The following is a 56,532-nucleotide window of genomic DNA, read 5'->3' as shown; positions in this document are numbered from 1 at the left end:
CCTCGGGCGAGGCGGTCTGCATGAGGATCCAGCCGCCGCGCTCCAGGTGTATCTGGCGCTCGCTCACACCGAGCCGGCGCAGCTCGTCCAGGTGGTCGGCGACCTCCGGGGAGACGAAGAGCCGGTCGCCGCCGCGCAGCTGAGCGAGTTGGTCGCGGGTTCGCAGCAGCTGCGCGACGCGGTCTTCGAGGTTGTGGTCGATCTCGGCGATGGCTGCCGCGAGCGCGTCCGGGTCGGCGTCGAGAAGGTCCTTGACGCGGGCCAGTGGCACGCCCGCATGGGCCAGGGTCCTGATCTTGACGAGGTCGATGGCGTCATTGGCGGTGTAGCGGCGGTAACCGGAGGAGTCGCGGTCGGGCTCGGCGAGCAAACCGCGTTCGTGGTAGTGGCGGATGGCTTTTATGGTCACTCCGGCGTAGTCCGCGAGCTGGCCAATCGTGAGCATGCTGGACATCCTTCCAGTCCGGCCGGGAGTGGTCAGATCCGGCGGGTGAGGCGGCCGCCGCCGTTGCGGAAGCGCGCCTGGCCGTCGCGGACGTCGTGGTAGGAGACGAGCAGCAGGCGCAGGTATCCGTCGAACGTCTCCCGCGGGTAGCCGGCGGGCGCGAAGAGGCCCGGCCGGATGGGCACGTAGCGCTGCGGCGGGGCGGAGGTCGTGCCGCCGGCGAACTCGGTGAAGATCCGCTCCTGCGTTTCGTCCGCCGGTTCGTAGGTCGTCCGTTCCTCGAGCCGGCCGTCGACGATGCTGACCTCGATGCGGAGCTGGTTGGAGCGGTAGGTGCCCACGTACGGGGTGAGGTCGACATCCTCCGATCCGGTGACCAGGGCCGGGATCCGGACACCGAGATGCTCGCTCAGCAGCCACTGCAGGATCTGGTCATGCAGCATGATCGCCCCCGGGCTGTTGCCGAAGGCCGTGAAGACGAGGTCGTGCTCGGGCAGGACACACAAGATGGACACGCCGCCGGGCGACGCCCCGGACATGGCCAGGACGGTGGTGTCGCCGAACGGGTACAGCACCCAGCCCAGGCCCATCGGCGGAGTGTTCGGCGACGCCATGTCGTACGAGACCTGCCGCATGAGAGCGGTCGACTCGGCCGACAGGACGCGTGCGCCGGAAGGCGACACCCCGCCCGCGAGGTGGGTGCGTCCGAAGGCGAGCAGGTCGGCGACGGTGCCGATCGGCGTGCCGCCGGCCGGTCCCCAGGTGTCGGGCAGCGTGAACATGTTCGTGGGCTCGGCCGTCATGGTCTCGGGGTTCAGGAAGTGGCCGACTGCCGTGCTGCGCAGGATGGCCTGCCGGGCGGAGGTGCTGGAGTCCTTCATGCCGACCGGGCCGTAGATGTCGCGTGCGAGCAGGTCGGGGAAGGGCGTGCCGGTCACCACTTCCAGCAGGCGGCCTGCGACGATCATGCCGCCGTTGGAGTAGCTGAGCTGCTCGCCGGGCTCGAACAAGGCGCCGCAGTCGCTCGCGAGGCCGGTGAGGTAGGTCTTCAAGGCGTCGCGGCCCTGGGCGTCGGGGAAGAACAGGTCCGCGTCGATGCCGTTGGTGTGGGAGAGCAGGTGCCGGACCAGGATCTTGTCCGCGGCGCCCGGCGCGGACAGGGCGAATTCGGGAAGGTACTTCACCACCGGGGTGTCAAGGTCCAGCAGTCCGTGGTCGACCTGCCGCATGATCAGCGTGGTGGTCAGGACCTTGGTGACGGAGCCGAAGAGAAAACCGGTGTCCTCGCGCATCGGGGCGCCGGTGGCGAGGTTCGCGGTGCCGTGGGCGACGACGATCTGCTCGCCGGCGTGGTAGACGCCGGCGACGAATCCGGGGATGCCGCCGGACTCGCAGGAGGTGGCGGCCTGGTCGCGGATCCGGGCTTCGACGGTGTGCAGTGCGTTGTTCATGCGGAACATCGTGGAGCCTTGCCCTAGGGGCAGGGTCAAGCCGGAACGGGAAACCGGTTCGTCACCGGCCGGCGCGGTCGCCGGCTTCAACGTGACCCCCACGTGACTGCCGACGAGCAATCGGCCGGTGGCGTCAGAGAAGGCGTACGGGGCCCGTGGACTCACGCTCGATCAACGCCGGCTGTGACACCCACTCCCGTGCCTCCGTGCGCGCCTTGATCCGCTCCAGTGCCAGGTCGGCCGCGACACGGCCCATGGCGGTGCCGTACTGGGCGATGGTGGTGAGCGAGAAGCGCGGGTGCGAGGCGAACTGGGTGTCGTCGTAGCCGACGACAGAGACGTCATCGGGCGCGCGCAGCCCATGCTCCGACAGCGCCCGCAGGCTTCCGAAGGCTCCCTGGTCGGACCCGACGAACAGCGCGGTCGGCGGATCCCCCCGGTCGAGCAGCGCCGCCGTGGCCCGGAGACGTTGTGCGAGAGGTTAGTGATCCGCCGGTGGCCCAGCGTCGCCAGGTGCTCGACGGCCAGGGCCGCGCCTGCTCGGTCGTCGTTGACGACGCGGTCGTAATGGTCGCTCGCGTCGTGCCTGGCCACCACCACCGTCGGCAGCCGCTGGGCGAAGGAGTCGAGCCAGGACGCGCGCACCTTCGGCGAGACGACGATGACCGCTTCCACCTCGCGGTCCCACAGCGACTCCATGCCGGGGTTCCGCTCACTGGTCTCGTGGTCGAAGGGGGAGACGGGCATCCGGTAAGGGCCGGTGTCCAGCTCCTCGTAGACGCCGTCGAGGATGTCGGCGAAGAACTGGCCACGCAGCAGGGGGACGGCCACCCCGATGGTGCGGGTGGCGGTGCGCATGGCGCGGGCGGCTTCCCGGGGGCGGTAGCCGAGCTCGGCCTGAGCGAGGACGCGCGACGCTACCGAGACCTGGCGGCGCAGGTGAGGCGTGCGTTCGCGGCCGCCTACGTCACGGAGCGCGGGCTGATGGTCAGCGACACTCCCACGGCTTATGCGATGGCCCTGCACTGGGACCTGCTGCCGACGCCGGAGCAGCGGGAAGCGGCTGGAACGAGGCTGGCCGACCTGGTGCGAGCCAACGGCTTCCGGGTGGCGACCGGATTCGTCGGCACGCCGCTGATCACGGACGCGCTCACCGAGGCGGGATACCCGCACCTGGCGTTCCGGCTGCTCCTGGAACGCTCCTGCCCGTCGTGGCTCTACCCGGTGACGATGGGGGCGACGACGATCTGGGAACGCTGGGACAGCATGCTGCCCGACGGCTCGATCAACCCCGGCCAGATGACCTCGTTCAACCACTATGCGCTGGGCGCGGTCGCCGACTGGCTGCACCGGCGGGTGGCCGGCCTCGCGCCCGCCGCCCCCGGCTACCGGCGGATCGAGGTCCGCCCGCTGCCGGGACATGGGCTGACCTGGGCGGAGGCCGATCTGGAGACTCCGTACGGCGATGCGGGCGTGGCGTGGCGGATCAGTGACGGCACCCTCATCCTCGAAGCGCGGGTGCCGCCGGGGACCGAGGCGATCGTGCACCTGCCGGGGCGCGAGCCGTTCCGGACCGGCCCCGGCCATCATCAGTGGAAGGCCGAGCCGCCGCCACCGGCGTCGCCGGAAGTGATTGCGGACGCCGTCGACGACGCCTGGCTGTGGGAGCGCCTGACACAGGTGATGACCGCCCATGGCGTGATCGGCGATCCGGCGGCCCTGGCCGCTCGCGGGTTGCGCCTGCCGCTGTCCGAGCTGGCCTCCGTGGTCGCCCCACGTGCCGCACCGGAACAGGTCGGGCGGCTCCGGTCGGCCCTGGAAGAGCAACTGCGGCCGTGAGCCGGGCCCGGCACCGGCGGCTGAGGCCCCGTGCGGGATTCCCGGCCCAGACCTTGAGCCATCGCGCCCCTGCCAAGGAAGGCGAGCCTGGCGCAGGCAGGCATGAGACGAGCCCCGGCCGTCTCGGACATGGTCGCAGTGCTCAGGTTCTGGCGCCGGTGGCCAGGACGCGCCTCACGAGGATGTCGGTGAACCTGTCCGGCTGCTCGAACAGCGACCGGTGCCCGGCGCCGGGCAGGACGGTGTGTTCCTTGTGCGGCGCCACGAGTGTGGCGTACCAGTCGTCCAGCAGCCGGCTGCGTTCCGGGACCTCGTCGGCGCCGTCGATGAAGTGGACGGGGACGGCGAGCCGCTGGACGCGCGTCCGCAGGTCGAGGTCGCGGGCCCGCGGGTAGTAGCGGTCGTAGGCGTCGAGGAAGCCGGTGACGAGGTGCACTTTGTCCAGCAAGGAGTATTCGGACGCCGCCAGGCTCTCGTCGAGGCCGCCCTGTCCGTTCCCGGTCGCGTAGACCTTGCTCTCGGCGAGCAGCATCGGCTCGTAGCCGTACATGCCGGCATAGGGCGGGGGCCCGACGGCCTCCAGCGCGGCGGCGAGGTCGCGGTCACGGTGACTGCGCGCCCAGGCGAGGGTGTCGGCGTACTGGACGCGGTCGGCGGCGCCGGTGTTCACTGCTTGACCGACGCCGACGTAGGCGTGGAACAGCTCGGGCCGCCGTTGCACGGCGAGCACCGCCGGCAGGGTGCCCCCGGAGTGTGCCAGGAGGTAGATCCGGTCCTTGCCGAATCGGGTTCTGAGGTAGTCCGCGGCGGCGAGGATGTCGCCGGTCTCGCTCGCCGGGGTCAGCGTGGCGGTGGGTTCGAGCGTCGGGTAGGAGCTGCCGCCGCCGCGGCGGTCGAGGGTGGCGACGACGACGTGGTCCTCCAGCGCGGACAGGTGCGCGCGCACCGCTCCGCGTTCGGCCGCGCCGGGCGCGCCGGGGACGAACAACAGGACCGGCTTGGCCGTGTCCCGGCCGCGGATCATCAGTCCGAGCCGGTGGGAGCCGCTCGGGACGGTCGTCAGCTCGGCGACGGCACGCTCACCGGCGATCGGGGCGGTGCTCGCGGGCAGCGCGACGCCGATCGCCGGCGCGGCGACGATCATCGCGAGCGCGCCGATCAGCGTCCGGCCGAGCAGGCGCCGGACGCGGCCTGCTCCCGATCCTGGTCGGGCCAGGCCGGTTCCCTGTCCTGATCGGGCCAGGCCGGCTCCCCAAGCGGCGCCGACGAGCATCGGAAGCAACGCGAGCAGCCCGTGCACGCCCCGCCCGGCGAGGAACGCGAGCACTCCGAACAGCCCACCCTGGGGCGCGTCGACGCTCGGCCCTTCCGCGCCGGTGCGGACGATCTCGAAAACCAGGGCGAACACCGCCGGCGCCGCGATCATCGCCCATCGCGACCTGGCGAGGTATCCGGCGACCCCGCCCACGACCAGGCTGAGCCCGATGCTGGTCAACGCCGCTGCCGGGGTCAGCGGCCCGCGCGGCGTACTCACCCCCGCGACCGCTCCCCACACCAGCGGTGCGAGTACGGACGCAATCCTCTTCACGATCAACGCCACCCCCTTCAGACGTAGCAGTCGCTACATGCACACGAATGTAGCATGCGCTACATTCGTGGGTGAGACTGCTACGGTCGAGCCATGGATCGTCGTGCCGAGCTGGCCGAGCAAGTGCTGGACTACGTGCTCGAACACGGTCTGATCGGATTGTCGCTGCGTCCGCTGGCCACCGCTCTGAACACCAGCGACCGCATGCTGATCTACCACTTCGGCAGCAAGGAACGGCTCGTCGGCGCCGCCCTCGCGCTCGCGCAGCAGCGGCTGGCCGCGGCGGCCGAACCTCCCGGCGAGGCGGTGCGCAGCGTCGCCGACCTCGTCAGGCATCTGTGGTCCAGCCTCGCGCACCCGAGCGGCACGCAGGCCACCCGGCTCTATCTCGACCTTTCCGTCCTCGCCGCCAAGGAACCCGAACGCTGGAGGGCCGCCGTCGAACAACTGCGCGGGCCGTGGCGCGAGCCGTTGCGGAGCGGCCTCCTCGCCCTGGGGGTCGCGGCGGGCGAGGCGGAGCCGCTCGCCGACCTCATCCTCGCCACACTCGACGGCCTGGCGCTCGACCGCATGGTCGCCGCGGACCCGGCGCGCGCCGACAACGCGGCGGCGGCCTTCGCCGACCTCCTCGACCGCCACCCCGGCTGACCGCTCTCCGGATGGCGGAGGAGTTCAAGGCGCGCCGAGTTCTGGACATCGGCTGCGGCACCGGGGTGTTCGCGCTGCTTCTGGCCGATCGCGGGATCGAGGTCGTCGGCGTCGATCCCGCTCGGGCGTCTTCGCCGCGGACGGACAGCTGCTGACGTCGGATTCGACGTCGCGTTTCCGGGAGCGGGAAGAGGTCGGGAGAGATCTGGTCGCCCACGGATATGTGGTGGAGGACCGTCCTCGGGTATCCCGCGAAATCGATCTTGTCAAGAGTTGATCATTTAAGGCCCGTACCATACTTTTCGTTCATCCGACCCTGACGGGAGCGACGGATGAATCTGAATGCGGCAGTTGCGACCGGAGCCGCTGCTCAGGCCGTACTCATCGTGGTTTTCCTGATAGCGACACTGTCAAAGACCATAACCCACCGCGAACTCGGCCGGACCATCGCACAACTGGGTCCGGCGGCTCTGGGAAGGCATGCCGCGATAGCGGTGATCGGCGTCGAGATGCTGGCCGTGATCGGCCTGACGGTGGCGCCGTCCGCCCTGTGGCCGCGCGCGCTCATCGTGCTGCTGGCGCTGGCGTTCGCCGGCGCCGGGATCCGCGCGCTGAGCCGCGGCGAGAAGATCAAGTGCGGTTGTTTCGGGAACGGCGGCGCGGTGCTCGGCTGGCGCCAGGTGCTGTACCTCCCGCTGTGGCTGGCGCTTGTCGTGCTGGCCGAGGCGAACCCGCCGACCTGGACCGGGCAGGAGGGCCTGCTCGGCCTGGCCGTGGCGCTGCTGGCCATGGTCGCCTGGAAGCTGAGGGCCGAACTGCGCCTGTTGCGCCCGCTGCGGGAGGACCGGATGGTGCTTCCCGACCCCACCCAACCCGAAGCGGAGGTGCACGCCGCATGACGACGGTGCTGCTCATCGTGATCTGCCTGCTGGCCGTGGTGCTGTTCGTCCAGATCGGCGCGCAGGTGGAACTGTTCCAGCAGGTCAAGCAGATCCGGGGCTACCTCGACATGGAGGACAAGCCCACCCCGGTGGAGCTGGGAACCCTGGAGGGTGCCCCGCCGAGCCGCTTCGGCCTGCCGGCCGCCCTCGACGAGGCCGAGCGGGCCATGGTGCTGTTCCTGTCCAACAAGTGCGAGACCTGCCACAACCTGGCGTCGGCGCTGCGTGGGGGAGCGGTGCCGCCATCGATGTGGGTCGTGGTCGTCCCGGTGTCCGGGGACGGCAACGAGTTCATCGCCGAGTTCGGGCTGTACGGCGAGCGGGTCGTCCTCGACGAGGACGAGAGCATCGTCACCAGCATCGGGCTCGACATCACACCCGTCGCACTCCACGTCACCGAGGGGAAGCTGACACGGGCCCACACGGTGCCGACGGTCAGGCAGATGTACGCGGCCGCCCCTGTTCCCTACAAGCACAACCTGGCCGGCAAGCCCTCCGTACGGCACTGATCCGATTTCACCCCACGGCCAGAGAGGCCAACATGGATCACCTCCACAAAATGTCGGAAGGACCGGACGCGTCGAACCGGCGAGGATTCCTCGGCTGGATGGGCAGGGTCGGCGTCGCGGCGATCGGCGCGGTCGCGGGCGCGACCGTGATGACCAAGCCGGCGGCGGCGGCGAACTGGCGTTGCTGCAACCTCGCCCTCCCCAACACCTTCTGCAAGACCAACAGCAGCGGACAGTACGTCTGCCCGTCCGGCTACAGCATGAAGGTGTGGCAGTGCTGTAGCGGCTCGGCGCCGTACCAGCGGAAGTACGCCTGCGGTGAGTGCACGAAGGGCGCCGACTGCGGTTCGGGCCCGTTCATCTGCTCGGCCGGCTGGACCGTCAACGCCAACGGCTGCTGACAGCGACCGGGTGGCCGGTCCGGCGCGATGGCCGCGGCCGGCCACTCCGGATGGAGGATGTCGTGTCCCTTGACACCTGGCTGACCTTCGCGCTGCTCCTGCTCATCGCGAGCGCGGGCTTCGCGCAGTTGTTCAGCTTTTGAGGCCTTTCCTTCGTCGGATACCTCCGCCCCCTGGTCCAGGGGAGAGTTCCCGGGGAGAAGCCCATGTACCGGCCGATCCTCATGCTCATGCTCGGCTTCAGCCTCTCCGCGCTGCTCGCGTACGGGCTGGTGCATCTGCTCGGCTCCGGCCTGTTCGGCGGGATGCCGGGGACGGGCGCCAAGCTCGCCGCGGCGACGGTGATGCTCGCCTGCCTGGTCATCGACTCCGGCCTGTTCGGGCTGCGCACGCCCATGTGGCGGCGGCAGACTCCGCAGCAGCATTTCTACCGGTTCGGCCCGGCCAGGGGAGCGCTCCTGTGGGGGCTGGACACCGGCCTGGTCCTGACCACGTTCAGGGTCACCTCGCTCACCTGGGCGGCGCTCGGCGTCACGCTGTTCGGCCTGGTGCCGTGGTGGGCGGGTCTCGCCTACGCGATCGGCTTCACCTGGCCGGGCTTCGCGCTGGTCGCGATCGTGCCGTCGTCGAAGGACCTGGTGGAGATCCCTGAGCCGATGTGGCTGATCGACTGGCTCATGGAGAAGGAGAAGCCGGTCAGGCGGCTGATGCTGGGCCTGCTCACGGTCGTGTTCGCCGGCGTCGTCGCTTCGTCGTTCCTGGGCTGACGCGCCGCCCGCCGCTCGCGCGGGCGGCGCGTCGAAGGTCAGCAGGCGCCGTTGAAGAAGGAGATCTCACGCCGGACGACGGGCTCGCCCGGCACCCGGAACTCCAGCGGGACGCACGCCGGCTCCTTCACGTAGAAGCCGCCCACGAACATCGTGTCGTGGTCCGAGCACGCGGTGAAGGACACCGAGTGATCGGCCTCGGCCGGGGTGCGGGCGTTCCTGGACGGCTCGGAGTAGAGCAGGCCCGCGCTGTCGTGGAACTTCGCCGGGATGGACACCGTGATCGTCTTGCCCTTCCTGACCAGCGCGCCGACCTTGAACCTGTGGTCGCTTCCGTACTGCTCGGCCCGCGCGTCGCCCCACGCGAGCAGCCCGGGGATGAGCAACGGCCCCACCACGAGGTCGTCCGGCTCGGCCGTGCGGCTCGCCGTCTTCTCTCCCGGGAACTCGCCGTTGCGGTTCGCGCAGTTCAGCACCCGCGGATTCGCCAGGCTTCCCGGCCGGCCGGACGACTGCGCCGCCGTTCCCGCGTCGGCCTCCCCGGTGGCACAAGCGGTCAAGGACGGCAGCAGCGCCACCAGCGCCGCCCAGATCGATCCCCTGCGTACACCTTTGAAGATCATTATCCAGTTGTACACCTCGCCGCCGGAGGTGGCCAGACGTCAGTGGATCACCTTCGGCGCCGTGGTCGCCGTCCGCGAGTGAGTGGCTCGGCGTGAGAAAGATCTTCAGTCGGAGCCCCGGAGAGGGTTAAGATCACCAGCGGAGGCGTCCGGGTGCCTGGTGGCCCTCTCGGTCTTCAAAACCGATGGCGCCGAGCATCTCGGCGCGGCGGGTTCGATTCCCGTCCGCCTCCGCCAGACCTCACCCCTGGAGTCCTGCTGAGCATCGACGCGTTACTGGCTCGGGCGCGTGCCGGGCTGCGCCGCCTGCCGCCTGCCGAGGCTCTCGCCGCGGCGAGTCGTGGTGACGCCTTCATCGTGGACACCCGGCCGGAATTCCAGCGGCGCAGCGGCGGCGAGGTGCCCGGCGCCATCGTGATCGAACGCAACCATCTGGAGTGGCGGCTCGATCCCCGTTGCGACGCGCGGATCCCCGAGGCCACCTCGGCGCACATCCGCTGGATCGTCCTGTGCGACGAGGGATACTCCTCCAGCCTGGCCGCCTCGGCCCTCAGGCAGATCGGGCTGGCGAACGCCACCGACGTGATCGGCGGCTTCCAGGCGTGGATCGCGGACGGGCTGAGGGTGATCCGCCCCGCCGTCCTCACCCGGCCGCGCGGTCCGGGCGAACCAGGCACGGACACGAGGCTGACGGCCGCCGAGCGCGCATGTGGGTGATCGCCACCGCCGGGCACGTGGACCACGGCAAGTCGGCCCTGGTCCGCGCGCTCACCGGGATGGACCCTGACCGCTGGGCCGAGGAACGACGCCGGGGCATGACCATCGACCTCGGCTTCGCCTGGACCACACTCAGCTCCGGCCGGCAGTTGGCGTTGGTCGACGTTCCCGGGCACGAGCGGTTCGTCACCAACATGCTCGCCGGCGTCGGCCCGTGCCCCGCGGTCATGTTCGTGGTGGCGGCGGACGAGGGGTGGCGGGCCCAGTCCGCCGAGCACCTGGCCGCCCTGCACGCCCTGGACGTGCGGCACGGCCTGCTGGTGGTCACCCGCACCGACCTCGCCGATCCCGGGCCGGCGCTGGAGGAGGCCCGCCTCCACCTGGAGGGGACGAGCCTGGCCGGGATCGACGCCGTGTCCGTCAGCGCCCGGACCGGGCAGGGCCTGCCCGAGTTGTCCGCCGCGCTCGACCGGCTCGCGGCCGGCTTCCCGGAACCGCGCCGGGACGGCCCGGTGCGGTTGTGGATCGATCGGGCGTTCACCGTCACCGGGGCCGGAACCGTCGTCACCGGCACGCTCACGCACGGCACGCTGCGGGTGGGCGACGAACTGCTCGCCGGGCCGGACCGGCTCCAGGTCCGCGGCCTTCAGGCGCTCAACCAGCGGCGGGACGCGGTGTCGGCGACGGCCCGCGTCGCCGTCAACGTCAGGGGCGCCGATCGCGACACGCTGCCCCGGGGCACCCCGCTGCTGACCCCGGACGCCTGGATCACCACCCGGTCGGCGGACGTGCGCCTGGAGCCCGGCGCGGACGTCGGCCGGGAACTCGTCTTCCACCTGGGCTCCGCCGCCGTTCCGGTCCGCCTGCGCCCTCTCGGCGCGGGCACGGCCCGTCTCACCCTGGCCCGGCCCCTGCCGCTCAAAGTCGGCGACCACGGCCTGCTCCGCGATCCCGGCCGCCGGATGATCGTGGCGGGGGTGCGCGTCCTCGACGTACGGCCGGCGCCCCTGCGACGACGGGGAGCCGCGGCGGTCAGGGGGGCCGCGCTCGCCGGCGTGACCGTGCCCACCGCCGCCGACCTGCTGCGCTGGCACGGACTGCTGAGCCGGGCCGAGCTGACCGCGATGGGCGCCGCCCCCGATGGGCCGCCGGTGACGGGCGACTGGTTCGCCGACCCCGGCCACTGGTCCGAGCTGCGGCGCCGCCTGACGGAGCAGGTGTCGCAGCGCGACCAGGGGATCACGGTGGAGGCCGCCGCCCGGCTGCTCGGCCTGCCCGACCGGCGGCTGGCGCGGGCGCTGGTCGCCGAGCCGTTGACGGTCAGAGCAGGAGTGATCGTCGATGGCGACCGGGCGCGGGCGCCGATGCCGCCGCAGGTCGAGAAGGCCGTCGCCCGGCTGCGGAGCGACCTCGCCGGCCGTCCCTTCGACGCCCCCACCGCCGAGCGCCTGACCGAGCTGCAACTGACCGGCGCCGCCCTCGGCGCGGCCATGCGTGCGGCGGCGTTGCTGCACATCGGGCGGAACGTCGTCCTCCTGCCGGACGCGCCGGAGCTGGCGGTCGCCGTGCTGAGCACGCTGCCCGCGCCCTTCACCGTCAGCCAGGCCCGCACGGCCCTGGGCACGAGCCGCCGCGTCGCCGTACCGCTCCTGGAGTACCTCGACGCCCGGGGCCACACCCGCCGGGTCGACAACGACTCCCGGATCTGCCTTCCACCCGCCGGGTCCGGCGCGGGGCTCTGACGCACCCGTCCACATGCGGCACGTGGGTCGGCGCACGGGGTCAGCGGAGGGCGGCCTCGTGTACCAGGTCGCCGCCGTGCGCGCGGGCGCCCTACGGCCAGGGCGCCAGGACGGCCGGGACGCGGCATCGCCTTTCGAGCCCGTGCCGGAGCCGCAGCTCCACCAGGCGGCAGAGGACCTGCGGGAGTCGACCCTTGATCCACTTGGTGGGAGATCAGTAGGGTTGGACGCTTTCCTCCTCACCCCGTCCCGGAGTGCCTCATGCGCCGCCATCGTTTCGGCCGGCTCGCCGCCGGTCTCGCGGCCCTCTACCTGGCCGTCGTGATCGTCCTCGCCGTCGTCGGACTGGTCACCGGCGACCTCGTCCCTCTGTGGAGAGTCGTCACGGACCCGAACGGACACACGGCGGAGGAGATCCGGTCGTGGCCGTGGCTGCCCGCCCTGCTGGTGCCGATCGCGGCGGTGCAGGCGTGGGCGTACCGGGAGGTGTTGCGCGGGCGGCTGCGCGGGGAACCGGCGCGGCACGGCTGGGAGGCGCGCCTGCTGCGGGTCGCTCTCTACGCCATGGTCGTGTACATCCTGACCTGGCGGCTGCCGATCCCCTACCTGTGGTGGATGTCGCTGGTCGCCGATGTGATCGAGCTCGTGGTGGTCTGGCTGTTCTTCCGCGTGCTGTGGGGGAGTACCCGCCGATGGCTACTGGTGCTCATGCTTGTGACCGGCGTGCTCAGCGTGGTGTATGACGTCCTCAACACCGTCGCGTACGAGATGGGCGACTACCTCTTCGGTGGGCAGGGCTGGACCTGGGCGCTGGACGTCCTGTGGTCGGTGTGGCTGGCGTCGCTGCTGGTGGCGCAGGCGCGGGATCCGCGCTGGAGCGGCGTGACGGTACGGGCCGGCATGATCGCGGTCTTCTTCTCCCTCCTGTCGTCCGGCTCGGTCTCGATCGTGGCGTTCGGCGGCGCGGACGAGGTGCCGTGGAAGTTGCTGACGCCCTCGCTCCTGGGCGCGGTCTCGGTCTTCTCGCTGGTCTGGTGGGCACGGTCCGCGCACGACCTGGGCACGCTCCAGCCTCCCACGCCCCGGACCGAGCCCATGCGGGCACGCGCCCGTCGGTGGCCGCTGCCGGCCATGGCGATCCTGCTCCCGCTGGTCCCCGCGGCCGTCAACCTCGCGCAGGGGGTGCCGTTCTGGCTCGGACCGAAGAACATGCTGGGCGACGCGGTACGCGAGTACACCGGGGCGGAGGCCACCGCGTACTGGTTCGCGCTCGACCTCCTCGTCGGCGTCGGCGCGCCGGCGGTACTGATCCTGGTCGCCGTGCGGCGGCGGACGCGTACGTTGCTGCGCGCCACGACGCTGAGCCTGTTCCTGCTGGGCGGGATCGGCGCCGTGAGCGCGTTCACTTCGGAGCACTCCACCTTCTTCGGGGAGCTGTGGCTCTACCCGGAAAGCCTCTATGTCGAGCGGGGCGCCGTCGTCCCCTACGACGGCGCCCAGCTCCTGTCTCCCGGCATCTCCCCGCTCTGGTACGCCTTGGCGCTCACCGCCTCCGGCCTCGTCCTGCTCTTGCTGTACGCCGCCCCGCCCGCTCACCGCGTCCGCCACCACGTCCTCCTGGCAGGGCTCGCCTCAGCCGTGGCCCTGTGCCTGCTGCCTGCGGCGGACATGGCCCGCGGCCGCGTCACGAACTGCGACATGCCCGAGCCGTGGGAGATCGACACGGGCGAGGCGGAGCCGCGCGAGCTGACGGCCGAGCAGAGGTTCGTGTGCTCCCTGCGCGGCGACCACCGCACACAGAGCCTGCACGTGTTCCCCGACACCACGCCCGACCAGGTCGTGCTCACCTACGGGCGCCATCTGTGCGGCGTCCACACCCGCAACGACCCACGGGAGCTGGCCCGGCTGAAGATCGACCGCGCGTCCCTCACCTATCCTCTGGCCGACATCTGTCCCAGCGCCACCACCATCGTCCAGGCCGCGAAGGCCGAGCAGGACCAGGAGATCGCGGCGATGCAGGCCGACTCCCAGGCCATGTGCGACGCCACGCCGCGCCACCGCCCGCGCACCAAGCCGGCCCGGGCGATCCGGATCAAGGAGCCGCAGTGGACCGACTACGGGGTGCTGCAGACGTACGAGGGAGAAGGATCGGAGGAGACCGAGCCGGACATGGACCCCGGCAACGGGGTGGTCTCCTCCGCGCGCGGCATCCTGGCCGTCATGACCCACCCCGACTTCGACCTTTGCGTCACCCTGGAGACCTACACCCGCCGGCCGCCAGTCGAGACCAAGGGCTGGGACAAGGTGGTCGAGGTCGGCTACTACAGCCCGGGCGGCCAGATCGTGCTCAACGACAGCCTCAGCGGCACCGAGCTGCCCAACCTCGCCCTCGACGGGCGCAAGGGGCACTACCGCATCCGCGTGCACTACGCCTGGTTCCCCTGGAAGGGCGAGGCGCAGGGTGGGCAGCGGCTGCTGATCATGGCGTATCCCGGCAAGGGCGACAGGGAGATCGTTCACCGGAACCGGAAGGTGACCTGATCCTCCTTCGGCGCCGGCGGCGGCCAGTGCCAGGTGAGCCTGGAGGCCCTTGACCCCGGCGCCGAAGAACGCCCGCCTCCTTGGGCTGATCTGTCCTGAGGGCCCGCGACCGTCCTGCTGCGCGCTCTCATCTCCGTACGCCGAGCGCTACGCGAACTCCTGTCCCCGCCGAACCCGCAGGCACGGCAGGAGGAGACTCGCACGTCCGGGTCATCCTGCAGAACCTGGAGGTGCGTGACGGTGTGCACGTGGTGATCTACCCCTACGAGAACGGGCGCGTCGCCCGCCACGGATTCCATCCTGACGGGCGGTACCGGGTTCACCCCTTCGGGTGAGGCCGGGCCGATTCCTCCGGCCTAGCTTCGACGTCGTGCGTTTCCTACGTCTCATACCTCTCAACGTCGTCATGCTCGTCGGCTGGACAGCCCCGGCCCATGCCGGGGACCACCGCTCCGTCCACGGCACGCCGGGCGTCGCAGCCGCTGGATCCTCGCGTCCGGACGAAACGAGGTCAGCATGACTGCGTCCTCCCCGCGTTCCCGTTCTGCCAGATCAACCGCCATCGATGTCACGTGGTTCTTCGCGATCGCCGTGCTGCTGTGTTTCGCGCTGTCCGTTCCGATGGTCTTCCGGCTCGTCCCGACGGACCTCTACAACCTGATCACTCCGATCATGCAGCAGTCCCCGCTGCTCGCGGCGATCATCATGTGGCTTGCCCGACGGCCCGGGACGTTCCGGGAGACGTTCGCCACCAGGTGGCGCGGCACACCCAAGTGGGCGGGCATCGGCATCGGCCTCATCGCCGCGATCGCCGCGATCCAGACCGCCATCGCACTGGCATCGGGGATCTGGCGGCTCAACCCGCTTGACCAGATCTTCGCGGCGACCATATGGATCGTTCCGGTCTTCCTCATGCAGTCGGTCTTCGCCATCGGCGAGGAGTTCGGCTGGCGCGGCTGGCTGGCGACGCGCGCCGCGTCGTGGGGATTCTGGCCGCTGGCCCTGGTCAGCGGCCTGGTCTGGATCGTCTGGCACCTGCCGGTCCTCGCCGTCATCGGTGATCGACCCCTCTGGGACATCGTCGTCTACTTCGCGGGCATGCTGCCATGGGCGCCGCTGTTGCTCGCACTTCGCCGGCGGTCGGGGAGTGTCTGGCCCGCGGTCCTGACGCACGGAGCGATCAACAGCGTCCGGGTGTACCTGCTGCAATCCGTCCCCGATGCAACGGATCACCTGCTCATCGAGGTGATCGGCTGGGTGCTCACGCTCGCCGCCGCCGTGTGGCTGATGCGCCCGAGCCGGACGCAGCTCGTCCGCGATGCTCGCGAGGCAGGGCTGCTTGGGCAGGGTGGCGAGAGATCGTGAGGCGGTGATCATGCGGCGTCGAGGTCGCCTCCGCCCAAGGCCGGGCGCGGCCCGGCGACCACGGTGCCTGTTCGATCGGTTCATCGGGCCGGTTCGGTTCGCGTCGCCTGGGTGCCGACGACGGTCAGCAGCGCGAGCTTCTCGGCGGTGTCGGTCCAGAGCGCCCGGAACTCCGGCGACCGCCGCAGCAGCTCGTCCACCAGCCCGGCCGCCTCGGTGGAACCCGGTCACGGGGCCTGGGCCGGGCGCCACCCGGAACCCGGGGTGTGGAATACGACGCTGGTTGACAGGGCGGCCGGGGCTACTGCGGTGGGTGGAGCCGTACGTCCACCGGCTGATTGACGACAGTCAAGACCGCCCGTGGATACATTGGCGCACGAACGACCGGCCCGCCGCATCGCGTACGGCGGGCCGGCCCCCCGCCTCACCGGCCTGAACTCGCCTCGAAGCGGTTCCTCGACCGACCGTCAGGCAGATCCGGGCGAACGTGCCCGTCCCCCACCCGTGGCGATGGATGTCGCGCCCGCGCTCGCACGTCGAGGCGCGGCATCCAGCCCTCCGAAAGGTGACAACACGTGAAAGCAGTACGAGTCGCTTCCGCCCTGGTACTCGGCGTGGCCGCCGCCGCTCTTCTCACCACGCCGCCCGCGCTGGCCCACTCGCCCCAGCCGTCGCCGACCCCGTCCCGCGAGCCGGCGACCGACGACGGCGACGTGATCATCTCGGAGGAGGTCCACGCGGCAGGACTGATCAACTACTCCTGCGGGCCCAACTACGACCCGTACGACTACTACCCCGCCAAGGGCGACAGGTCCCGGCTGGAGTACGTGGCCGGGACGTCCCGCGGCGGGGCGGGCCTCTACAGCGGTACGTGGAACTCCAGCATCTGGTGGGCCTGGGGCAGCGGCCTGCGATCGGGCGACAAGGTCTCGCTCGACTGGTCCGACACCGGTGGCTCGTCCTACCACGCCTGCCACAAGACGATCCCCAGCGGCGCGAGCAGCGGGACCACGGGCGGCGTCAACGAAGTGACCGGCCGCTACTTCAGGGCCTGCGTGAAGGGCGGCAGCAGCTGGAGGTGCACGAGATGGTGGCACGTCCAGGGTTCGTGAGCAGCCGCCGCCGGCCGGTGCGTCCCCGTGCCGGGCGGAACCCCTCGCACCTTCCGCGCAGAAGGGAGATCCACACGATGAAAGGCTCTCGTCCCGCCGTCCGCACGGCCACGCGGGCCGCGGTGACGGTCGTCGCCGCGGTCACGACCGTGGCGGCCGTCCTCCCCGCCGCCGCGCACGCGGACGGCACATACCGCTGGCAGAACGAATACACGCGCCAGTATCTGGAGGTCTACCAGAAATCGAAGGCCAATGGCGGCATCGTCTCCGTCTGGCGCTACAACGGCGGCAAGAACCAGTTGTGGAAGGACACCAAGACCAGCGCCGGCTATTACCGCGTGCGCAACGTGAACAGCGGCAAATCGATGGACCGCTGGAACTCCACCTTTACCCCCGACTACAACGGCGCCGCGTGCCCGGTCACGCAATGGAGCTGGTGGGGCGGCGCCCAGCAGCAGTGGAAGGGCCGCAGCGTCTACAGCCGCATCTACAACCGCCGATTCCTCATTTGGTACAACTGGCAGGGCTGCCGGGGCGACGGATGGCACGACACCCTGGGCGTGCTGCAGCCCTTCCATTATTCCAACGTCATTCTCTACTCGCGCGAATACTGCACCGAGGGCAGATGGATCGGCAAGGGCGAGTGCTTCTGGAGGAGGAACGGCAAATGAGAAAGGGCACACCACCGCTGCTGGCCGCCGGGGCCGTCCTGCTGACCATCGGGATCGCCGCGGTCAACCTCCAGCCGGCGGCGCACAGCTCGGCCGCCTCCCCGACCCTCGACCCCGACCCCCTGCCCACCACGGGCGAGGTGCTGCCGGTTCCCGGGCCCACGGGGACGCTCGGACCGGAGCCGTCCCCGATCCCGGAGCCGGCGCTCACCGCCGTCCCGTCGGATCCGGGTCTGCCGATGCCGCTCGATCCGTACATGACGTCCATGGCCGACATCCACACCATCGACCTGGCCAAGGACGCCGCGACCGCCACGTGCATGCAGTCGCTCGGCTTCTCCGCCTGGACGGCGGGCGTCGTGCGGAACTGGAACCCCGAGGACTACGTCGAGGCCGACCTGATCGAACCCCTCGACGCGACGGCGGCCTCCCGGTCCGGATACCCGAGGCCCGCGCTCGACCCGGCCGTGGCGGCCGCCGCGGCGGAGCCCGCCGACCAGCGTGCGCCCACGGCGGAGGAGATGGCGGCCTACGACGGCACCGCCGCCACGACCGGGCCGGGGGAGTCCATCCCCCAGGGCGGCTGCGCGACCAGCGGCGAGACCAGCGTCCTGGGCCAGGACCACGCGCTGGCCGCCGACCCCCGGCTGCTGGCCGACGACGCGAGCTTTCTCGCCCTGGAGCACACCGCCGTCGCACGGGCCCTGAACCAGTGGGTGAGCTGCATGACGGCCAAGGGGTACGCCTACGACAGCCCGCTGAGCGCCCGCGCCGACCTGCGCTGGGCCGGCCGGGAGCCCGGTGTGGCCGCCACACAGGCGGAGAAGCAGGTCGCGGCCGACGACGCCGCCTGCGCGGACGGCGCCGGCCTGCTGCCGACGTACCGCGCGGCGAAGCGCGCCTACGAAGAGGTCATGGTCCGCGACCAGCGGCAGGCGCTGACCGAGTCGCTGTCCGTCTTCACCACCTGGGTGCGGCGTGCCAAGGCGGTACTGGCGGGCCAGTGATCCTGCCGAGGCACGTCCTTCGTCGAGCGGAGTGCACATGAAGCAACCCCTGGCCCGCCGCCTCATCACCGCGGCCGCCGTCATGACGGCCCTCATGACGGCCCTCATGACGGCCCTCGTCGCGGCGCCGCCCGAGCCGTCGCGGGCGGCCTCGGCGGCGGCGTCCGGCCCCCGCGTGGATCCCGGGCTGGCGGCGAAGCTGTCCGCGGGCGGCGAGGTCCGCGTGAACGTGGTGACGCGGGACCGCGCCGGCCTGTCCGCCGCGGCCGCCGCGGCCGGCCACGGACGGGTGATCCAGACGCTGTCGCGATTACCGGTGCTCACCGTGCGCGCCGGCCGCGCGGAGGTGGACCGGCTGGCGGCCCAGCCGGGCGTGGTCAGCGTGTCGGAGGACGTGCCGGTCCCGCCCACGCTCGCCGAGAGCGTGCCCCTGATCGGCGCGGACCGCACCCGGGAGGCGGGGCTGACCGGCGAGGGCAGCGCGGTGGCCGTCCTGGACTCGGGCGTCGCGGTTCACCATCCGTTCTTCGGCGGGCGCGTCGTGGCCGAGGCGTGCTTCTCGCCCAGCGACGCCGCCTACGGTGCCTCCAGCCTGTGCCCGGACGGCGCCGACCAGCAGGAAGGGCCCGGAGCGGCGGACGCCGACAGCGGGCCGTGCGCGTACCTGGACTGCGCCCACGGCACGCACGTGGCCGGGATCGTCGCCGGGCAGGAGACCGGCGACGCGGCGGGCGGGGTCGCTCCGGGGGCCGGCCTCGTCGCCGTTCAGGTCTACAGCAGGTTCGACTCCTTCTCCTACTGCGGGAGCGCCGGGCCGCCGTGCCTGCTGAGCTTCGTCAGCGCCCAGCTCGCGGGGATGGAGAAGGTCCTGGACCTGATCGACGAGGGCGTCCCGGTGGCCGCGGTCAACCTCAGCCTGGGCAGCGGCAGGTACACCTCCCCGTGCGACGACGATCCGCGCAAGCCCGCGATCGACCGCCTGCTCGCCGCCGGGGCGCTCACGGTGGTGGCCGCGGGCAACAACGGCTACACCGACGCCGTCAGCGCCCCGGCCTGCGTCTCCTCCGCCGTCGCGGTGGGCAGCACCACCGACCAGGACGAGGTGTCCTCCTTCAGCGATCGCGGCCCGCTGCTGGACCTGTTCGCCCCCGGGACGGACATCGTCTCGTCGGTGCCGGGCGGCCGGTGGCAGTCCATGAGCGGCACGTCGATGGCCGCCCCGCACGTCGCCGGAGCTTTGGCGGTGCTGCGCCAGGCACGTCCCGACGCCACGCCGGCCGAGATCGAGGCGGCGCTGAAGGACACCGGCAAGCCCATCGCCTACGGCGGCGGCGGCACTCCCCGCATCCAGCTCGACGAGGCCGCTCTCGGCTCCGCGGCCCGCCCCGGCCCGCACCAGCTCTTCCAGACCCGCACCCGCGTCCTCGGCAACGTCCAGATCAGCGCGAACTCGACGTTGACCGTCCCCCTCGCGGGCGTCGCCGGGCTCCCCGCCGACGGCATCGCCGCCGTCGCGGTCAACATCGCCGCCAAGGGCGACTTCTTCAACACCGGCTCGCTGGCCGTCTACCCCTCCGGCGAGCCCGAACCGAAGGGCGACGTGCTCTTCTACGACGCCAGCCGGTACGCCTCCACCATGGTCGTGGCGAAGGTCGGCGAGGACGGCGCGCTCAAGCTGGAGAACCGTAGCGGCCAGGCCGTCCGGGTCTACCTCGACGTGCACGGCTACACCCTCGACCACGCCGCGTCCGACGTCGGCGGCACCTACCACCCGGTCGCGCCGTCGCGGATCGCCGACCGGGTGCCGGTCGCGGCGCTGGGCAATCTCGAACTCACGACGCCCGGCCTGCCCTCCCCGCAGAGCGTCGCCCTGACGGTGCTGGTCAAGAGCGCATCCACCGGCACGATCCGGGTCTATCCCGCGGGGGACGCCTTCCCGGCCGACGCCAACGTGGACTACCCCGCCAACACCCCCGTGCAGTTCTTCACCATCGTCAGGCCCGGCGCCGACGGGAAGATCAATCTGCACAATCTGGGCGGCGGCGCGGCCGAGGTCTCGGTCGAGGTGAGCGGCTACTACACCGCCGCCGAACGCGCCTCACTCGTCAAGGCGATCGCCCCGGTCCGGGTCGGCGACGGCGTGACGGTCGCCGCCGGCGGCACGTACGTGCTGCGCCCCTCCGGCGGCGACATCCCTACGGCGGGCGTCACGGCCGTCGGCGTCGCCGTCACCGCCACCGGGACGGCGAACGGCACGGTCGAGGTCGTCCCGTCCGGCAGCGCCACCGGCGTGCGGACGGTCGCGTACACGGCGGGCCGGAGCACCGTCGGCTTCGCCACGGCCGCGCTCCGCCCGGACGGCACGGTCGTGCTGAGGAACACCGGCGCCTCCCCGGTCAAGATCTCGGTGGACGTCTACGCCTGCTTCACCGGCTGACCTCCAGGTTCTGCGGTTCCGCCGGCCATCCGCCACCCCCCTTGGAGCCCGTCATGAACAGATCCACGATCAGAGCGCTCGGCATCGGCGCGGCCGTCGCGCTGCTCACGGCCGGGCTGACCGTCCCGGCGGGCGCGGCCGCTCCGCCGGACACCCCGCCGCCGCAGGAGCCTTCCTCGTCGGTGGCCCCGGCCGAGCGGGACCGCGTGCTGGCCGCGGACTGGCGTACCTCGCCGGACCTCGCCTGGACCACCGAGGGCGACGCGACCGGCTTCCACCTGCTGACGGCCGAGGAACGCACCGGCTACACCTGGCGCACGCTGGCGACGCTGAGCGAGCCCGGCTTCGAGACCGACCGCTGGATCGGCAACGTCTGCTTCACCGCCTCCGGCAGGAAGGCGGTGGCCGTGTACGCGCCGCGCGCCTTCACCAACCAGGCGGACCTGTTCGACCGCGGCGCCTTCACCGCGCTCATCGACGTGCCCACCGGCAAGGTGACCAAGCTGCCGATCCACTCCTCGCTCGCCTACTTCAACCCCGGCTGCGGCCAGGGAGAGCGCAGCGTGATCACGCAGGCCAGGGGAGGGGACCAGCCGGGCGGCCCGCCGGCGCGCACCCGGCTGTCCGTGCTCGACGCGGCCTCGGGACGGATGGCCGCGCCCGTCGAGCAGGCCGGGCAGATCACGTCCGCCATCCCCGTGAACGGCGGCATCGTGGCCGCCGCCGGCAGCAGCCTGCGGTTCCTTCCGTCGCGCGGGAGGCCGCGCGACCTCGCCAGGGCGGCGTCGGTGCCGTTCAGGCTGGCCGCCGACGCCGGCGGCGGCGTGGTGTTCATGGAGCACCAGGGGGACGTCGCCCGCGTGCGCCGCGTGCCCGTCGCCGGGGGCGAGGCGGCGGAGCTGGCCTCGGGGCCGCTCACCGAGGTCGACGTGCGCGCGGGCACGGGCGGGAAGGTGTTCCTCACCGGAAGCCTCACGACCGCGCGGCCGCTGCCCGCCCCGGTGACCCGCGTGGACGTCCCCGCCACGGCCCGGCTCTCCTCGCACGGGCGGCTGGCCGTCCTGCCGCAGACGCGGCCCTCGATGGGATCGGGCCGGGAGCCGTCCGCGGAGTGGGTGCGGTCGATGACGTCACAGCGCCCCGATGAGCCCCAGGTCGTCCATCTGAAGACCAGGATCACGACCACCGGCAGGGAGACCGGCTTCACGGTACGGACCTCGGACGGCGTGCCCGACACCGGCGCCGCCGCCGACACCGGCGCCGCCGCCGACACCGGCGCCGCCGCCGACACCGGCGCCGCCGCCGACACCGGCGCCGCCGCCGACACCGGCGCCGCCGCCGGCACCGGTTCCCCCGCGGTGACGGCCGCCACGTCGATGACCGGCACCGTCGACACCGGCGCCTACTGTTCCGTGCCGCGCAACGATCCGTACACGCAGGTGTACCAGCCGACGCCGCGCCAGGTGGAGTGGGCGGCGGACCAGGCGGTGGTCGGCAACCTGACGATGCTGCGCCCCACCGGCTGGAAGCAGTCGGGCCTGACGCAGTGGCGGCCGCAGGGCGAGTTCCCGCCGCTCTCCCTGGCGGGCGGCGGCCGGGTCCCGGTACAGGTGTTCCTCGGCATCATGTCGCAGGAGACGAACCTCTGGCAGGCCACGGGCCACGTGCTGCCGGGAAGCACCGGCAACCCGCTGATCGGCAACTACTACGGCCGTGAGCTCTACAACGACGACCCCTCCGACGACTGGGTGATCAACTGGGACAAGAGCGACTGCGGGTACGGCATCACCCAGATCACCGACGGCATGCGCAAGCAGGGCCACGAGCGTCCCTGCAAGCCGGACGAGAACTTCTGCGAGGTCGCGCTGCCCGCCTGGCAGCAGCGGGAGATCGCCGTCGACTACGCCACGAACATGGCCGCCGGCCTGCGCATCCTCCAGGACAAGTGGAACCAGACGCGCAACGCCGGCCTGATCCACAGCAACGGCGACTCGGCGTGGCTGGAGAACTGGATCTTCGCCATCTGGGCCTACAACTCGGGCTTCCACCCCGACCAGCACGACGGCTCGCCGTGGGGGGTGGGCTGGGCCAACAACCCCGCCAACCCCGTCTACCCGGCCAACCGCCACTTCTTCAACAGCAACCCGCACGACCCCGCGGAGCCGCAGCTGTGGCCCTACGAGGAGAAGGTCATCGGCTTCGCCGCCTACTCCATCTCCACCCCTGACGGCCCCGGTTTCCGTCCCGCCTGGTGGGTCAGCGTCGATGACCGCAACGCCGCCAAGCCGCTCGTCTCGTCCTTCTGCGAGCCGGGCAAGAACGACTGCGACCCGGGCGACGCGGCCGCGCCGTGCAAGCACAAGGACGCCTCCGGCCAGTACGACCTGAAGTGCTGGTGGCACACCCCGACGTGGTACCGGATGTGCGGCAGCGGCGTGTGCGGCCACGAGCTGCTGCGCTTCGACACCTCCTATCCCGAGCAACCCGACGGCACCCACTACGCGCCCAACTGCTCGCTCAGCGGCATCCCGGCCAACGCCTACGTCGTGGACGACGTGCCGTCCTCGGTGCCGATCGTGCGCTCGGGCTGCAGCAGGACCTGGGGCAACTACGGCTCGTTCACGCTGTACTTCAACGAGGCCGAGCCCGCGCCGTACGTCTCCAGAGTCGACTTCCACCAGCTCGGCGGCGGCTTCGGCGACCACTTCTGGTTCACCCACACCAGGGACGCCACCAACGCCGGCCAGCTCAAGTTCGGCGTCACCGGCATCTGGCGCCCGCCGAGCTCCATGACCGGGTGGACGCGCATCAAGGTGCACATCCCGGAGATCGGCGCGCACACCCAGCTCGCCGACTACGTCATCGATCCCGGCGGCAACGCCCCCACCCGGCACCGGGTCGTGGGCCAGTACTGGCAGAAGAACACCTGGGTGGACCTCGGCGTGTTCCACCTCGACTCGGGCGCCAGCGTGTCGCTCAGCAACCTGACCAGACGCGAGGAGGGCCGCAACTGGGACTGGGACATCGCCTTCGACGCCATGGCCTTCATCCCGACGACCAAGCCGAAGGTCGACTATGTGGGCCTCGGCGACTCCTACTCGGCAGGGCAGGGCAACGAGCCGTACGACGAGATCAGCAACTTCACCCTCGGCACCCGCGGCTCGACCTGCCACCGGTCGAAGGCCGACGCCTACGCGCGGATGATCAAATGGCCCGGCTCGTCCGCCACCATCGAGAGCGAGGCGCGCACCGGCAACGGCACCACCGGCTTCGCCCTGCTGGCCTGCTCGGGCGCCCAGACCAAGCACGTCGCGGGCGACGCGTACGCCAACGGCGAGCCGCCGCAGATCGACCAGGGCTACCTGGACGCCGACACCGATCTGGTGACCCTGTCGATCGGCGGCAACGACGCCGGCTTCTCCGACGTCATCAGCCGCTGCACCGTCGGCCTCAACTGCCGCGACGACAGCACCGAGCGGGCCATCGCGGCGCTCGACGGCCCGCTCGCCGACACCTTCACCAAGATCCACCAGAAGGCGCCGAACGCCCGCGTCATCGTCCTGGGCTACCCGCACCTGTTCAACGTGCAGAACGAGGCGCCGCTGACCTGCATCAGCTCCCTGCGCATCGGCCAGCTCGACGCCCTGTGGCTCAACGACATGACCGACCGGATGAACGCCGTCAGCGCGGCCGTCATCGCCCGCCTGCGCCAGCAGGGGGTCGACATCTCCTTCATCGACCCGGTGCCGGCCTTCACCGGCCACGCCATCTGCGACAACGACCCCTACGTGCGGGCGATCGACATCACCACCGACGGAGCCTCCTACCACCCCAACCCCGCGGGCCAGCGAGCGTACGCCGCGCTGGTGCAGTCCGCACTGAACGGCTGACCGGAGGGCGGCGGAACGCGTCGCCGGGCGGGCGCAGGCGGGGCCTGCGCCCGCCCCCTGATCAGGACCCGATGGCTACCGCAGCCTGCCGTACAGCTCGGCGATCTCGGCTTCGTCGGCGACGAGCGGCAGCTGGTCGAAGGTCAGGGTCCAGCCGTTCGAGACGCCGCCGGTGTCGTCGACGCGCTCGACGATGCCGAAGCTGATCGCGTCGGTCTGACCCTTGGGCAGGAGCGTGCCGTGCCATTCCAGGTAGGTCGCGCCGTTGACCTTCACGGCTTGCCCCGGCTCCAGCCGGACGTCGCTGACCTGTGCGAAGAACCTGTTCAGGTAGGCGAGCTTGCCCTGCGTGGTGCGCAGCGTGCCGCCGTTCAGGCCGGGGGCGGACAGCGGCGCACCGGTGAGCCGCGCCACCAGGGCCTGCGCGTCCTCGTTGTTCCATGCCTTGGCGCGGGCGACGAGCTCGTCGGGGCCGAGGACCGGCCTGCGGACCTGGTCTGGGGTGCCGCCGTCGGCGACGCCGGCGAACAGGTCGGGCAGCTCGGGGGCGAGCGGCCTGAACAGGGTGTGCCGGTCGTAGTAGCGGCGGCCTTGCACGACCTTGCCGCCGTCGGTCAGCTGGACCCGGTAGACCGCGTCGTAGGCGACCTCGTGCCCCTTGACCGTGGCCTCGTTGCGCGCTTCGAACATCACGGCGGGACCGTTCACAGCGACGCGTGTGCCTCGGAACCGGAAGTCGGGTATCAGGCTGAGCGTTCCGCTGATCGACCTTCTGATGGCCTCCTCGCCCTGGAGCAGCGGAGCGCTCGCCTTCGCCGGTTCCCACAGCGTCGCGTCCTTGGACCAGATGTCGACATAGGCGCCCACCCGGTCAGGGGTGGTGACCTTGCCGAACGTGATCTGCCGCTTGATGAACGTGCAGGCGTTGGGCGACACCCAGCCGCTGATGGAGGAGACCTCCGCCCGTGCGTCGGCGCAGCCGGCCGCTCGGTCCCAGCCTTCCTCAGTGGCCTGAGCCGGGCTCGCGATCGTGCACAACGCAAGCACCGTGCCGACCGCGAGACCCATCCCCGCCAACCGCGTCGTCTTCATGACCAGCCCTTTCGATGTTCTTTCAGGTGACACCGAAATTAGGCTGATCCGCTGCGCGCCGAATCTGTCGTCGTGACGGTAGCCGGGCGTGCCGCGCGCGCACCGGGCGTTCGGCCGGCGCCGGCTCGACCGGCCAGTAGGAGGAGGGGGTCTCCTCCTACAGGAGTATCGATCTCCGGATCTGCCTGGATACCGTTGACGCATGCGATGGCGTGGCAAGGCGCTGGATGTCCTGCTCGTGACGGCCGCCATCGGCTTCGACGTCCTGACCACCTGGCACACCTGGGGGACCGCGTCGGCGCCCGTGGTGATCTGCGGCGCCTTCTCCGTGCTGGCCGGGGCTCCCATGGGGTTCCTGCGGCGGTGGCCGGTGGCGGTGGCCGGCTACCTGGCGGGGCTGCTCGTCCTCACCGACCAGCTCGGCGCGTTCACCGTCAACACCGTGCAGATCCTGCTCCTCGCGGCCCTCGGCGTCGTCGCCCACAGGACGCGGCCGCTCACCGTGACCTGCTCGGCTCTGGTCGTGGGCGTGGCCACCGCGGTCAACCTGGCCGATCCCGCCCACCCCTTCACGGCCAACGCCTGGTGGTACTGCGCCGGAGCCGTCGTGGTGCCCGTTCTGATCGGCGTCTACCTGCGCGGCCCGGCCGGACGCCTGCCCGAGCGCGACGTCACTCCGGACGTGCTGCTGGCCGGCGGCGGGCTCACCCTGACCGTCCTGAACACCTGGACGGGCTGGGACACCGCCGGCGGGCCGGTCTGGGTCTCCGCGTCGGTGGTGGTGCTCGCGGGCCTGTCCATGGGCGTCGCGCGGCGGCTGCCGGGGCTGGTGTTCGTCCTCCAGGTCGTCCTCATGCTGCTGGCCGACCGGTACTTCGAGGAGGCGACGGCCACCTGTGTCATGCTCGTCCTGGTCGCCGTGGGCGTGTTCGCCATGCGCGTGGCCTCCTGGCTCTGGACATTCGTCGTCCACCTCGTCGCCGTCCTCGCCATCGCCGCCTTCACCGCCGCGCTGGCCGACGCCGGGTCGCAGCCGACGCGGGTCCTGGCGCTGATGACGCTCGTCGTGGCCCCCGTGGCGAGCGGCCGCTACCTGCGGGCCCGGCAGGCCGCGAACCAGGCGGAACGGCTGCGCCGTCGCGAGTCGCAACAGCGCGCCCTGGCTCAGGTGCGTGCCGACCAGCTGGCCGAGCGCGAGAGCATCGCCCGCGAGATGCACGACATCGTCGCCCACCACGTCGGCGCCATGGTCCTGCGAGCCGGCGCCGCCCGCTACTCCGACCCCGGCGGGCCCTCCAGCCAGGCGCTCACCGACATCCATGACGCCGGCCACCAGGTGCTCGAAGACCTCCGCGGCCTGCTCGACCTGCTGCGTGACCCCGACAAGCAGCCCGACCTGCTGGCCGACCCGGCCACCGTGATGCGCCGGTCGGCCGAACGCATGAGCGCGGCGGGGCTGCTCGTCGAGCTCGACATCGGCCCCGAAGTGGCGCGGGCGCCTCTGATGGCCCGCGCCTCGGCCGCCCGGATCGTCCAGGAGGGGCTCACCAACGTCCTCAAACACGCGGGGGCGGGCACCTGGGTGCGGGTGAGCCTCACCGCGGCCCCCGGCGGGCTGGCCGTCGAGGTGCGCAACGGCCGTCCGGCCGCCGCGCCGCTCAGCCTGCCCTCCTCCGGGCAAGGGCTGCGCGGCATGCGCGAACGCGCCCACGCGCTCGGCGGCACCCTCACCGCCGGTCCGGCCGAGGACGGCGGCTGGCTGCTGACCGCCCTGCTGCCCACCAGGCACGCGGCGTGATCCGCCGGTCGGCGTACAGACGGCGGCGAGCGGGGTTCAGCCGGCCGCGGACCGCACGATGCCGTCGACCAGAGCGGCCAGACGGTGCGGCTGGGACAGGAACGGACAGTGGCCGCTGGTCAGCCTGCGGATCTCGGAGGCTCGGGCTGCCATCCGCTCCTGCAGGGCGGGCGGGACGGCTTGGTCCCGCTCGGTGACGATGTAGGTGGCGGGGATGTCGTGCCACCCGGCCGTGTCGGCCTTCTCCGTGAAGGACCGCCTGGTCTGGTTGACCAGGCGGCTCATCTCCTGCTCGGCCTCGGCGTCCGGCAGGTCGCCGTAGAGCGAGGTGCGTGGCTGGTCGATGAGGGGGAACAGGCCGCTCGTGTCGTCGGGGTCCGGCAGGCCGTGGAGGGTGCACAACGACTGTCCCCGGTCCGGCAGGTACGCGGCCAGGTAGATCAGCCGCTCGACGTTGCCCGCTCCGGTGGCGGCCTCGGTCGTCGGGATGCCTCCGTAGGAGTGGGCGAGCAGCACGATCGGGCCTTCGACCGCGGCCAGTTCCGCGGCGAGCACGGCGGCGTCGTCGTGCATGCCCGCGGTGGGACGTTCGCCGGCGCTCGGAAGCGCGGGCGTGCGCGTGGCGTAGCCGAGCGCGTGCAACTCGGGCTGGAGCCTCGTCCAGGTGCTCGGCCGGTGCCAGGCGCCGTGGACCAGCATCACGGTGGTCATGAAGGGACTCCTAGGCTCCTAGGTGATCGATGGGGAGCAGTCGCAGGATCTCGCCGGACAGAAGCTCGTCCGGGCCCTTGAGGGCGTCGGCGAGTTTCGTGTCGGTGCAGAAGATCATCTCTGCGGCGATCCTGTCCTGCACGATCCGGGCGACGTTGTCCAGGGCGACGGGGATCGGCTTGGAGGGGAGCTCGGCCGTGGATATGTCGATCAGGTGGGTGTCGGCCTGTGCCGGGTCCATGAACTTCTTGATGATGAGGGAGTTCTGGTTCAGGGAGGATGTGGTCCAGATCGTGAAGACGACGACGTACAGGCCCTTCCACGCGTTGTCGCCGAGTTGCCCGCGCCAGCGGGTCATGATGTCCGCGACGCCTTCGATCTGCACTTTGGACGCCCAGTACATGTTGGTGCGGATGTTCGGATACACGCTGCCCGAGTAGTCCTCGAAGGAATCCATGTCGAAGGAGCGGCTTCGTGTGGTGTGCGCGATGAATTCGCGTGACCTGTCGAGAATGTTCGCGCACGACTGCTGAAGACCAGGTGGAAGTCTCGCCTCGTCGAGCTGCCGCCGGGCCTTGGTCATCGTGGCGGAGACGTCCTGGAGCGGCTGGATCCAGCCGTCCGCCGGCCCCTTGAACGCGACCATGTCCAGGTCGTGCGGATCGATCCTGGCGCTCTGGAACGCCGGGACCTGCTTGGGCAGGTACGGGGCGATGACGGCGAAGATGCCCAGCGGGAGGTGCGCGATCGACTTCGCCAGCTCGTAGATCTCGTCGACCGGGTGCGACGACTCCAGTGCCCGCCCGTTCGAGACGAGGCTGTACAGGCCACCCCGATGGTCGTTCTGGACGACGATGACCGGGCTCAGGTGGTTGACCAGGCCGGCTTTCAGCGCGGCGTAGTTCCGCCGCGTGTCGGCGTTGACCGCACGGATCGCGTCGCGTGCCGGTCGTTGTCCGGCAGCGTCCGACGGGGATGTGCCGGCACGTGCGACGGGCAGGACGTTGCCGCCGAGCAGCGTCGTGGCACCGGCTGCGGTGGCGGTGCCGAGGAACGTTCTGCGTGTGACCACTGTCTGACCTGCCTCTCCAGAGCCGCCGTACCTCACGCGGAAGGATCGGCGAGGTGGCCCGAGCCGTCCTGGACCGGAAAGTTGACTTAACGTTTGTGTATGGTAACGGTAAGTAGCGGGTCCTTTGGTTCGGGACAAGTGAGGTCCGCAACTGTGGCCATTGCGTCGTAGGCAGGAGAGGGAATGTCAATTCTCAAGGGCGTTCCGCCGGTCGTGCCCGTCTCACGCGGGCCTCGGCTCGCCGGTACGGCGATCGGCGGCGTCGCGCTGCTTGTCGCCACGTTCGCCGCCATGCTCGTCCCGGCCGCGACCGGCGCACGCGCCGCGATCGGGACCACCAAGTGCACTGGTTCCCAGGCGGTGACCTACACGCCCGGCCTCACCGATCAGCCCCGGGAGGTCACGGTCAGCGGGACAGCCCCTCTGCTCGACTGCGTCTCCACCAGTGATCCCACCATTTTCCAGGCCACGTCGACCTTCTCCGCGACAGGGACGTTCTCCTGCACCTCCGGCACGAGGGCCGGAAGCCGGAAAATCACCTGGAACAACGGCAACACCAGCACGCTGTCCTCCACCTCCACCGTCTCGCTCAACGACGCCGAAACCGTCGTTCTGATCAAGGGCGTGGTGGTCGACGGCGAGTTCAAGGGAGCGCGGTGGACCGGCACGTTCGCCATGTTCGGCACGAAGCCTCTGGCCTGTCTCACCACGCAGGGGCTCGCCGGCGTCTCCGGCCCGCTCACCCTGAGCATCGGCTCCCTGTGAACGGGCCCCTGTCAGGCCCGGGTGACCGTCGCCGGCGGGTCAGCAGGGCTGGAGGGCGGGCAGGCGGCCCTGGAAGAAGGCGGCCGGTGTGACGCCCATCAGCGTACGGAACTCGGCCGTCATGTGGGACTGGTCGTAGTAGCCGGTGGCCGTGGCCAGGTCGGCCCAGCGGCCGCCGGCGCCGCCGCCAGGTGCCGGAGCACCAGGCCGTGGTCGCCGCCCGCGTGCCTCAGGGCGGCGATCAGCGGATCGCAGGAGGCGCCCCACAGGTCCCCGAGGCGGACCACCCGGTCCACGACCTCGCTCACCGGGACGCCGAGCAACGCCCTGGTGGCGCCGGGACGCAGCCGCAACCGCAGGCAGAACGGGAGGTCCTTGCCGACGTGGTACGAGGCCCGGGTGCGCGGGCCGATCACGAGCAGGTCGCCGTGCCCGGCGCGGGACGTACGGAAGACCAGGGACGTGCCGGGATCGGGGAGGTGCACCAGCGGCGGCCGCGCACCCGCCGCGGGATCCTCCGCCCTCAGCACGCTCACCGCCTCGACCAGCGGGCGCAGACCGTCCGGCACGGTCATCGGGACCTCGATGCTCATGACCACACCGTAGCCGCGCCGCAGGCTGCGCACGTGTGCCGAAAGTTCCTATCAAGGCTGGTGGGCGGGGCGGCAGAGTGAGCCGCATGATTGTTGTCACAGGTGCCACGGGCACGGTGGGCGGTGAGGTGGTCCGGCTGCTGGCGGGCCGGGGCGAGCGGGTCCGGGCGATGACGCGGGAACCGTCGAAGGTCGCGGTGTCACCGGAGGTGGAGGTCGTACGGGGGGATTTCGACGATCCCGGGTCGTTGGCCGCAGCGGTGCGCGGCGCCGACGCCGTGTTCCTGCTCAGTGCCCCCCAGCCCGTGGCTCGTTCGGCATGACGAGGCGATGGTCGTGGCGGCGCGGGCCGCGGGAGTGCGGAAGGGGGTGAAGCTGTCGGCGATCGGCACGGGAGAGGAGGTGCTGGGGGAGACGCTCGGGCGGCCCGTCGAGACGGCGGACGTGCCGCTGGAGGTCTACCGCACGCGGCTGATCGCCGCCGGGGCGGATGCCGAGTTCGCCGACGTCGCGGTCGACGGCTCCCGGCTGGTGGCGCGGGACGGCAACGCCCGGCTCACCCCTGACGTCGAGCGGGTGCTGGGACGTTCACCCCGTACGTTCCGCACCTGGGCGGCCGATCATCTCCGGTGACGCCGGCCGCCGGGTCAGGGCGAGTGTGCCGTCACCTGTTCCAGGCCACCAGGAACTCCGCCAGCGAGATGCGCCCGTCCACGTCCCCGTCGTGCTCGTCCGAGGCGTGAAAGATGGAGTCGAGTTCGGCCGCGGTGACCTCCTCGCCGCGGGCGTTCATGGCGAGCGCGAACTCCTCGCGGGTGATGTAGCCGTCCCGGTCGCGGTCGAACTCCCTGAACGTGGCGGCCGGGTCGTCAAGGTCTGGCATCGGTGACCTCTCCTTCGATGTACGGACAAAGCAACATCGAAGCACAACCCCGAACCCGGGCGAGGGACGACGGGCCGAAAACCGGTGCCGGTGCGTCCGGGCTCACCGGCGGCGCCGACAAGCGCGTCCCTCACCCGGCCATGACCCCGCCCTCCACGGTCGGCTGACGGCGCCGGGACGGGCCGCGAGGACCCGGCTTGGCCGTCCGGGTCGTTGAGCGCGATGTCCTCCCGGATGGCGCCGTTGGACAGGGACGGGCCCTGGGTGACGACGCCGGATCCTGCACGGGCAGGCGCCCTCGCGAGGGGTGGACCATCGTGGGCTCCTGTCCGGTCACGGGCACGACCGGTGAGAGGCTGGTCCCCCCACCAGGCCCATGACAGTAGGGCATTCCGCCGCGATTCGCCCTCATTCAGTCCTCGAACCGGCCTCGCCGCCGCGTCCCCCAGGTCTGTGCACCGGCGCTCGCGGATCAAGGGGGAAGCGCGATGGCCGCGGCGCCGGGAAAGCGGCGTCCGCGACGGGTCTCTCAGTGGTCCGCCGGGTTGTCGGCGAGCAGGGGTTCGAGGGCGCCGAGGGCCGCGCCGACGCAGATGTCGCGTAGCTGATCGCGGGTGCAGGTCTCGCGGGTGAGCCAGTCGACGCAGAGGACCTGGACGAAGACCAGCCAGCTCTTCAGGACCCCGGAGACGGCCTCGCGGACGTCGTCGCCCGCGAGCGGAAGGACCGCCAGCAGCCGCGCCCGGAGCGCGTCCAGCTCGTTCGACATGATCGTCTGGATCACCGGGTCGCCCGCGAGCACCCGGTTGGCGGCGAGGACGGCGTTGCGGTTGGCCACGAAGTAGTCGAGATGGACGTCCATGCCCTGCACGAGTTGCTCGCGCAGCGAGTGGGCGGGGTCGAGCCGCGTCTCGGCGAGCAACCGGTCCGCGGCCTGCTGGTAGACGGCGGCGAAGAGGGCCTGCTTGCTCGGGAAGTGCCGATAGAGCAGCGCCCGTGACACGCCGGCCTGCTCGGCGACCTCTTCCATCAGCACGTCGGCGTAGGGGTGCGCGGCGAAGAGCCGGGCGCCGACGGCGAGGAGCTGGGCGTGGCGCCCGTCAGGGGTGAGTCGCCGGCGTGGAGGCATGGACCAAGTCTAGTTGACACACGTCTACTAGCGCGCCACCGTAGTAGACACATGTCAACTATGGCGGGAGAGATCATGGTCAAGGCGCTGCGTACGCTCGCCCAGCTGATGGGGTGGGCCTGCGTGCTGATCGGCCTGCTCCATGTGGCGCTCGGCAACGCGGCGATCCCCGGCGCCGCTGCCGCGGGGCCGACGATCGACAGCTGGGGCCGGTTCATGGGAGCCGCCTTCGCCGGCTACGGGCTGGCGTGGGTGTGGGCGGCGCGGCAGCGCCCGATCCCGGCCGGGGTGGTGCGGTGGCTGGCCGCCGTCTTCCTGCTGGGCGGCGTGGGCCGGCTGCTCTCGCTCGCCGTGTCCGGCCGGCCGCACGGGTTCCAGGTCGTGCTGGCGGTCATCGAACTCGTGCTGCCGCCGGTCTTCTTCTGGCTCGCCGGCAAGGAGGAACGCGCCTGCTCGGCCTGAGCGGCCCGGCCGAGCGGGGCGCGAGCACCGCGACCGGCGGGGTCAGCGCCAGGTCGCCCGCTGGAGAATCGTGCCGAGCCGGCCGTCGCTCCACTGGTCGAAGACGAGGATCTTCGACTTGGGCAGGTGCCAGATCCGCTCCTGATAGGAGACGCCGGTCCGCTTGGCCGACTGCGTCGTGCAGCCGACGCGCCAGACGCGGTAGGTGGCCTTGTGTCCCGCGCCGACCGGGCGGGTGCCACGGGCGACGAGCTTGCCGGGGAAGTCCTCTATGTAGCGCTTGTCGGGTACGCAGCTCGCGAGCCCGTTGCCCGGGTGGTACGGCTCCTCGGGGTCGTAGGGGTTGCCGTGGCGGGCCAGAGAGATGCCCTCCGGCCCGACGAGGTAGAACCCGCGGCACTCGACGGCGCGCCGGTCGCAGCCGCCGGTCTTGACGTGAATGCCCCACCTGTCTTCTTTTCCGACCTTCCAGGTCGCGGGGATCTGGAGCGTCATGCCGCGGAAGGTCAGCGGCTTGGTCGCCGCGCTCTGCGCGGGCGCGCCGGTGAACAGGAGGGAGGCGGTCACAACCAGGGTCGTCAGCATGATCGCGAGGCTAGGGAAGCCCGCTTGTGGCTCGGCTGCAACGCACTTGTAGCCCGCTCGAACCGCCCGCTCGAACCGCCCGCTCGAACCGCCCGCTCGAACCGCCCGCTCGAACCGCCCGCTCCTCCCGGGCGCGACCTCGGGCCGTGACGGCTAGTCGCGGCCGCTGCCGCGGTAGAGGTCCAGCTCGCCGTCGAGTTCCAGGGCGAGCACCGTGGCGTGCGGGTCGATCGCGTGCGCTGGCGGCGCGTCGATCCACAGGATGCCGGGCACGCCGTTGAGCTCTCCGGTGATCGAGTGCCCGAGCTCGCAGTCGGCGCCGACCACCCTGGCGCGCAGGACGGTGTTGCGCAGCCCGCGCACCGTCACCGTGTCGCGAGGCGGGTCGAAGCAGGTCAGGTACAGGGTCCTGCGGTCGGCGGACAGCGTGCTCGGGCCGTAGTGGTGGCCCGCCGGCAGCCCGGCGGTCGTGCCGTACACCGCCTCGGCGTGCCGGTCGATCCAGGCGCCGAGGCCTTTCAGGCGGTCGGCCTGTTCGGGCAGGACGCGGCCGTCGGCGGTGGGGCCGACGTCGAGCAGGAGGTTGCCGCCCGCGCCGATGGTCTCGGCGAAATAGCGGACCAGGTGGCCCACGGGCTTGTGGTTGGTGTCGTCCGGGCGGAAACCCCAGTTGTCGTTGATGGTGAGGCACAGCTCCCACGGACCGTCGGGCGGCGTGATGGGGACGCCCTGTTCCGGCGTCGCGTAGTCGCCGCGCGAGAGCATGCGCGCGTTGAGCACGGTCCGCGGCCGTACGGCGAGGATGCGGTCGGCGAGGGCGTCGATGCCCCACTGCTCCTCCGAGCGTTCCCATTCGCCGTCGAACCACAGCAGGTCGGGCCGGTACCGCTCGACGAGCTCGTCGACCTGCCCGTCTCGGTAGGCCAGGTAGCGGGCCCACGCGGCCGGGTCCTCCCGCCCTTCCGGAGGAGTCACGTAGGGGCTCGGGTGGGCCTGCGGGCCGACGACGCTGGGGTAGTCGGGGTGGTTCCAGTCGGAGTGCGAGTAGTACAGCCCGACCTTCAGCCCGCGCTCGCGCAGCGCGTCCGCGAAGGGGCCGACCAGGTCGCGTCCCGCCGGGGAGGCGGTGACGTTCAGCTCGCCGTACGCGCTGTCCCACAGCGCGAAGCCGTCGTGGTGCCGGGTGGTGAGCACGGCGTACCGGGCTCCGGCCTGGGCGAACAGCTCCGCCCATGCCGCGGGGTCATAACCGTCGGCGGTGAATCCGCCGATCTGGGCCAGGTAGTCCTCACGGGAGATGTCGCCGTAGTAGAACGACCAGGACTCGGCCACCCCCTCGACGGCGTAGAGGCCGTAGTGGACGAAGATGCCGAGCTTGGCGTCGGTGAACCAGGGTTGCATGGGCACGGGGGGATCCTTCTTCGGTTCTTACCATTTCCAGGGCGGCGTCGAGGCGCTGGAGAGCGTCTTGCCGCCCAGGGCCGAGGCGTAGAGCTGTTCCATGACGGAGGTGGCGGCCAGGCCGCCCGCGCCGGTGATCGACGCGCGATCCTTCAACGCGGAGGGGACGATCGGGGGCGCGGGCCGTACGGTGCACAGCCTCTCGACGTGGCGGCGCAGCGGGTCGAGAAAGGTGTCGCCCGCCTGGACGTTGCCGCCGCCGACCACCACGATCTCGGGGTCGACGGTGAGCACCAGCGCGGCGATGCCGATCGCGATGACATCGGCGAACCGGTCGACGGCGGCCACGGCGAGCGGGTCGCCCGCGGTGGCGGCGTCGAACACGCCCTCCCGGCTGACCCGCCGGCCGTCGGTGAGCTCGACGTCGTGCAGGTGCTGCTGGGCATGCTCCCAGCCCATCTGCGGCAGTGCGCCGATCTCGCCGGCGGCGCCGTTCGCGCCCCGCACGACGGCGTTGTTCAGGACGACCCCCGCCCCGGTGCGGTTGCCGGAGTGCACGTAGACCATCGAGGCGGCCTCGGCGGCGCTGCCCTTCCACGCCTCGGCGAACGCGGCGAGGTTCGAGTCGTTCTCGACGGCGATGGGGCACTCGAAGGACGACGCGAAGGCGGTGCGCACGTTGAGCCCCTCCCAGTCGTCGAGGCCGCGCGTGACGACGTCCTGGTAGACCACGGCGGGCACGGACACCCCCATCGCCCACACGTCGGCGCGTCCGCGGCCCTGCGAGCCGAGGAGCTGGTCGACCACCCCGACGGCGTCGGCCAGGACGGCCTCGGGCGGGTCCGCGACGGAGACGGTGACCGAGCGGGTGGCCAGGACCTCGCCGTTCAGGTCGGCGAGCTCGGCGCGGGTGGTGTGCTGGCCGATGTCGATGCCGGCGACGACGGCCGCGCCCGCGTTGAACTGGTAGCGGTTGGCCGGCCGCCCGGCTCCGGTGGGGGAGAGTGGCTCGACGCTCGTCACCCAGCCGAGGGCCACGAGGTCGCCCACCACCGTGTCGGCCGCGGTCTTCGACAGCCCGACGACCTGGGCGATCGCCGGGATGGTGAGAGGCTCCAGGCGGATCGCCTCGATCACCGCCAGCGAATTGATGCGGCGCAGGCGCGACTGGCCCACGGGCCGGCGCAGCAGGCTCGCTTCACGTCCGATCAGCACTCACGTGGCCCTTTCGTTTCCTGGGACGTCTTCCATTAAAACACAAAGTGTATTTATTATTGCCAACCGTGCCTCCCAGCAAGAAGGGACCAACCATGCGTAATCGCGCCATAGCCGTCGCCACCTGCGCCTCCGCCGTGCTCGCCCTCGGCGCGTGCGGCCAGAAGCTCCAGGACGCCGGTCCGTCGGCTTCCGCCGGCGCCGCGCCCGCGAGCCTCCTCTATTGGGGCAAGTGGGCGAAGGGCACCCCGCAGGCGAACCTGTTCGAGAGCGTCATCGCCGACTACACCCGGCAGACCGGCGTCAAGATCGATGTTCAGTGGCTCGCGCAGGGCCAGGAGCAGCAGGTCAAGAACGCTGTCGCCACCGGCGCCGGTCCCGACTTCTTCGACACCGCCATCGACCACACCGCCGAGTTCCGCACCGCCGGCGTGCTCGGCGACATGGGCCCGATCTTCAGGACGAAGATCCCGGGCGAAGACAGGACCATCGAGGAGGTCCTGCCGAAGAGCGTGCTCAAGGCCATCGGCGACGACAAGGGGTACGGCTTCGTCCCGCACAGCGTCTTCTCCATCGGCCTGTGGTACGACTCCGCCAAGTATCCCGACTTCGCCCCCAAGTCGTTCGACGAGTTGCTGGAGATCGCCAAGAAGGAGAAGGCGTCCGGCCGCGCGCCCATCGCGCTCGACGGCTCGGTCAACGCCTACAACTCCTTCTGGATCCACCAGATGCTGCTGTCCACCGCCGGCCCCGGCATCCTGCTGAAGCTCGCCGCCGACCCGGCCGCCTGGGACCTGCCCGAGGTGAAGCGGGCGGCCAAGGCGCTGGAGTCGCTGGTGAAGGCCGATCTGTTCGAGCCCGACTACATGGCCACCAAGTTCCCGGCCGCGCAGAACGCCTGGGCGGGCGGCAAGCACAGCTTCATCCTGAACGGCTCCTGGCTCGGCAGCGAGACCGCCTCGCTGCGCGCCGCCGCGGTCAAGCCCCGCATCATCGCCTTCCCGCCGGTCGACCCCGCCAAGGGCGCGGTCGCCACGGTCGGCGCGCTCGGCTGGGGCGTGAACGCCAAGTCGAAGAACCAGAAGGCGGTCGCCGACTTCCTGGCCTTCGCCATGCAGAAGAAGTACATCGACCGCATCGGCACCGACGCGGCCAACATCCCCTCGCGCGCCGACTCGCCCGCCCCGGTGGAGCTCCAGCAGCTGCAGGCGTCCATCCGCGACGCGGAGCAGGTCACGCTCGACGGCGACGGCGTCTCGACCGTGCAGCCCAAGTGGCTGGCCGACGTCTTCCTCCCCCTCGACGACAAGTTCGTCGCCGGCAAGCTCAGCGCCGAGGAGTTCCTGGCCGAGGGCAAGGCGAAGACCGCCGCCATGAACGGATGACCGTGACCGTGTCCGACACCGCCCTGCGGGCTCCGTCCGCGGGCAGGCGGGCGAAGGCGCCCCGCGGCGCGCTCCAGGGCGAGCGACGCCGGCTGTACCTGCCGATGCTGCTTCCCGCACTGATCGCCTACCTGGTCTTCTTCGTGCTGCCGTCGTTGTTCGGCGTCGTGCTCAGCTTCGCCGAGTGGTCAGGGCTGGGGACCGAGCTCTCCTGGGTCGGCTTGGCCAACTACGTGTCGATGGCCGGGAGCGAGCTGTTCCGTGCCTCGTTCGTGCAGACGCTGATCCTGACGCTGGTCGTGGGCCTGGCGCTGTTCCTCATCGCCGGCGCCTCCATGATCGTATTGCGTGCGGCGCGCGGCAGCGCGTTCATCCGGGCGGCCGTCTTCCTGCCGTTCATGATCTCGCCCATCGCCGTGGGCCTCGCCGTCTCGTTCCTCTTCAACCCCGACGGGCTGATCAACACCGTGCTGGGGGCCCTCGGCCTGTCCGAGCTGCGCCAGCCCTGGCTGGCCCCTGAGCTGATCTTCAACGTGATCATGGCCGGAGTGGTCTGGAGCGCGGCCGGCTTCTACGTCGTGCTGGTGATGTCCGCGGTCGACGGCATCCCGCCGAGCTACTACGAGGTGGCCAGGATCGAGGGCGCGAGCGAGCTCCAGCAGTTCCGCTACGTCACGCTCCCGCTGACCAGGGACATGCTGGCCATCGCCGCCTCGCTCTGGGCGATCGCCGGCATCAAGACCTTCGAGATCGTCATCGCCTTCGTCGGCACGGCGGGCACCCCGCCCCCCGAGGCCAGGACCCTCGCCGTCGAGCAGTACCTCCGGGTCACCGGCGGCCGTGAGGGCGGACTGGCCCAGCTCGGCGAGGCCGCGGCGATCGGGATCGTGATGACGGTGATCACCGCCGTCCTGATCGTGCTGTCGCGCAGGATCCAGCGGCGCGAACGACTGGAGCTGGCATGATCCGCGCCGCGCTCGCCCTGATCAGGGCCCTGATCTGGGCCTGGGTGCTGTTCAACGTCGGCATGGTGGTCTGGGTCCTGCTGAACTCGCTGAAGAGCTCGCGGGAGATCTTCGACAACCCGGCCGGCCTGCCCGCCACCTGGATGTGGGAGAACTTCGCCACCGCGTGGTCGGACTCCGGGCTCGGAGCCGCCGCGATCAACTCGGTGGTCCTCACGCTCGTGTCCGTCGTGCTCATCATGGCGCTGTCCATCCCCGCCGCCTACGCGGTGGCACGGCTGGGCGGCCGCTCCAGCGGTCCTGTCACGACCTTCTTCGCGGTGGGCATGAGCATCCCGTTCCAGGCGTTCGCCGTCCCCATGGTCCTCATCGGGGCGGGGCTGTCCCGGTTCATGATCGACTGGGTCACCGGCGTCTGGGACACGCGGATCACCGTCACGCTCTTCTACGTCGTGCTCAGCCTGCCGTTCAGCATCTTCGTGCTCATCGGCTACTTCCGCTCGCTGCCCGGCGACGTGGAGGAGGCGGCCGCCCTCGACGGCGCGTCGCCGTTCCGGACCTTCCTGCAGATCATGGTGCCGCTGGCCAAGCCCGGCATCACGACCGTGGCCGTGCTGAACGCGCTGAGCCTGTGGAACGAGACCGTGATCGTGCTGATGCTCGTCCCCGAGCAGAGCGCGCAGACCCTCAACGTCGCCCTGCTCAACTTCTACTCCAACATGCAATACACCTCGAACTGGGGTGGGCTCTTCGCCGGCGTCGTCATCGTGGTGCTCCCGATGATCGCGACCTATCTCTGGTTCGGCCGCCGCATCGTCAACGGCATGACGCAAGGCATCGGCAAATGACGCATCGGCACATGACAAGGAACGGATCTCCCATGCACGCAACGGTCGGACTCATCGGCGCCGGAGGCATCGCCAACGCGCACCTCCCGGCCTGGCTCGACCTCGGCCACGACGTCGTCGTCCACTCGATCGCCGACGACGCCGAGGCGCTGACCCGGCGCCACGGGGGCGGCCGGATCGTCCCCAGCCTGGACGCCCTGTTCGAGGCGGCGGACGTCGTCGACATCTGCACGCCGACGCACACCCACTACGAGCTGGCGCTCGCCGCGCTCGGTCACGGCCTGCCGACGATCTGCGAGAAGCCGCTGACCCGTACGCTCCCCGAGGCGGAGGACCTGGTCGCCCGCTTCGCTGACGCCGGGGTCCCGCTGTTCCCCGCGCACGTCGTACGCTATTTCGCCGAGTACGCCGAACTGCACCGGGCCGTCACCCGCGGCGACATCGGCAGCGTCGCCGTGCAGCGGCACACCCGCCAGGGCCGCAGCCCGGCCGGCGGCTGGTTCCTGGACGAGGCGCTCTCCGGCGGCGTGCTGCTCGACCTCATGATCCACGACATCGACATGGCGCGCTGGATCGGAGGAGAGGTCGAGCGCGTCTTCGCCCGCACCCACGCGGTCGGCGGCAGCCAGAGCACCCAGGCGTTCCTCACGCACGCCAACGGCTCGATCTCCGTGCTGACGGCGACCTGGACCACCGCGCCGATCGAGTTCAGGACGCTGTTCGAGGTGGCCGGTTCGCACGGGCTGCTGCACGCCGACTCCGACGAGCGCCGCCCCTACCGCTACCAGGGCGACGCCGTGCCCGCGCCCGACATCCTGCCCGACTTCTCCCCGCTGACCAGCCCCTACCGGGCCGAGATCGAGGACTTCGTCCGCTCGGTCGCCACCGGTGTCCCGCCCCGCGTCACCGCGCTGGACGGCCTGGCCGCCATGCGCATCGCCGACGCCGTCGCCCGCTCGGCCGCCGAAGGCCGGCCGGTCGACCTCAAGCCCCTGGAAGCCGCATGAAGATCGCCCTGCTCTCCTTCGCCCACCTGCACGCCGCCGAGTACGCCGCCGCGCTCCTGCGCTGCGACGACGTGGAGATCGGCGCCTACGCCGACGGCTACGACGGCGTCCCGGACGGCGTCACCGCCTTCGAGACCGAGGACGAACTGTGGGCCTGGCGGCCCGACGGCGTGGTGATCTGCGCCGAGAACACGCGTCACCGGGAGTTCGCGCTGCGCGCCGCCGCCGAGGGCGTGCACGTGCTCTGCGAGAAGCCGCTCGCCACCTCGCTCGCCGACGCCACCGCGATGCTGGCGGCCGCCCGCGCCGCGGGAACCGTCCTCATGACCGCCTTCCCCGTCCGCTTCGCGCCGGCCTACGCCGACCTCCGGGCCGCGGTACGGCGGGGCGACCTCGGCCGGATCGTGTCGATCGCGGCCACCAACTGCGGCGGCGTCCCCACCAGCCGGGACTGGTTCACCGATCCGGCGAGCAGCGGCGGCGGCGCCCTGACCGACCACGTCGTGCACGTCGCCGACCTGCTCGCCGACCTGCTGGACGACGACCCGGTCGAGGTCTACGCGATCGCCAACTCCATCCCCAACCCGGGCAAGGCCGTCGAGACCGCCGGGCTGGTCTCCCTGCGCTACCGCGACGGGGTCATCGCCTCCATCGACTGCTCCTGGTCGCGCCCGCCCGGCCGTCCCAACACCGGCGACCTGGTCACCCTCACCGTGATCGGCACCGAGGGCGTGGCCGACATCGCGCCCTTCTCCGGGGTCCTCACCGGATGGAACGGCGGCCCGCTCGCCCACGGGTACGGCGCGCCGCTCGACGACCTGCTCATCCGCGCCTTCCTCGACGCCGTCCGCGACGGCGAGGCCCGCCAGCCCGACGCCAGGGCGGGCCACCGGACCGTCGCCCTCGTCGAGGCCGCCTACCGCTCCCTGCACGACGCCGCCCCCGTCCCCCTGGAGATCTGATGATCCGCCACGTCCTCGGCGCCGCCACGATGACCGCCGCCTTACTGGTGCTGCCCGCGCACGCCGCCTCCGCCGCCGAACCGGCCGCCGGCCGTACGACGGTGACCTTCTCCGACACCCACGAGATCCTGCACGGCAACCCGTACACCGGCACCGCGTTCGACGTGAACACGCACCGGACGCCGGGCACGCCGGGTTACACCTTCACCAACGACCCGGGCATCACCGACTTCATCGAAGGCAGGAAGAAGATCCCCGCCGACGCCGACGTGGTGCGGCTCCAGCTCGCGTGGGCCGACTTCGAGCCCGACGACGGCGTCTTCGTCTGGGACCGCCTCGACGCGTTCATGAAGCGGGTGAACGAGCAGGGCAAGACGGTCGAGTTCCAGCTGCTCATGTCGGAGGCGCCCGACTACAAGAACGACCCGGGCGTCTTCCCGTACGAGTACCCGCCGGCCTGGCTGTTCGACAAGGCCGGGGTGCCCTTCCGGATGGCGCCGTACAACGACTACTTCTCCAAGCAGCCGATCTACTACAACCCGATCTACCTGGACCGGCTCAAGCGCGCGGTGGACGCCTTCGCCGGCCGCTACGACGGCGACCCGGGCGTGGCGTGGGTGGACCTGCGCGCCTTCTCCCTGTTCGGCGAGTGGTCGGGCTGGAACGACGCGATGAACTTCCCGTGGCCCGACAACGCCACCCGCGTCTCGACGCTCCAGGCGATCCTCAAGATTTACGACGACGCGTTCGACAAGTCGATGGTCATGATGCAGAACGCCGGCGCGGAGGTGAACAAGAACGACCCCGACGCCGACACCCAGGCCAAGCGGTTCAGCGTGTTCGGCTACGAGAAGGCGGCCACGTTCGAGAACTGGGGCGTGCGGTCCGACACGGTCAACGCCGGCTTCGTCTGGCACAACTACGGCGACACCGCGCAGGCCCCGTACGTCAACCGCAGGCTCCGCCGCGACATGATCCAGGTGTCCGAGGGCTCCAACTGGGACAACCCCACGATCATGCTGAACAACCCCCGGCTGTTCGTGAAGAACTCGCTGGAGGGCTACCACTCCAACCTCCAGGGCATCAACAACACCGGCTTCAAGAACTGGCAGCCGATGAAGGACGCCTACGGCGAGTGGTTCGAGACGCTGGCGCGTTTCACCGGCTACCGCTTCCTCATGCCCACCGCGACCTACGACACCGAGGTCAGACCCGGTGGCGAGTTCCGCATCTCGCACACCTGGACCAACAACGCGGTCGGCTTCAGCCCCCGGCGCTACCCGGTCGAGGTGCGCTTCACCGACAGGTCCACCGGCGACGTCGTGTGGCGCGGCACCGACGCCACCCTCGACCAGACCAAGCTCTTCAAGGGCGACGTCCGCCAGATCAACTCGGCCTTCACGCTCCCGTCCGGCCTGCCCGCGGGCTCCTACGACGTGGCCGTCGCCATGCTCGGCGCGGACGGCAAGCCGCGGATCGAGCTGGCGATGCCGGGCGGCAAGGACAAGGTCTACCCGATCGGCGGCGTCCGGGTCGCCACGGGAGCCGTGCCGGCCGGGCGGCCGACGACCCCGCTGACGCAGTTCACCATCCAGAACGAGGACTACACCGCGGCCAACGGCGCCTATGGCGTCGAGACCCCACCCGAGGGCGGCCTCGGCGCGCTCTACATGGACGCGGCCGGCGAGTCCGCCGAGTACGACAACGTCGACGTGCCCGCCACCGGCGCCTACCGGGTGGAGTTCCGGGCCTCCTCCGAGGAGGCCAACCACCTGAAGGTCGAGGTCGACGGCAAGGAGGTGACCACCGTCAAGGTGCCGGCCTCCGGCGGCTACAACACCTACCGGACCTTCGAACGGCGGATCCCGCTCACCGAGGGCCGGCACACGATCAAGCTCACCCGGCCCGACGGGCGCTGGTTCTTCCTCAACTGGATGCGGTTCACCCTCGAACGGCCCGAGTCGATCACCCTCCAGGCCGAGTCGGCGACCGGGCAGCAGGGCACCCAGAACACCGACCTCACCGACAGCGACGACGGCACCCCCGGCGTCGCCTCCATCGACACCGGCGACTGGTCGCGCTTCGACGCCGTCAGCGTCCCCGCCGACGGCAAGTACCTGCTGCAGCTTCGCTACTCGACCGTCAACGACAAGCCGCTGAAGTTCCGCGTCGAGGTCGACGGCGCCGACGCCACGGGACCGCTGAGCCTGCGCCCCACCGCAGGCATGCTCAGCCCGCGGACCGAGGACTTCGTCCTGCCGCTGACCGCGGGCGAGCACTCGGTCAAGGTCGTCTGGATCGAGGCGAGCTCCAACGTCGTCTGGAACTGGCTGCGGCTCGACCTGCAGGGCACGTCCGAGCAGACCGTCGAGGCCGAGCGCTGGACCATGCAGTGGAACACCGACCAGGAGTGGAACTGGAAGGGCCCCGACACCGGCGTCGTCACCAAGGACGGCGTCGTCGGCGGCATCGACCCGAACGACTACCTGCGCTACGAGAACGTGTTCGTCCCGAACACCGGCATGTACAAGGTGACCTTCAAGGGCTCGGCCGCCCAGGACACCACGTTCCGGTTCGAGGTGGACGGCGACCGCAACACGGTCTTCGTCCCCAAGTCCGACGACGCGAACGTGACCACCTGGATCAAGATGTCCGCCGGCCTGCACACCCTCCGGATCGTGAGCGAGGGCAGCGGGCTGGCACTCGACAAGTTCACCCTCACCGCCTCCACCGCCGCGATCAAGGCACTCGACGTCACGGGCGCCGGCACCCTCAAGGTCGGCGAGCCCGCCCGGCTGTCCGTCGCGACGGTCGGCGCGGACGGCGCCCGCACCCCGGTCACCGAGGGCGTCACCTTCAAGAGCTCCGACCCGTCGATCGCCACCGTGGACGCGGCCGGCCTCGTCACCCCCCGCACCTGGGGCAGCGCCACGATCACCGCGATCCACGACGGATTCTCCGGCGAGCACAAGATCACCGTCACCGACCCGAAGGTGGTGCTCACCTACGTCAACGACACCGACAAGCGCATCGTCTACCCCGACGACGACTTCACCTACAGCCCCGACCGCGGGCTGGGCGACTACGGCGACGACGTCCACGCCGGCTGGCGCGCCGGGCAGGCGGTCGAGTTCGCCTTCACCGGCACCGGCATCAGCCTGCTGTCCGAACGCTACTCCGACATGAGCGCCATCGACATCTACGTCGACGGCGAGCTCAAGGCCACGGTCGACTGCGACTCCCCGGTACGGCTGACCGCCCAGCGGGTGTTCCAGCTCACCGGGCTGCCGATGGGCGATCACACCATCAAGGTCGTCAACGGCGCGGACAAGTTCCTCATCATCGACGCGTTCGTGGTCGAGACGCCCAACACCTGGAACGGCGCCGAACTCGGCGTCGGCAACGTCAACGCCAAGTCGGTGACCCTGACCTGGCCGTCCGTGCCGACCGCCACCGGCTACGCGGTCTTCAACGGCGGCACGGAGGTCATGCGGGTGACGGGGACGACGGCTCGGGTCACCGGGCTCCGGGGCCGTACGAGCTACACCTTCACCGTCCGCCCGCTGGCCGCCGACGGCACGACGCTCCCGATCGAACTGTCGGCCACGGTCCGGACCAAGGGCTGACCGCACCCCGCTCGAAGCGGCCCGCGCTGCGGAGATCGGGGAGCTCGGGGGTGGATCGCCTCCAACCGGCTTCCGACGTCCTGCGTTCATTAGGGCGGAAGGAGTCGCATGGACAAATACGAGGGATTCAGGGAGTTCGTCAGCGCCCGCCAACAGGCGTTGATGCGCACCGCGTACCTGCTCACGGGAGACGCCCACCGGGCTGAGGACCTCCTGCAGACCGTGCTGACCCGGATCGCCCGACACTGGCCCAAGCTGGCCAAGGACGGCAACCCCGAGGCATACGCCCGGCGGGCCCTGGTCAACGAGCACGTGTCCTGGCTGCGGCGCAGGCGTACGGACATCCTGACCAGCAGCCCGCCGGAACCGGCCTACGATCCGGAGTCCGCCGGGCTGCACCGGATGGTCCTGCAACAGGCGCTCGTCCGGCTGACTCCACGGCAGCGCGCCGTCCTCGTGCTGCGTTTCTACGAGGACCTCAGCGTCGAGGAGACCGCCGAAGCGCTGGGCTGTTCAGCCGGCACGGTCAAGAGCCAGACCCACTACGCCCTGGGCCGCCTGCGCGTCCTCGCGCCCGAACTGGCCGATCTGTTGTCCGAAATCGATCCGGTGGAGGTGCCGCGATGACGAGGTTCCGTGACGAGCTCGACGCGATCGCCCGGCAGGCGCCCGACGTCGATCTCGCCGAGGTCGCGCTGCGGGGCGCCCGGCGTACGCGAACGACTCTGATCAGCGGCTCCGCGGTCGCGGCCGTCGCCGCACTGACGCTGGCCGTCACCCTTCTCGTCAATCCCGGCGGGCCCGCCGACGTCGGCGCCGTCACGAGGGGCACGCCCTCGTCCGCGCCGACCTCCCGCGGCGTCCCCGCGGGGCCGACACCGTCGCCGGAGGACCTCGTCCCCGTCCGCGCCGTGCTGCCCGCGTCCGGGGTGGGGCCGGTGCGTTACGCCTACTACGACTTCTGCCAGGACGCATGGAAGCCCGGCCAGGACAACGCGCCGGTGGCCGACGAGACGTGCCTGCAGTGGAAGGTGGTCCTGCGGGACGGAACCCGGTACCGGGTCGCCGATGCGCTGAGCGTCTACACCGACCAGACCAAGAAGAACTACATGAACACCGCCGCCCCGCTGGCGATCTCCCGCGACGGACGCCGCATCGCCTACTACGTCCCCGAGCGTGAACGCTTCGCCGTTCGCGAGCTCGACACCGGCCAGGTCTGGGACATTCCCCAGGTGGTCACGCGCAAGGCCATGGTCAAGGGCGGCGGGCTGATCACCTTCTCGCCGGACGGGCGCCGGCTCGGCCTGAACCTGGCCGGCATGCCCCAGGTCGTCGTGGACGTGGAGAGCGGGCGGGTCGTCGAGGAGGTGCCCAAGGGCTGGCAATCCCTCTATCCCGCCGACGAGGGCGTCCCCATGGTCGTGGAGCACGAGGACGGCCGGTTCGGCGTGCTCTCGGACGGCAAGGTGACGGTCTTCGCCGAGCCGAAGACCTGGGCGCTGACGGGAGCCGTCAGCCCGGACGGCACGACCGTGGCCATGCTGACCGGCCCGGCGGCGAAGGGGGAGACCGTGACGAACCGCGAGCCGTACGACAAGATCGTCACCGTGGACCGGGCGAGCGGCCAGGTCAGGTCCGAGGTCAAGCTCGACCCGCCGCGGCAGCTGAATCCGCACCGGCTCGGATACTGGCTCAACGAGCGTGAGGTCCTGGCCCTGGGCACCGCCATACGGGACCCGGGCTCCGACCGGTGGCCCGACCTCGGGGATACGGCCTACGCCGTCGACGTGACCACCGGCAAGATCCGGAAGCTCGGCGCCTACCGGCTGCCTCCATGGGGCGGCGGCGTCTCGGCGCCCGGCTTCCCCAGCGGCTGACGATCGATCACTCAGGCACGGCGTGGCCGCGAGGGTGATCCGCGAGTGCGGCCCTCGCCCGGGGTCGCGGTCACATCCGGCGGAGCGACTGTGGTCAGGACGACCGCTGCTCCGGCGTCAAGGCCGAGGTCGCATGTCAAGGTGCTGAGGGTGTTGCTGAAGCGTCCCGTTATAGCCGCCTTGGGCGCTCTTGTCGCGCCATCGTCCTGACGTTTGGATCACGTAGGAGTGCTAACTCTCTGCGATCACCGCCCAGGCCACCGTCCGCTTGCCGGTCGATGGCCTGGCTCGGCCGATGAAGGCGGTCTGGACGACGCCCACGTCGCCGGAGAGCAAATGGATCTTTCGGTTGCCTTGAAGTCCAGCCCGGCAGATACTTCTCGCTGTGACGGCGACCGAGCCTCTGCTGGCACGAGCGCAACTCACCGCCCTTTTCGATCAGATCCCGCGACACCGGCTCACCGTGGTGACCGCGGGCCCGGGCGGCGGCAAGACCTCAGCCGTACGCGGCTGGACGCGGGCCCGGCCTGATCATCCGGTGGCGTGGCTGACCTGGGCCGACGACGCCACCCTGATCGAAGAGATCTGCCAAGCCCTGGGCGCGCCGCCCGGCTGGATCCGCTCAGCCGGGCTCGCCACCGAACTGGCCGCCGCCGTCTGCCGGCCGACCGTCCTCGTCATCGACGGGGTGGAGCGGATCGAGCCGGGCACCCCCGGGGCGCGCCTGCTCGAAGAGCTCTGTCACCACGGCGGCGACGACCTTCACCTGGTGTTGATCTCACGCTCCGCCGTGCCCTTCCCGATCCAGCGCATGCGCGGCCTGGGCCATGTCTTCCAGGTGTCGGCCGAACAGCTGGCCTTCACTCCTGCCGAGACCCGCTCGCTCTCCTCGATCGTCCTGGGGTCGGACGACCTGGCGGAGGAGGTTCACGAGCTCACCAGGGGGTGGCCGGTCGCCGTACGGCTCACGTTGAGCTGGCTGAGCGGCCTGCCCTGGTCGGACCGTGCCAAACGGATCGCCGCCACGCCGGTGTTCGACTATCTGGTCGAGGAGGTGGTGAAGGACGAGCATGAGGAGTTCCTCCGCGCGACCGCTCGGCTGCCGTGGTTCACTCACGAGCTGTGCCGGGCGATGGGGGTCGCCGTCTCCCGCGAGGAGCTCCGCGCTCTGGCCGCTCAGCACATCCTGATCACGCCCTGCGATCAAGGCTATGTGGTGTCCACCCTGGTCAGGGAGTTCATGGGCGATGCCGGACGGGGGTCGGCGGCGGCCCATTGGTATGAGTCGCATGGGTTCGTCCGGGAGGCGCTGGCGGTTTGTGACGAGCCCGGCCATCGGGTGGCGATGATCGAAAGGTGGCATGCGTCGCTGCTTGCCGAGGGGCACGCGGCTGAGCTCGTCCGGGCTTGCGTCGCCGTACCGGAGGAGTGGCGGACGTGTGCCGTGAATCTGGCCGAGGGGCGGGCCCGCCAGGTTCAGGGGGACTGGGCCGGCGCGCTGGAGTGCCTTCGCCGTGTCGACGCCACCGACCCCGCGGTGGCCTGGCGGATGGGGATGATCTACTACCAGCGGGGGGACTACAAGGCGGCATTGTCGACGTTCGAGCTGGCCGGCGGCTTCGACGGCTCGGCGTTTCCGCTGCCCTCGTCGAGCTCCTCCGACCGGGCGATGTTGCTGGCCTGGTCCGCCAGCGCTCGCTGGCTGGTCGGCGAGAGCGCGGAGGCGACCCAGCTGGCCGAACAGGCCCTGGCGATGGCCACCCGCTGCCAGGACGAACGCGCTGCCGCCTGCGCCCACACCGCGCTGGCCATGGTCACCCACGACGCCGGCGACGGGGCCGGAAGCGAACGGCACAGCGCCCTCGCCCTCGCCGCCGCGGAGAGCGCGGGAGACCTGTTGCTGTCGGCCCGCGTCCTGGCCAACCGCGCCGCGAGCCGCACGGAGGAGGCCCGCTACGACGAGGCCATCGCCGACTCGGACCTCTCGGTACGGCGAGCGGACCTGGTCGGCGACCCCGTCCAGACCGCGATCGCCCTGCACAACCGCGCCGATGCGCTCATGGGCCTGGGCAGGCTCGACGAAGCCCTGGCCGACTTCCAACGGGCCCGCGACATCTTCAGCCGGGTGGGCAGCGACAAGCTCGGCCACCCACTGGCGGGGCTCGGCCAGGTCTACCTGGAGCGCGGGGAGCTGATGCATGCCCGGATCAGCTTCGAGAACTCCCTGAAGCATGCCGAACAACTGCGAAACGCCCATCTGACCCAGACGGTCCTGGCCGGACTGGCCCGTGTCCACGCGGTCGACGATCCGGCGCTGGCCGTACAGCTGGCCGAACGCGCGGTCGCGGCAGGCGGCGGCTCCAGCCGGGTGGACGCGCTCCTGGCCGCCGGCTGGGTCTGGGCAGAGACCGGCGACCGGACCAAAGCCGGCGCCTACGCCCGATCCGCCCACGAGGCGGCCGTCAGCCGCCGCGACCGGGCCAAGATGGCCGAAGCCCTGGAACTGTCGGCCTTCACCGTGGCCGAATCCCCGGGCGAGCGGGCGGACCTGCTGGCCTCAGCAGCGGAGATCTGGGCGCAGATCGGCAGCCCTGTGGACATCGCGCGTAACGCCTTCGCCCGCGCGCGGCTCAGCGGCTCCGGCCTCGACGAGGCGGAGCAGGAGCTCCGCCGCGCCGGCGTCCGCGGGCCGCACGGCTCCGGCGCCGGCCTGCTCCGCGGGATCACGCTCCTCGACCAGGACGCCGTGCGGTTGTGCATGCTGGGCGGAGTACGGCTCAGCCGCCGCGGCGGCGCTGTCGAATGGCAGTCCCGCAAGGCGCGCGACCTGCTGACCTGGCTGGCGTGCCAACGCGGCCGCACTGTCGCCCGGGAAGCGGCGATGGAGATCCTCTGGCCGGGCGAGGAGCCCGCGTCCTGCGCCAACCGGCTTTCGGTCGCTCTGTCCACCGTGCGCTCGGTCCTGGATCCGCAACGGAAGTTCGGCCCGGGGGAGTTCGTGCGCGCCGACAAGTACAGCATCCAGCTGGTCGGACTCCGTACCGATGCCGAGGAGTTCCTCTGCGCCGCCGCCGAGGCGCTCGCCGCCGAGGACGAGGATCTGCTCGTCGCGGCCGAAGCCCGCTACACCGGGGACGTCTGCGAGGACTCTCCTTACGCCGAGTGGCTGGAGCCTCTTCGTGAGGAGGCCCGCGCCGTGCACCAGGCCCTGCTTCGCGAGCTGGCCTCGCTCGCGGAGGCGGCCGACGACCCCGACAGAGCGGTTCGCTACCTGCTCCGGCTGCTCGAACGGGATGCCTACGACGAGGCGGCCCACCTGGACCTGGTTCGGACGTTGACCAAGGCCCGCCGCCATGGTGAGGCCCGTCGACGCTACCGGCTCTATGCCGAGGCGATGAGAGAGCTCGACGTGGAACCGGCCCCCTTCAGCCTCACATGAGCGGGAAACGCGAGGCGGCCCCGGAGGAACCCGGCGCGGGAGCGTGGACGCGACTTCGGGTGGGCCGATGAGTTCTGTGCGGATGCGTGGTCGATACGGCTGGACACACCGGCAGCGGTGGGCCTGCGCTGGGAACGTTCAGCGCGGGAGGAAGCACATGGAGGCAGTGATGAGCGTCGGCGACTCCAAGCAGGAGCACACCATCCGGACCGGCGAGCAGCGGGCGAGCGGTCCCCGGGTGCTGGTGGCGGGGGCCAGCATCGCGGGGCCCGCGCTGGCCCACTGGCTGCGCCGGCGGGGGGCCGAGGTGACCGTGGTGGAGCGGGCTGCCGAGCTGCGTCCCGGCGGGCAGGCGGTGGACGCGCGCGGGGTCGCCAAGGAGGTCATCGTGCGCATGGGGCTGGACGCGGCGGTGCGCGCGGCGTGCACCGACACCGCCGGCGCCCACACCGTGGACGCGGACGGGCAAGTGCTGGAGACCTTCCGTGCCGACGACGACGGTGGCGACGGGTACATCGCGGACATCGAGATCCTGCGCGGGGACCTGTCCCAGCTGCTCTACGACGACACCCGCGACGGCGTCGAGTACGTCTTCGGCGACCGGATCGCGGAGCTCGCCCAGGACGCGGACGGGGTCGACGTGGTCTTCGCGGGCGGCGACCGGCGGCGCTTCGACCTGGTGGTCGGGGCCGACGGGTTGCACTCGGCGCTGCGGGCGATGGTCTTCGGCCCGCATGAGCGGTTCCTCCGCCACCTCGGGCACGTGCTGGCCTTCTACAGTGTGCCCAACAAGTTCGGGCTGGACCGCTGGCTGCTGGAGTACCAGGATCAGGAGTCCGGTCGCTCCGCCCTCCTGCGGCCCATCCAGGACGCCACCCGGGCGATGGCCATCTTCTCCTTCCCCTCGGCCGACTTCGACGTCGACCACCGTGACATCGCGGCCCAGAAGGTCCTGCTGCGTGAGCGGATGGCGGGCCTGGGCTGGTTGACCCCGGACATCCTCGCGCACCTGGACGACACCCCGGACTTCTACCTCGACCAGGTCGCCCAGGTGGTGATGGGCCGCTGGTCGAGTGGACGGGTGGGGCTGCTCGGGGACGCGGCGTTCAGCTCTTCGCCGATGTCGGGGCAGGGCACCGGGCTGGCGCTGGTCGGCGCCTACCTGCTGGCCGGAGAGCTGGCCGCCGCCGGATGGGACCCCGCCGCCGGGTTCGCCCGCTACGAGGCGCGGATGCGCTCGTTCGTCGAGGCCAACCAGGAGATCGGCCGGTTGAACGCCCGCAGCCGCGTCGTCCCGGGGCCGGACGCCGAGCCGCGCCCCGATTTCACCGGCGAATGGTTCACCGAGCTGGTCGGGCGCGCGATCAACGGCGTCGAGCTGCCCGACTACGCGGGGATACCGGACTCCGCAGCCCCGATCACCTCCTCGGCCAAGCCGTAGGTGCCACATAGCGTGTCGAGAGGGGCCACCCCACCCCTCGCCGGCCCGTACGGCTTGTGGACGACCCCCGCCGGGACCGCACGCCATGCTCGAAGCGCCGCCGATCGGATCAGTGAACGTCGTCTCCGGAAGGCGGCGCGCGGAACGGCCGGTCCGGCTGGCGCCGGGGGATCACCTGCCGGTCGGGACGGGTCCTCGTGCCAGAGCCTGACGGGTCCGGCGGGTGAGGTCGTCGGCCAGGATCTCGGCCTGGCCGGTGGCGAGCCCGTCGAGTGCCTGGGTGGCGACGTCGGCGGGGTCCGCCTTCGGGACACCGTCCAGCCCGGCGGTCATGTCGGTGTCCATGAAGCCGACATGGAGTGCCGAGACGCTGATCCCCCTGGGCTGGAGTTCCTCGCGGGCCGCGTCGGTCAGTGCCCACGCGGCCGCCTTCGCCGCCGCGTACGCCCCGGCTCGCGCCGGGTGCAACCACGAGATCACCGACAGGATGTTCAGGATCGCACCTCCGCCGTTGGCCTCGATGACCGGGGCGAACGCTCTGGTGACGGCGAGGGGACCGTAGAAGTTCGTCTCCAGTTCCCGGCGCACCGCGTCGAGGTCGCCGCCGATGAGAGGCGTGCCGGTGCTGATCCCGGCGTTGTTGATCAAAACGTTCGCGTCGGTGGCGATCCGCGCGGCAGCCCGGATCGACGCGTGGTCGGTGACGTCGAGGAGCAGCGGGGTGACCCCTTGCAGGTCCAGGTCGTCGGGGCGGCGGACGGCCGCGTAGACCGATGCGCCGCGGTCCAGCAATTGTGCGGCCAGGTGGCGCCCCAGACCCCGGTTCGCGCCGGTGACCACCGCGACCGCGCCGTTCAGAACCATGCCTGCCTCCTTGATGCGGATGAGATAGATGATGAACGTAATCTATCTGCCGCAGCATAGGATAGATGACAACTGACATCCGAATGGGAGGCGCAGATGGGACGCGGATCACAGGCGCAGGCGCGGCAGAACCGCCGGCGGGTCGTCGACACGGCGTCCCGCCTCTTCCGCGAGCAGGGCACCGAGGTCAGCGTCGCCGACCTGATGAAGGCCGCGGGTCTGACCCACGGCGGCTTCTACAAGCAGTTCGCCTCGAAGGAAGCCCTCATCGGCGAGGCGACCGCGCGCGCCTTCGAGGAGCACGCCGACGTTCGCGCCGGCGCGCTCGAACGGCACGAGGGAGATCGCGAAGCCGCCCAGCGGGCGTTCATCGACGCCTACCTCTCCGCCACGCACCGCGACAACGCCGCCGACGGCTGTCCGGCCGCCGGACTCGCCGTCGACATCGCCCGCGGTCACGGGGACGCGGAGGCTCGCCGCGTGTTCACCGAGCAGGTCGGCGACACCGCGGCCTGGCTCGCCACCGCCGACCAGGACGGCGTCGTACGGCTGTGCACCATGGTCGGCGCCCTCGTCCTGGCCCGCGCCACCGCGGGCGACCCGCTGTCGGAGGACATCCTCGCCGCCGCCCGCACGGCACTGACCGGCGACCAGACCACTCCCGAGAGGGACACCGCACGTGATTCGCACGTTCCGCGGATCAACTACAGTGCCCAGCCGGAACAACGATGAGTCCGGAAAGCTCATCTTTCAGGTGGAGCGGGCAGAGCAGGCGTGGAACTACGTGACATCGAGATCTTCCTGCCCCTGGCCGAGGAACCGCACTTCGGCCGCACCGCGGCCCGGCTGCACGTGTCACCCGCCCGCATCAGCCAGGCGATCCAGACCGCGCGTCCTCGCCGTCTCCGCCGGCCGCGAGCTCACCCGCCGCACGTCGGTCTCCCTGGAGATCGCCGCGGACTTCCAGCACCCGCGCTCCGACACCCGGCCCGGCTACTGGTACGACGCCGCCATCCCGCGCGAGACCGGCCACGGCCGCACGATCGAACGCGGACCCCTGGTCCACGACACCGAAGACGCGATCACGCTCGCCGGCACGGCCGAGATCGTCGTGCTCTTCCCCGCCCACATGACCCGCTACTGGATCCGCCCGGACATCACCTACCTGCCCGCCGCGGGACTGACCTGCCGAGCGGGGCGGTGACGACGCCGTCCGCCGGAACAGGGCGGGGCAGTGCATTGCTCGGGACGATGGCCTGATATTTCCCCATCTCGGCGATATTCAGGTGTCATGCGGCACGCTGATCGCTACTGTGGGATCAGCTTCGCGAGACACGGAAAGGCGCGGGTCGAATGGGCATCGGTTATCTTTCTCCAACAAAGAACCCTCCGGTGCCCGCCACACACATCCGCGCCTTTCCGGGCCGCGCGAAGCTGGTCAGGTCTGGTGCCGGCACGGGTCGAATCTCATCGGTTATCGCCTTCTAAGCCGGTGGTTGCGGGTTCGAATCCCGCCGCGGATCTCGGTCCGTGCAGCTCAATGGCAGAGCACCGTAACGGCCGGTGGGTCACCCATATCCGGGCCGGTTCCCGACCTGATCGCACGTCAGCCTTATCGGCGGTACGGGTCGAATTCGATCGGTTATCGATTCCCATTCGAGTTGTCCGGGTTCGAGCCCCGGCGGCCCGCACTAGCGGGCCGTGGTGTAACTGGCAGCACGCTGAAAAGCCGGTCGGAACCCCCACATCCGTACCGCCGGCAAGGCTGACGCGCACAGGCGGGGGAGCGGGTCGAAGTTCGTCCGCTCCCCTTCGTCATATCCGCCCTCGGGCGGGTCGAAAGCAAGGAGCTGACGATGGCACGTGACCCTCTCGCGAGCGTTTCGGCGTTCGCGACCCCGCAGACGCAGCCGATCCCCGGCCGTACCGACCAGGTGCGGAACGCCGCCGGCGGCTACGCGTTCGCCAAGGACGTGTGGCGCAAGCTGGAGGACTTCCTCATCCTCGGCACCACCGGCGGCACCTACTACGTGGGCGAGAACCAGCTGACCGCCGACAACGCGGGCGTGCTGTTCCAGGCCGTCGCCGAGGACGGTCCGCGCGTCGTCAGGCTGCTCACCGACATCTCGACGGCCCGGCCGCCGCGGGCGCCGAAGCAGCGTCCGGCCCTGTTCGCGCTCGCTGCCTGCTACGCCAAGGGCGACGCCGACACCCGCCGAGCGGCCAAGCAGGCCCTGGCGAAGGTCGCCCGGACCACCGACCACCTGGCCCAGTTCTTCGGCTACTACAAGAACCTCGGCGGCAAGGCGACCGGTCGAGGCACCGCGCCCACGATGGGCCGGAGCCTGCGCACGGCGCTCGGCTCCTGGTTCCTCACCGGCGAGGCCGACGCGGTCGCGTTCAAGGCGTGCAAGGCAGCCCAGCGCAGGACGCCGCAGGGCGAGGCGTTCGCGCTGCGGGACGTGCTGCGGATCGCCCACCCGGTCGCCGACTCCGACCAGCGCAGGACGCTGTTCGGCTGGATCGCCGGCAACATCTCCGATGACGAGGCGCGCGACGAGCTGCCCGCCGTCGACCGGTTCCTGACCGCGAAGGCCGTCACCACCGCCGAGGACGCGGTCCGGGTGGTCACCGAGGCGAAGGTGCCGTGGGAGTTCCTGCCGGACTCGGTTCTGAAGGAGCCGTCGGTGTGGGAGGCGCTGATCGAGACGGTCGGCCTGACCGCGCTCATCCGCAACCTGGCCCGCATGACCCGGCTCGGCACCCTCAAGCCGATGGCGGACGCCACGTCGCGGGCGGTGCTGCGGCTCACCGACCAGCGGGCGATCCTGCGCGCCCGCATCCACCCGATGGACGCCTGGCTCGCGATGCGCGTCTACGCCTCCGGGCAGGCGCAGCCCAACCCGCGCGCCGACGTGCACGCCTGGCAGCCCGTCCCGGCGATCCTCGACGCGCTGGAGGAGACGTACGAGCTGTCGTTCGGCGCGGTCGAGCCGTCCGGGAAGCGGCTGCTGGTCGCCGTCGACTCGTCCGGGTCGATGAGCTGGGGCGGCGGTGTCCGGGTGGGCGGTTCCCCGATCGGCTCCCCGTACGAGGTGGGCAACGCGATGGCGGTCATGTTGTCGCGGATCGAGAAGGGCGACCTGCACGTCATCGACGTGGACACGTCCGTGCACGCCTCCAAGGTGACCCCGCGCACGAACCTGCGCGAGATCGCCTCGTGGCAGCCGTCGGGCGGCGGCACGGACCTGTCACTGCCGTTCACGTGGGCGCGTGACCGGCGTATGGAGGTGGACGGCATCATCGTCTTCACCGACAACGAGACCTGGGCGGGACGCTCCCACCCGACGCAGGCCCTCGACGCCTACCGCCGCACCGTCAACGCCGACGCTCGCGTGGTCGTCACCGCGATGACGGCCGCGGGACATTCGATCGGCGACGCGAAGGACGAAGGCGTCCTGAACGTGGCCGGCCTGGACGCGTCGCTTCCGCTCATCGTCAACGGCTTCATCCGCGGCTGAAAGCGCGGTGACTTGCTCGAAAGGCGTGACGCGTCACTCCCGTTCCCGGAGACGTGTGCCCCGGCCAGGAAGAGAATCCCGGCCGGGGCTTTCTCCCTCGCTTGCGCCTGGGACAGCAGGGCTCAGCACTCGCGTGAGTCGCAGCGCTCACGCCTCTCCCCGCGGGCGGTTTCCTGAAAAGATCTCCGATGGACAGA

Annotated in this window: 49 protein-coding genes and 1 tRNA gene (1 of these 50 cut by a window edge); 35 read left to right on the top strand and 15 right to left on the bottom strand. The window is 71.0% G+C overall.

Going from position 1 to position 56,532, the window contains the following annotated elements:
• From AB0C33_RS40580 to AB0C33_RS40570, 3 genes are all read right to left on the bottom strand, one after another.
• Positions 1–445, bottom strand: partial view of a MerR family transcriptional regulator gene (locus tag AB0C33_RS40580; protein WP_358298076.1) — the 5' end (the start) only. Its footprint begins 491 nt before the window's first position; 445 of the gene's 936 nt are visible here — the first part of the coding sequence; it begins with the start codon at positions 443–445; the stop codon falls past the left edge of the window.
• A gap of 32 nt (positions 446–477) precedes the next feature.
• Complete coding sequence (locus AB0C33_RS40575) at positions 478–1,896, bottom strand: serine hydrolase domain-containing protein (protein ID WP_358298074.1); 1,419 nt, start codon at positions 1,894–1,896, stop codon at positions 478–480.
• A 133-nt stretch (positions 1,897–2,029) separates the two neighbouring features.
• The gene (locus AB0C33_RS40570; protein ID WP_358298129.1) at positions 2,030–2,314 is read right to left on the bottom strand and encodes a substrate-binding domain-containing protein; all 285 of its coding nucleotides are present in this window, start codon (positions 2,312–2,314) and stop codon (positions 2,030–2,032) included.
• Between the two features lie 95 nt (positions 2,315–2,409).
• Here AB0C33_RS40570 and AB0C33_RS40565 point away from each other — a divergent pair, with 95 nt between their 5' ends.
• A complete protein-coding gene (locus AB0C33_RS40565) occupies positions 2,410–3,735 on the top strand; it encodes an alpha-L-rhamnosidase C-terminal domain-containing protein (RefSeq protein ID WP_358298072.1) in 1,326 nt (441 codons plus the stop codon).
• A gap of 142 nt (positions 3,736–3,877) precedes the next feature.
• Here AB0C33_RS40565 and AB0C33_RS40560 read toward each other — a convergent pair whose 3' ends face one another.
• Positions 3,878–5,323 (bottom strand): alpha/beta hydrolase, encoded by a 1,446-nt coding sequence (locus AB0C33_RS40560; protein WP_358298070.1) that lies wholly within the window; start codon positions 5,321–5,323, stop codon positions 3,878–3,880.
• 93 nt (positions 5,324–5,416) lie between these two features.
• On the opposite strand from AB0C33_RS40560, the gene AB0C33_RS40555 reads away from it, so the two are divergent.
• The 6 genes from AB0C33_RS40555 (at position 5,417) to AB0C33_RS40530 (ending at position 8,589) form a co-directional block, all read left to right on the top strand.
• Positions 5,417–5,971, top strand: coding sequence for a TetR/AcrR family transcriptional regulator (locus AB0C33_RS40555; protein WP_358298068.1), 555 nt, complete (start codon positions 5,417–5,419; stop codon positions 5,969–5,971).
• A gap of 11 nt (positions 5,972–5,982) precedes the next feature.
• Positions 5,983–6,126, top strand: a complete 144-nt coding sequence (locus AB0C33_RS40550; RefSeq protein ID WP_358298066.1) for a methyltransferase domain-containing protein — start codon at positions 5,983–5,985, stop codon at positions 6,124–6,126.
• Between the two features lie 177 nt (positions 6,127–6,303).
• Complete coding sequence (locus AB0C33_RS40545; protein ID WP_358298064.1) at positions 6,304–6,870, top strand: MauE/DoxX family redox-associated membrane protein; 567 nt, start codon at positions 6,304–6,306, stop codon at positions 6,868–6,870.
• A complete protein-coding gene (locus tag AB0C33_RS40540; protein WP_358298062.1) occupies positions 6,867–7,421 on the top strand; it encodes a hypothetical protein in 555 nt (184 codons plus the stop codon). The genes AB0C33_RS40545 and AB0C33_RS40540 overlap by 4 nt, the downstream gene beginning before the upstream one ends.
• A 50-nt stretch (positions 7,422–7,471) precedes the next feature.
• Entirely contained in the window at positions 7,472–7,822 is a 351-nt protein-coding gene (locus tag AB0C33_RS40535; RefSeq protein WP_358298060.1) for a hypothetical protein, read from the top strand.
• A 206-nt stretch (positions 7,823–8,028) separates the two neighbouring features.
• The gene (locus AB0C33_RS40530; RefSeq protein WP_358298058.1) at positions 8,029–8,589 is read left to right on the top strand and encodes a hypothetical protein; all 561 of its coding nucleotides are present in this window, start codon (positions 8,029–8,031) and stop codon (positions 8,587–8,589) included.
• Positions 8,590–8,627: 38 nt separating this feature from the next.
• On the opposite strand, the gene AB0C33_RS40525 is transcribed toward AB0C33_RS40530, so the two are convergent.
• Entirely contained in the window at positions 8,628–9,212 is a 585-nt protein-coding gene (locus AB0C33_RS40525; RefSeq protein WP_358298056.1) for a hypothetical protein, read from the bottom strand.
• Positions 9,213–9,353: 141 nt separating this feature from the next.
• On the opposite strand from AB0C33_RS40525, the gene AB0C33_RS40520 reads away from it, so the two are divergent.
• From AB0C33_RS40520 to AB0C33_RS40475, 10 genes are all read left to right on the top strand, one after another.
• Positions 9,354–9,449, top strand: a tRNA-Sec gene (locus AB0C33_RS40520).
• Between the two features lie 18 nt (positions 9,450–9,467).
• The gene (locus AB0C33_RS40515; protein WP_358298127.1) at positions 9,468–9,929 is read left to right on the top strand and encodes a rhodanese-like domain-containing protein; all 462 of its coding nucleotides are present in this window, start codon (positions 9,468–9,470) and stop codon (positions 9,927–9,929) included.
• Complete coding sequence (gene selB, locus AB0C33_RS40510) at positions 9,920–11,671, top strand: selenocysteine-specific translation elongation factor (protein WP_358298054.1); 1,752 nt, start codon at positions 9,920–9,922, stop codon at positions 11,669–11,671. Before AB0C33_RS40515 ends, selB begins: the two co-directional genes overlap by 10 nt.
• A 261-nt stretch (positions 11,672–11,932) precedes the next feature.
• Positions 11,933–14,212, top strand: a complete 2,280-nt coding sequence (locus tag AB0C33_RS40505; RefSeq protein ID WP_358298052.1) for a hypothetical protein — start codon at positions 11,933–11,935, stop codon at positions 14,210–14,212.
• 516 nt (positions 14,213–14,728) lie between these two features.
• Entirely contained in the window at positions 14,729–15,577 is an 849-nt protein-coding gene (locus tag AB0C33_RS40500; RefSeq protein ID WP_358298050.1) for a type II CAAX endopeptidase family protein, read from the top strand.
• Between the two features lie 575 nt (positions 15,578–16,152).
• Positions 16,153–16,689, top strand: a complete 537-nt coding sequence (locus tag AB0C33_RS40495) for a hypothetical protein (RefSeq protein ID WP_358298048.1) — start codon at positions 16,153–16,155, stop codon at positions 16,687–16,689.
• Positions 16,690–16,766: 77 nt separating this feature from the next.
• Positions 16,767–17,360 (top strand): RICIN domain-containing protein, encoded by a 594-nt coding sequence (locus AB0C33_RS40490; protein ID WP_358298047.1) that lies wholly within the window; start codon positions 16,767–16,769, stop codon positions 17,358–17,360.
• A complete protein-coding gene (locus tag AB0C33_RS40485) occupies positions 17,357–18,367 on the top strand; it encodes a hypothetical protein (RefSeq protein WP_358298046.1) in 1,011 nt (336 codons plus the stop codon). The genes AB0C33_RS40490 and AB0C33_RS40485 overlap by 4 nt, the downstream gene beginning before the upstream one ends.
• Before the next feature lie 37 nt (positions 18,368–18,404).
• Positions 18,405–20,804 carry a S8 family serine peptidase gene (locus AB0C33_RS40480; RefSeq protein WP_358298045.1) on the top strand — a complete coding sequence of 800 codons (2,400 nt, stop codon included), beginning with the start codon at positions 18,405–18,407 and terminating at the stop codon, positions 20,802–20,804.
• Between the two features lie 53 nt (positions 20,805–20,857).
• On the top strand, positions 20,858–24,694 hold the full coding sequence (locus tag AB0C33_RS40475; RefSeq protein WP_358298043.1) for an SGNH/GDSL hydrolase family protein: 3,837 nt from the start codon (positions 20,858–20,860) through the stop codon (positions 24,692–24,694).
• Positions 24,695–24,769: 75 nt separating this feature from the next.
• Here AB0C33_RS40475 and AB0C33_RS40470 read toward each other — a convergent pair whose 3' ends face one another.
• Positions 24,770–25,786: a nuclear transport factor 2 family protein gene (locus AB0C33_RS40470; RefSeq protein ID WP_358298041.1), complete on the bottom strand. Its 1,017-nt coding sequence runs from the start codon at positions 25,784–25,786 to the stop codon at positions 24,770–24,772.
• 202 nt (positions 25,787–25,988) lie between these two features.
• On the opposite strand from AB0C33_RS40470, the gene AB0C33_RS40465 reads away from it, so the two are divergent.
• Positions 25,989–27,584, top strand: coding sequence for a histidine kinase (locus AB0C33_RS40465; protein ID WP_358298040.1), 1,596 nt, complete (start codon positions 25,989–25,991; stop codon positions 27,582–27,584).
• A 36-nt stretch (positions 27,585–27,620) separates the two neighbouring features.
• Here the strand turns inward: AB0C33_RS40465 and AB0C33_RS40460 are convergent, their stop codons facing one another.
• Complete coding sequence (locus AB0C33_RS40460) at positions 27,621–28,295, bottom strand: alpha/beta hydrolase (protein WP_358298038.1); 675 nt, start codon at positions 28,293–28,295, stop codon at positions 27,621–27,623.
• Between the two features lie 10 nt (positions 28,296–28,305).
• Positions 28,306–29,403: a twin-arginine translocation signal domain-containing protein gene (locus tag AB0C33_RS40455; protein ID WP_358298036.1), complete on the bottom strand. Its 1,098-nt coding sequence runs from the start codon at positions 29,401–29,403 to the stop codon at positions 28,306–28,308.
• Between the two features lie 147 nt (positions 29,404–29,550).
• Between AB0C33_RS40455 and AB0C33_RS40450 the strand changes: the two genes are divergently transcribed.
• Complete coding sequence (locus AB0C33_RS40450) at positions 29,551–30,132, top strand: hypothetical protein (protein ID WP_358298034.1); 582 nt, start codon at positions 29,551–29,553, stop codon at positions 30,130–30,132.
• Positions 30,133–30,251: 119 nt separating this feature from the next.
• Here the strand turns inward: AB0C33_RS40450 and AB0C33_RS40445 are convergent, their stop codons facing one another.
• Positions 30,252–30,725, bottom strand: a complete 474-nt coding sequence (locus AB0C33_RS40445; protein WP_358298032.1) for a DUF6597 domain-containing transcriptional factor — start codon at positions 30,723–30,725, stop codon at positions 30,252–30,254.
• A gap of 86 nt (positions 30,726–30,811) precedes the next feature.
• On the opposite strand from AB0C33_RS40445, the gene AB0C33_RS40440 reads away from it, so the two are divergent.
• Both AB0C33_RS40440 and AB0C33_RS40435 read left to right on the top strand, forming a co-directional pair.
• Positions 30,812–31,048 (top strand): NAD(P)H-binding protein, encoded by a 237-nt coding sequence (locus AB0C33_RS40440; protein WP_358298030.1) that lies wholly within the window; start codon positions 30,812–30,814, stop codon positions 31,046–31,048.
• Positions 31,049–31,055: 7 nt separating this feature from the next.
• Positions 31,056–31,358: a hypothetical protein gene (locus AB0C33_RS40435; RefSeq protein ID WP_358298028.1), complete on the top strand. Its 303-nt coding sequence runs from the start codon at positions 31,056–31,058 to the stop codon at positions 31,356–31,358.
• Positions 31,359–31,389: 31 nt separating this feature from the next.
• Here the strand turns inward: AB0C33_RS40435 and AB0C33_RS40430 are convergent, their stop codons facing one another.
• A complete protein-coding gene (locus AB0C33_RS40430; protein ID WP_358298026.1) occupies positions 31,390–31,608 on the bottom strand; it encodes an EF-hand domain-containing protein in 219 nt (72 codons plus the stop codon).
• A 529-nt stretch (positions 31,609–32,137) separates the two neighbouring features.
• A complete protein-coding gene (locus AB0C33_RS40425) occupies positions 32,138–32,737 on the bottom strand; it encodes a helix-turn-helix domain-containing protein (RefSeq protein WP_358298024.1) in 600 nt (199 codons plus the stop codon).
• Positions 32,738–32,788: 51 nt separating this feature from the next.
• On the opposite strand from AB0C33_RS40425, the gene AB0C33_RS40420 reads away from it, so the two are divergent.
• Positions 32,789–33,199, top strand: a complete 411-nt coding sequence (locus AB0C33_RS40420; RefSeq protein ID WP_358298023.1) for a DUF4345 domain-containing protein — start codon at positions 32,789–32,791, stop codon at positions 33,197–33,199.
• A gap of 42 nt (positions 33,200–33,241) precedes the next feature.
• Here the strand turns inward: AB0C33_RS40420 and AB0C33_RS40415 are convergent, their stop codons facing one another.
• From AB0C33_RS40415 to AB0C33_RS40405, 3 genes are all read right to left on the bottom strand, one after another.
• Positions 33,242–33,784, bottom strand: a complete 543-nt coding sequence (locus AB0C33_RS40415; protein WP_358298021.1) for a hypothetical protein — start codon at positions 33,782–33,784, stop codon at positions 33,242–33,244.
• A 153-nt stretch (positions 33,785–33,937) separates the two neighbouring features.
• Positions 33,938–35,185, bottom strand: coding sequence for an alpha-L-fucosidase (locus AB0C33_RS40410; protein ID WP_358298125.1), 1,248 nt, complete (start codon positions 35,183–35,185; stop codon positions 33,938–33,940).
• 27 nt (positions 35,186–35,212) lie between these two features.
• Positions 35,213–36,400 carry an ROK family protein gene (locus AB0C33_RS40405; protein WP_358298019.1) on the bottom strand — a complete coding sequence of 396 codons (1,188 nt, stop codon included), beginning with the start codon at positions 36,398–36,400 and terminating at the stop codon, positions 35,213–35,215.
• A 95-nt stretch (positions 36,401–36,495) separates the two neighbouring features.
• On the opposite strand from AB0C33_RS40405, the gene AB0C33_RS40400 reads away from it, so the two are divergent.
• The 10 genes from AB0C33_RS40400 (at position 36,496) to AB0C33_RS40355 (ending at position 51,950) form a co-directional block, all read left to right on the top strand.
• Positions 36,496–37,785 carry an extracellular solute-binding protein gene (locus tag AB0C33_RS40400; protein WP_358298017.1) on the top strand — a complete coding sequence of 430 codons (1,290 nt, stop codon included), beginning with the start codon at positions 36,496–36,498 and terminating at the stop codon, positions 37,783–37,785.
• Positions 37,782–38,750 carry a sugar ABC transporter permease gene (locus tag AB0C33_RS40395; RefSeq protein ID WP_358298015.1) on the top strand — a complete coding sequence of 323 codons (969 nt, stop codon included), beginning with the start codon at positions 37,782–37,784 and terminating at the stop codon, positions 38,748–38,750. Before AB0C33_RS40400 ends, AB0C33_RS40395 begins: the two co-directional genes overlap by 4 nt.
• Positions 38,747–39,598, top strand: a complete 852-nt coding sequence (locus AB0C33_RS40390; protein WP_358298013.1) for a carbohydrate ABC transporter permease — start codon at positions 38,747–38,749, stop codon at positions 39,596–39,598. Before AB0C33_RS40395 ends, AB0C33_RS40390 begins: the two co-directional genes overlap by 4 nt.
• Entirely contained in the window at positions 39,595–40,605 is a 1,011-nt protein-coding gene (locus AB0C33_RS40385; RefSeq protein ID WP_358298011.1) for a Gfo/Idh/MocA family oxidoreductase, read from the top strand. The genes AB0C33_RS40390 and AB0C33_RS40385 overlap by 4 nt, the downstream gene beginning before the upstream one ends.
• Positions 40,602–41,567 (top strand): Gfo/Idh/MocA family oxidoreductase, encoded by a 966-nt coding sequence (locus AB0C33_RS40380; RefSeq protein ID WP_358298009.1) that lies wholly within the window; start codon positions 40,602–40,604, stop codon positions 41,565–41,567. Before AB0C33_RS40385 ends, AB0C33_RS40380 begins: the two co-directional genes overlap by 4 nt.
• On the top strand, positions 41,567–45,193 hold the full coding sequence (locus AB0C33_RS40375) for a carbohydrate-binding protein (protein ID WP_358298007.1): 3,627 nt from the start codon (positions 41,567–41,569) through the stop codon (positions 45,191–45,193). Before AB0C33_RS40380 ends, AB0C33_RS40375 begins: the two co-directional genes overlap by 1 nt.
• A gap of 108 nt (positions 45,194–45,301) precedes the next feature.
• A complete protein-coding gene (locus AB0C33_RS40370) occupies positions 45,302–45,820 on the top strand; it encodes a SigE family RNA polymerase sigma factor (RefSeq protein WP_358298005.1) in 519 nt (172 codons plus the stop codon).
• Positions 45,817–47,070 carry a hypothetical protein gene (locus AB0C33_RS40365; RefSeq protein ID WP_358298003.1) on the top strand — a complete coding sequence of 418 codons (1,254 nt, stop codon included), beginning with the start codon at positions 45,817–45,819 and terminating at the stop codon, positions 47,068–47,070. The genes AB0C33_RS40370 and AB0C33_RS40365 overlap by 4 nt, the downstream gene beginning before the upstream one ends.
• 385 nt (positions 47,071–47,455) lie before the next feature.
• Positions 47,456–50,509: a tetratricopeptide repeat protein gene (locus AB0C33_RS40360; RefSeq protein ID WP_358298001.1), complete on the top strand. Its 3,054-nt coding sequence runs from the start codon at positions 47,456–47,458 to the stop codon at positions 50,507–50,509.
• Between the two features lie 157 nt (positions 50,510–50,666).
• A complete protein-coding gene (locus AB0C33_RS40355) occupies positions 50,667–51,950 on the top strand; it encodes an FAD-dependent monooxygenase (RefSeq protein ID WP_358297999.1) in 1,284 nt (427 codons plus the stop codon).
• A gap of 171 nt (positions 51,951–52,121) precedes the next feature.
• Here AB0C33_RS40355 and AB0C33_RS40350 read toward each other — a convergent pair whose 3' ends face one another.
• Positions 52,122–52,814, bottom strand: a complete 693-nt coding sequence (locus AB0C33_RS40350) for an SDR family oxidoreductase (RefSeq protein ID WP_358297997.1) — start codon at positions 52,812–52,814, stop codon at positions 52,122–52,124.
• 96 nt (positions 52,815–52,910) lie between these two features.
• On the opposite strand from AB0C33_RS40350, the gene AB0C33_RS40345 reads away from it, so the two are divergent.
• The 3 genes from AB0C33_RS40345 to AB0C33_RS40335 all read left to right on the top strand — a co-directional run bounded on the left by AB0C33_RS40345 (position 52,911) and on the right by AB0C33_RS40335 (position 56,335).
• A complete protein-coding gene (locus tag AB0C33_RS40345; RefSeq protein WP_358297995.1) occupies positions 52,911–53,546 on the top strand; it encodes a TetR/AcrR family transcriptional regulator in 636 nt (211 codons plus the stop codon).
• Positions 53,547–53,588: 42 nt separating this feature from the next.
• Positions 53,589–54,074, top strand: coding sequence for a LysR family transcriptional regulator (locus AB0C33_RS40340; RefSeq protein ID WP_358297993.1), 486 nt, complete (start codon positions 53,589–53,591; stop codon positions 54,072–54,074).
• A 596-nt stretch (positions 54,075–54,670) separates the two neighbouring features.
• On the top strand, positions 54,671–56,335 hold the full coding sequence (locus AB0C33_RS40335) for a TROVE domain-containing protein (protein WP_358297991.1): 1,665 nt from the start codon (positions 54,671–54,673) through the stop codon (positions 56,333–56,335).
• The last annotated feature ends 197 nt before the right edge of the window (positions 56,336–56,532 follow it).

The sequence above is a fragment of the Nonomuraea sp. NPDC048881 genome, from assembly GCF_040649795.1.
Taxonomy (GTDB): domain Bacteria; phylum Actinomycetota; class Actinomycetes; order Streptosporangiales; family Streptosporangiaceae; genus Nonomuraea.
Note: the sequence above shows the minus strand (reverse complement) of the source record. Positions and strands in the feature narration are given on the sequence as shown.

Excerpts from the sequence above, each read along its gene's own strand:
- AB0C33_RS40575 (WP_358298074.1), bottom strand. The coding sequence starts at position 1,896 with ATGAACAACGCACTGCACACCGTCGAAGCCCGGATCCGCGACCAGGCC.
- AB0C33_RS40555 (WP_358298068.1), top strand. The coding sequence starts at position 5,417 with ATGGATCGTCGTGCCGAGCTGGCCGAGCAAGTGCTGGACTACGTGCTC.
- AB0C33_RS40550 (WP_358298066.1), top strand. The coding sequence starts at position 5,983 with ATGGCGGAGGAGTTCAAGGCGCGCCGAGTTCTGGACATCGGCTGCGGC.
- AB0C33_RS40545 (WP_358298064.1), top strand. The coding sequence starts at position 6,304 with ATGAATCTGAATGCGGCAGTTGCGACCGGAGCCGCTGCTCAGGCCGTA.
- AB0C33_RS40540 (WP_358298062.1), top strand. The coding sequence starts at position 6,867 with ATGACGACGGTGCTGCTCATCGTGATCTGCCTGCTGGCCGTGGTGCTG.
- AB0C33_RS40535 (WP_358298060.1), top strand. The coding sequence starts at position 7,472 with ATGTCGGAAGGACCGGACGCGTCGAACCGGCGAGGATTCCTCGGCTGG.
- AB0C33_RS40530 (WP_358298058.1), top strand. The coding sequence starts at position 8,029 with ATGTACCGGCCGATCCTCATGCTCATGCTCGGCTTCAGCCTCTCCGCG.
- AB0C33_RS40525 (WP_358298056.1), bottom strand. The coding sequence starts at position 9,212 with ATGATCTTCAAAGGTGTACGCAGGGGATCGATCTGGGCGGCGCTGGTG.
- selB (WP_358298054.1), top strand. The coding sequence starts at position 9,920 with ATGTGGGTGATCGCCACCGCCGGGCACGTGGACCACGGCAAGTCGGCC.
- AB0C33_RS40505 (WP_358298052.1), top strand. The coding sequence starts at position 11,933 with ATGCGCCGCCATCGTTTCGGCCGGCTCGCCGCCGGTCTCGCGGCCCTC.
- AB0C33_RS40500 (WP_358298050.1), top strand. The coding sequence starts at position 14,729 with ATGACTGCGTCCTCCCCGCGTTCCCGTTCTGCCAGATCAACCGCCATC.
- AB0C33_RS40490 (WP_358298047.1), top strand. The coding sequence starts at position 16,767 with ATGAAAGGCTCTCGTCCCGCCGTCCGCACGGCCACGCGGGCCGCGGTG.
- AB0C33_RS40485 (WP_358298046.1), top strand. The coding sequence starts at position 17,357 with ATGAGAAAGGGCACACCACCGCTGCTGGCCGCCGGGGCCGTCCTGCTG.
- AB0C33_RS40480 (WP_358298045.1), top strand. The coding sequence starts at position 18,405 with ATGAAGCAACCCCTGGCCCGCCGCCTCATCACCGCGGCCGCCGTCATG.
- AB0C33_RS40475 (WP_358298043.1), top strand. The coding sequence starts at position 20,858 with ATGAACAGATCCACGATCAGAGCGCTCGGCATCGGCGCGGCCGTCGCG.
- AB0C33_RS40470 (WP_358298041.1), bottom strand. The coding sequence starts at position 25,786 with ATGAAGACGACGCGGTTGGCGGGGATGGGTCTCGCGGTCGGCACGGTG.
- AB0C33_RS40465 (WP_358298040.1), top strand. The coding sequence starts at position 25,989 with ATGCGATGGCGTGGCAAGGCGCTGGATGTCCTGCTCGTGACGGCCGCC.
- AB0C33_RS40460 (WP_358298038.1), bottom strand. The coding sequence starts at position 28,295 with ATGACCACCGTGATGCTGGTCCACGGCGCCTGGCACCGGCCGAGCACC.
- AB0C33_RS40450 (WP_358298034.1), top strand. The coding sequence starts at position 29,551 with ATGTCAATTCTCAAGGGCGTTCCGCCGGTCGTGCCCGTCTCACGCGGG.
- AB0C33_RS40445 (WP_358298032.1), bottom strand. The coding sequence starts at position 30,725 with ATGAGCATCGAGGTCCCGATGACCGTGCCGGACGGTCTGCGCCCGCTG.
- AB0C33_RS40440 (WP_358298030.1), top strand. The coding sequence starts at position 30,812 with ATGATTGTTGTCACAGGTGCCACGGGCACGGTGGGCGGTGAGGTGGTC.
- AB0C33_RS40435 (WP_358298028.1), top strand. The coding sequence starts at position 31,056 with ATGGTCGTGGCGGCGCGGGCCGCGGGAGTGCGGAAGGGGGTGAAGCTG.
- AB0C33_RS40430 (WP_358298026.1), bottom strand. The coding sequence starts at position 31,608 with ATGCCAGACCTTGACGACCCGGCCGCCACGTTCAGGGAGTTCGACCGC.
- AB0C33_RS40425 (WP_358298024.1), bottom strand. The coding sequence starts at position 32,737 with ATGCCTCCACGCCGGCGACTCACCCCTGACGGGCGCCACGCCCAGCTC.
- AB0C33_RS40420 (WP_358298023.1), top strand. The coding sequence starts at position 32,789 with ATGTCAACTATGGCGGGAGAGATCATGGTCAAGGCGCTGCGTACGCTC.
- AB0C33_RS40415 (WP_358298021.1), bottom strand. The coding sequence starts at position 33,784 with ATGCTGACGACCCTGGTTGTGACCGCCTCCCTCCTGTTCACCGGCGCG.
- AB0C33_RS40410 (WP_358298125.1), bottom strand. The coding sequence starts at position 35,185 with ATGCAACCCTGGTTCACCGACGCCAAGCTCGGCATCTTCGTCCACTAC.
- AB0C33_RS40400 (WP_358298017.1), top strand. The coding sequence starts at position 36,496 with ATGCGTAATCGCGCCATAGCCGTCGCCACCTGCGCCTCCGCCGTGCTC.
- AB0C33_RS40395 (WP_358298015.1), top strand. The coding sequence starts at position 37,782 with ATGACCGTGACCGTGTCCGACACCGCCCTGCGGGCTCCGTCCGCGGGC.
- AB0C33_RS40390 (WP_358298013.1), top strand. The coding sequence starts at position 38,747 with ATGATCCGCGCCGCGCTCGCCCTGATCAGGGCCCTGATCTGGGCCTGG.
- AB0C33_RS40385 (WP_358298011.1), top strand. The coding sequence starts at position 39,595 with ATGACGCATCGGCACATGACAAGGAACGGATCTCCCATGCACGCAACG.
- AB0C33_RS40380 (WP_358298009.1), top strand. The coding sequence starts at position 40,602 with ATGAAGATCGCCCTGCTCTCCTTCGCCCACCTGCACGCCGCCGAGTAC.
- AB0C33_RS40375 (WP_358298007.1), top strand. The coding sequence starts at position 41,567 with ATGATCCGCCACGTCCTCGGCGCCGCCACGATGACCGCCGCCTTACTG.
- AB0C33_RS40370 (WP_358298005.1), top strand. The coding sequence starts at position 45,302 with ATGGACAAATACGAGGGATTCAGGGAGTTCGTCAGCGCCCGCCAACAG.
- AB0C33_RS40365 (WP_358298003.1), top strand. The coding sequence starts at position 45,817 with ATGACGAGGTTCCGTGACGAGCTCGACGCGATCGCCCGGCAGGCGCCC.
- AB0C33_RS40355 (WP_358297999.1), top strand. The coding sequence starts at position 50,667 with ATGGAGGCAGTGATGAGCGTCGGCGACTCCAAGCAGGAGCACACCATC.
- AB0C33_RS40350 (WP_358297997.1), bottom strand. The coding sequence starts at position 52,814 with ATGGTTCTGAACGGCGCGGTCGCGGTGGTCACCGGCGCGAACCGGGGT.
- AB0C33_RS40345 (WP_358297995.1), top strand. The coding sequence starts at position 52,911 with ATGGGACGCGGATCACAGGCGCAGGCGCGGCAGAACCGCCGGCGGGTC.
- AB0C33_RS40335 (WP_358297991.1), top strand. The coding sequence starts at position 54,671 with ATGGCACGTGACCCTCTCGCGAGCGTTTCGGCGTTCGCGACCCCGCAG.